A 56459-nucleotide genomic window follows, 5' to 3' on the forward strand; every position below is an offset into this window, starting at 1 on the left:
CAGCCCGCCCCGCCGCTGCTGCCCGCACCCCAGGGCGCACCGCCGCCAGCCGCGGCGGCGCCCGGCACCGTCACCTATCGGGTCACCGGCAACCGCCAGCTCATCGACTTGGTGACGGTGATCTACACCGATCAGCGGGGCGCTCTGGTGACCGACGTGAACGTCGCGCTGCCCTGGTCGAAGACGGTGGTGCTGGATCCGGGCGTCACGCTGAGCTCGGTGACCGCGACCAGCGTGGCGGGTCAGCTCAACTGCAGCATCACCGACGCCAACGGCGGGCTGATCGCGGCGCAGAACAACAACTCGATGATCACCAACTGCACGCGGTAGCGCTCAGGCCAGTCCCAGCTCCCGCATCCGGGTGCCGTGGGTGTGCTGCAACTTGTCGAAGAAGTCCGTCATCTGCGACAGGCCCCCGCCCGACATCACCAGGTCGACCAGTTCGTCGTGGTCGGCGAGGACGTACTGAGCCTGGGTGATCGCCTCACCCAGCAGCCGCCGCGACCACAGCGCCAGGCGGTGACGCTGGCGGTCGCTGGCCGTCACGGCCGCCCGGACCTCGGCCACCACGAACTGCGAGTGTCCGGTCTCGGAGAGGACCGAGCGCACCACGTCGGCGACCGCGTCCGGCATCGAACCGGCGATCTCGAGATAGAAGTCGGCGGCGAGCGCGTCACCGACGTAGGTCTTCACCAGCGCCTCGAGCCAGGTGCTCGGAGTGGTCAGCCGGTGGTAGTTCTCCAGTGCCGACGCGTATTTCGTCATGGCGGGCACGACGTCGACCCCGCGCCGCTCGAGCGCGTCGCGCAGCACCTCGTAGTGGTTCATCTCGGCAGCGGCCATGCTGGCCATGTTGATCCGGCCGCGCAGATTCGGCGCCATCCGCGCCTCCTCGGTGAGGCGGTAGAACGCCGCGACCTCGCCGTAGGCCAGCAGTGCGAACAGCTCGACGATGCCGGGATGCTGGTCCGACACGCCCGACGCCACCGGGCCGTTTCGCTCCTCCACAGGGGCAGGACCAGCAGCCGCAGACGGCGTCGAATTCATGGCCCCAACTCTAGACGCCGACCGTGCGGTGACCGATGAGCGAACCGACCGGCTACCATGTAGGTGGTGTCGGCGCGAAAGTCGACAGATCGATCCAGGTCACGTCGGGCTATCAATCGCCGCAGGCACCTCGACAATGTGCGTGCACGCCGGCGGCCCGCCTCCTCATCGCAGGGCCCGACGAAGTTCTCTTCACGACTCGTGCGCGCGTGAACGCCACGAGGAATGACTGTGAAAGGCTTCGTTTCCCCAGCATGACACCTGTAATCCCCCATACCAGTCCGTCGTTTGCCGAGCTCGGAGTGCGCGAAGAGATCGTGCGCGCCCTGTCCGAATCCGGCATCGAACATCCCTTCGCCATCCAGGAACTCACCCTGCCGCTGGCCCTTGCCGGCGACGATCTGATCGGCCAGGCGCGCACCGGCATGGGCAAGACCTATGCCTTCGGCGTGCCGCTCCTGGACCAGATCACCACCGACACCGAGCGCCCGCTCACCGGCATCCCGCGCGCACTGATCGTCGTCCCCACCCGTGAGCTGTGTATTCAGGTCCACGGCGACCTGACCGCCGCGTCGAAGTACCTGACGGCCGACTACGAAGGCAAGAGCCGGCCGCTGTCGGTCGTGGCGATCTACGGCGGTCGCCCGTACGAACCGCAGATCGAGTCGCTGCAGAAGGGCGCCGACGTCGTCGTCGGCACCCCCGGCCGCCTGCTCGACCTGGCACAGCAGGGGCATCTGCAGCTCGGCGGCCTGTCGACGCTGGTGCTCGACGAAGCCGACGAGATGCTCGACCTGGGCTTCCTGCCCGACATCGAGCGGATCCTCAAGCAGATTCCCGCCAAGCGGCAGGCGATGCTGTTCTCGGCGACCATGCCGGATCCGATCATCACGCTGGCCCGCACCTTCATGAACCAGCCCACCCACATCCGGGCCGAGGGTGTTCAAGGGTCGGCCACCCACGACACCACCGAGCAGTTCGCCTACCGGGCGCACGCGCTCGACAAGGTCGAGATGGTCGCCCGCATCCTGCAGGCCAACGGCCGCGGCGCCACCATGATCTTCACCCGCACCAAGCGCACCGCGCAGAAGGTCGCCGACGAACTCGCCGCGCGCGGTTTCCAGGTCGGCGCCGTTCACGGCGACCTGGGCCAGAGCGCGCGGGAGAAGGCGCTCAAGTCGTTCCGCACCGGCGAGGTCGACGTGCTGGTCGCCACCGACGTGGCCGCCCGCGGCATCGACATCGACGACATCACGCACGTGATCAACTACCAGATCCCCGAGGACGAGCAGGCCTACGTGCACCGCATCGGCCGCACCGGGCGCGCGGGCAAGACCGGTATCGCGGTCACCCTCGTCGACTGGGACGAGCTGCCCCGCTGGACGATGATCGACAAGGCCCTCGGTCTGGAAACACCCGACCCCGCCGAGACCTACTCGAGCTCGCCGCACCTGTTCGAGGAGCTCGACATCCCGGCCGACGCCACCGGCAAGGTCGGCGCCGCCCGGACCGCCGGCACCGCGAAGAGGGAGCCGAGGCGCACCGAGGACCGTGAGGACAAGCCCGCACGGCGCAGCACCAGGACCCGCCAGCGCACCCGCGGCGGCAAGACCGGCGGTGCCCACCACGACGGTCATCCCGTCGCGGCCGAGCAGGACACGCCCGCAGACGGCGACGGCACGTCGGGCGACGTGACGTCCGAGGGCGCGCGGCCGGGACGCAGGCGCCGCCGGCGTCGCCCCAGTAAGGCTGCTGCCGCAGGCCCCAGCTAGCCGGCACCCGCGCACGCGATGGTCAAACCCGAACGCCGGACGCGGGCGGACATGGTGGCTGCTGCGGCGATCGCCGGCGTGGTCGCGCTCGTCGCGGCCGTCGTCTGGTGGACGAGCGACGCGAGAGCCACCATCAGCGTGCCCGCCGCCACCCCTGTCCCCAGCCTGAAACCCGCCGCCGCGGTGCCGGGCTCGCTGAAGCAGTTGTGGAGCGCGCCGAGTCCCGAGACCAGCCAACCCCTGGTGGTCGCGGGTGCCGTGGTGACCGGATCGGGTCGCGAAATCCAAGGCCATGATCCCGCCACCGGCGACACGCTCTGGAGCTACGCCCGCGACCTCGATCTCTGCGGAGTCACCTGGGTGTACAGCTACGCGGTGGCGGTCTACCCGGACGTGCGCGGCTGCGGCCAGGTCAGCACGGTGGACGCCAAGACCGGGGTGCGCGGTCCATCCCGCACCAGTTACTCCGACCGTGAGGTCACCCTCTCGGGCGACGGCACCACGGTCTTGTCGGCCGGGGACACCCGGCTGGAGATGTGGCGCTCCGACATGGTGCGGATGCTCAGTTACGGTGCGCTGGATGCGCCCATCAAGCCGGGCACGCCGAAGACGCCGTTGTGCCGGCTGACCTCGGCGGCGGCGAGCTCCAGCGCGGTGTCGGTGCTCGAGGCCTGTGAGAACCAGGCCGATCTGCGCCTGACGCTGCTGCGTCCCTCCGACGAGGAGGACACCCCGGAGCTGAAGTACGTGCAGCAGACCGGTGTCAGCGGCGGCAGCGATGCCCGCGTGGTGGCGGTGACGGACACGACGACCGCGGTGTACATCCCCACGCCGAAACCGCGGGTCGACATCGTCGACGAGACCGGCTCGGTCATCGCCAGCACCGTGGTCCCGAGGGCGCCCGCTCCCGAGGCCACCGCGTCACGGGTGGGCGACCTCGTCACGTGGTGGACCGGCGACAGCCTGATGGTGTTCTCCGCCAACAACCTTCAGTACAAGTACACCGTCGCGGCGGCGGGCGACAACGCCCCCGTCGGTCCGGCGGCGATCATGGCGGGGCGGTTGATGGTGCCCGTCAGCAGCGGCTACGACGTCTTCGATCCGGCGACGGGGGTGGGCGACCGCCATATCCCGGTGCAGCGTCCGGCCGTCAACGGGCCCGTGGTGCCCGGTGTGGCGGGTTCCGTGTTGCTGGAGCAGCGGGGCGACGAGCTGGTCGCGCTCGGGGCCTGAGGAGCCCGACGATCACACCTCGGGCGTGAAGGTAGCCAGGGCCTTGCCGTTCTTCCAGTGCTTGAGCAGCGCACCCGCGAGTTCCCGGTAGGCGACCGCGCCCTTGTTCTTGCGGCCCGTCAGCACCGACGAGCCGGATGCGGTGGCCTCGGCGAACCGCACGGTGCGTGGGATCGGCGGCGACAGCACCGGCAGGTTGTAGCGGTCGGCGACGTCGAGCAGCACGTCACGGCTGTGGGTGGTGCGCGAGTCGTACAGCGTCGGCAGCGCGCCGAGCAGGGACAGGTCGGCGTTGGTGATCTGCTGGACGTCGGTGATGGTGCGCAGGAACTGACCCACGCCGCGGTGGGCGAGCGTCTCGCACTGCAGCGGAACGATCACGTCGTCCGCGGCGGTCAGGCCGTTGAGCGTCAGCACCCCCAGCGACGGTGGACAGTCGATGATCACGACGTCGAAGTCTCCGGAGACCTTGGCCAGCGCCCGCTTGAGGGCGTACTCTCGGCCCGCGCGCATCAGCAGCATGGCCTCGGCACCCGCCAGGTCGATATTGGCGGGCAGCAACGTCATTCCCTCCGACGTCTCGACCAGCGCCGTATCGGGCTCGACATCGCCGAGCAGCACCTCGTGGATCGAGACCGCGAGCTTGTCGGGATCCTGGCCCAGCGAGAACGTCAGACAACCCTGGGGATCGAGGTCGACGAGCAGCACCCGCTTCCCCAGTTCCACCATCGCCGCACCCAGCGACGCCACCGTCGTCGTTTTGGCGACCCCACCCTTTTGATTGGCGACCGCAAGTACCCGCGTCACACCGACCATCCTGTCATGCGCGCGTGTGTGGTGAAGCAGCGTGCGGCACAATCGGACACTGTGGCCCTTCTGCAGCATCGGCTGATCCTGCTCCGACATGGTGAAACGGAGTGGTCGAAGTCGGGCAGGCACACCAGCCGCACCGAGTTGGAGCTCACCGACCGGGGTCGCGGTCAGGCCGAGGCGGCGGCCGAGACGTTGCGGCAGTTGCGGTTGGACGACCCCTACGTCGTCTGCAGTCCGCGCAAGCGCGCGAAAATCACCGCCGAACTGGCCGGGTTGACCGTCGACGACGTCAATCCGCTGATCAGCGAATGGGATTACGGGGACTACGAGGGAACCACCACCGTCGAGATCCGCAGGGCGGTGCCGAACTGGCTGGTGTGGACGCACGGATGTCCGGGCGGCGAGACGTCGGCGCAGGTCTGCGACCGTGCCGACCGGGCGATCGCGTTGGCGCTCGAGCACATGCAGTCGCGCGACGTGGTGTTCGTCGGGCACGGCCACTTCTCCCGCGCGGTGATCACCCGCTGGATCGAGCAGCCCGTCTACGAAGGCATCCGGTTCGCGATGCCCGCGGTGTCCATCGCCGTGTGCGGTTTCGAACACGGGGTGCGTCAACTGACCGCGCTGGGGCTGACGGGCCACCCTGAGCCGACCGCACCGGCGTGACCCGCGAACCGACGTTCGTCCTCACCGGCCCGGACGGTGTCGTCACCGCCGAGGGCATCCACACCGCGTTCCCCCGGATCGCCGATGCGCGGGCCGCGCTGGCTTCGCACAGCACGCCGATCATCCTGGGCGCGTTGCCTTTCGACCTCTCCAAGCCGGCCGCACTGATCCGCCCGCAGTCGGTGGCATTCACCGACTCGCTGCCCGCATGGCCCGTCCGTGAACTGGCCACCGCGCGGATCGTCGAGACCATACCGGCCGCCGACGAGCACCGCGGACGTGTCGCCGCGGCGCTGACCCGACTGCGCGACCCGGCCGCTGAGCTGCAGAAGGTCGTGCTGGCGCGTGCGCTGCGGGTGGCCGCCGACGGCCCACTCGACGCCAGGACGGTGCTGTACCGGCTCGTCGCCAACGACGCGCAGGCCAGTGCGTACCTCGTCGACCTGTCGGCGGCCGGCGACGGATACTCGGGCACCGCACTGGTCGGCGCCAGCCCCGAACTGCTGGTCGACCGCCGCGGCCAGCAGGTGACGTGCCGCCCGTTCGCCGGATCCGCCCCGCGGCTGCCCGACCCCGACGCCGACGCCGCCAGCGGCGCCGCACTCGCCGAGTCGGCCAAGGACCGCCACGAGCATCAACTCGTCGTCGACGCCCTCCGCGAAACCCTCGAGCCGCTGTGCACCGAACTGCGCATCGCCGAGCACCCGCAGCTGACCAGGACCGCGGCGGTCTGGCACCTGTACACCCCCATCTCCGGGTCGCTGCGCGAAAGATCAACCACCGCACTGGATCTGGCCATCGCACTGCACCCCACCCCCGCGGTCGGCGGCTCCCCCACCGGCCCCGCCACCGCGCTGATCGACGAGCTCGAAGGTGACCGTGGTTTCTACGCAGGCGCGGTGGGCTGGTGCGATCAGCGCGGCGACGGCCGCTGGGTGGTGTCGATCCGCTGTGCGCAACTGTCCGCCGACCGCCGCACCGCCGACGCGCACTCCGGTGGCGGCATCGTCGCCGAATCCGATCCCGACGACGAAGTCGACGAAACCACAGCGAAATTCAGAACGATCCTGTCGGCGTTGGGAGTCGAGCCGTGAGTGAGATCATCCGCGCCGTCCGTCCGGGCGACGAGCCCGAGTTGACCGCGATGATCCATGAACTCGCCGGGTTCGAACGCGCGGCCGCCGATTGCACCGTGACCGAAAACCAGCTGCGGGACGCGCTTTTCGGTCCCCATCCCGTGGTGTACGGCCACCTGGCAGAGGTGGACGGCCGAGCGGCCGCCGTGGCGCTGTGGTTCTTGAACTTTTCGACCTGGGACGGCGTGGCCGGCATCTATCTCGAGGATCTGTTCGTGCGCCCGCAGTTCCGCAGGCGCGGCCTGGCCCGCAAGCTGCTCGCGACGCTGGCCCGCGAATGCGTGGATCAGGGCTACTCGCGGCTCAGCTGGGCGGTGCTGGACTGGAACGTCAACGCGATCGCGCTCTACGACAGCGTCGGAGGCCGGCCGCAGAGCGAGTGGATCACCTACCGGGTGTCCGGTTCGGAGCTGTCGGATCTCGCGCGCGAGTCCTGACTCAGCCAGTGCACCGATGACGGGCTGAACAGCAGCGCGAGCACGGCCACCGAGACCAGCGCGACGAGCACCGCGTAGCGCAACTGGCCCGAGCTGAACACGTACCAGGCGACGCCGAGCAGCAGCAGGTTGGCGAACACCGCGACACCGCGCCCCCACCGCCGACCGGTCCACAGCGCCCAGCCCGCCGCCAGCACTCCCGATCCCATGATCGCGAACCACGCCGCCGTGCCGTATCCGCTGATCGCCGCCTCTCTGTGACCGGCGAGTTCGCGCACCGTGAGCGCGATTGCCGTCACGAGCGCGAGGGTCCCCTGCAGCGCGGTGATGACGCCGGCCGCGCGCACCGCACGGGGCGTCACTGCGACAGCCTGCCCGCCAGGTACCGCACCGCCATCTCGTAGCCCAGCGGACCCGCACCGGCCACGACCATGTCGGCGACGGCGGACACGTACGAGTGGTGCCGGAACTCTTCCCGGGCGTGGATGTTGCTCAGGTGCACCTCGGCGACCGGCAGTCCGACCGAGCGCAGCGCGTCGGCGATCGCCACGGACGTGTGGCTGAAGGCGGCGGGGTTGATCACGATGCCCGCGCAGTCGGCACGCGCTGCGTGGATCGCGTCGATCAGTTCGCCCTCGTGATTGCTCTGCACGGCCCGGGTGACGAGCCCCGACTCGGCGGCCACATCCGCGACGCGCGCTTCGATCTGCGCCAGCGTGGTGGAGCCGTACACGTCGGGCTGCCGGGTGCCGAGCAGGTTCAGGTTCGGCCCGTTGACGAGTAGCAGTCGGCGTTCGGTCACCGTCATACGGTACCGGCGAATCTCCTCCAGACCGGAGAGGCACTGTCGGGGACTCGCCTGGTCACGCACCCGGCCACCCGTCGCGTCCACCGGGGCGCCCAGCACCCCGTTAGGCTCACCCCTCGTGCGCGCCGTGCTGATCGTGAACCCGAATGCGACCTCGACGACGCCTGCGGGCCGCGATCTGCTGGCGCACGCCCTGGAGAGCCGGGTGAAGCTGAGCGTGGTGCACACCGATCACCGGGGCCACGCCGTCGAGATCGCGCAGCAGGCCGCCCGCGGCGGGGTCGACGTGCTCATCGTGCACGGCGGCGACGGCACGGTGAACGAGGTGGTCAACGGGATCCTCGGCGAGCTGGGCCCCGGCAGCGCCGGCCCCGCGGTGGGTGTCGTGCCCGGCGGAGCGGCCAACGTATTCGCCCGCGCGCTGGGGATCAGCCCCGACCCCACCGAGGCGACCAACCAGCTCGTCGACCTGCTCGGCGAGTACCGGCGGACCAAGACCTGGCGGCGCATCGGCCTGATGGATTGCCAGGAGCGGTGGGGGGTGTTCACCGCCGGCATGGGTGTCGACGGCGACGTCGTCGCCGCGGTGGAAGCGCAGCGGGCGAAGGGCCGCAAGGTCACGGCCTCGCGTTATATCCGCGTCGCGGTCCGCGAGATGCTGGCCAACGCGCGCAGGGAGCCGTCGCTGACGCTGCACCTGCCCGGACGCGACCCGGTCCCCGGTGTGCACTTCGCCTTCGTCTCGAACTCCAGCCCCTGGACCTACGCCAACAGGCGCCCTGTGTGGACGAACCCCGGCACCACGTTCGAGACGGGTCTTGGTGTGTTCGCGATCACGAGCATGAACGTGTGGGCCAACCTGCGGGTGGTCCGGCAGATGCTGGCGCGCACCCCGCGCCTCGAAGCCAAGCACCTGATCCGCGACGACGACCTCGACTGGCTGAGGGTGACCAGTGACACGCCGGTCGCCTGCCAGATCGACGGTGACTATGTCGGGCTGCGCGAACAGATGAAGTTCACCGCCGTTGCCGATGCGCTCGCGGTGGTCGCGCCGCCCCCGGTCGGCGACTGATTGATCGCTCTGACCAGCACGAATCCGCTGTGAAACTCAGTTCACATGCGGGATTTAGGGCGCAGGTGGATTGAGTGTAGTACAACGGAGTTAGGCATTCGGTAACGGACCTCGCTAGTGACATTGCCCACGAGTTAACGAAGTTCTATTGACATCTGTTCAGCCTGTGAAAGCATCGGATGCAACAGCGCAGAAACATTTGGGGCGCTTGCGTTAACAGCCGAAGTAAATCTCGTGCGCTCTGTCGCGCACATGAAAAGGAGTTGGACCCATGGATTGGCGCCACAAGGCGGTCTGTCGCGACGAGGATCCGGAACTGTTCTTCCCCGTGGGAAACAGCGGTCCGGCCCTTGCCCAGATCGCTGACGCGAAGCTCGTCTGCAACCGCTGCCCGGTCACCGCGGAGTGCCTGAGCTGGGCGTTGGAGTCGGGTCAGGACGCCGGCGTGTGGGGTGCCATGAGCGAGGACGAGCGTCGCGCGCTCAAGCGCCGCAACGCCCGCACGAAGGCGCGCAGCGGCGTCTAACCCCTTCCCCAAGCAGACATAGTTACGGCCCCGACGAAAGTCGGGGCCGTAACTATGTGAATTCAATTGGGGCGAATTCGGCATTTTCCGCCATTTCGAGCAACCGTCAGTATTGGCTTGTACGGCCGCGCCTGCCGATCGGCACCCGCAGGATCACATCGGTGCCGCCCGCCGCGAGGTCGTGCATGCCCAGCGATCCGTCGAGTTCCGCCGACACCAGCGTGCGCACGATCTGCAGTCCGAGACGGTCGGATTTCTCCAGGCTGAATCCGTCGGGAAGCCCGCGCCCGTCGTCGTGGACGACGACGTCGAGCCAGCGGGCGGAACGTTCCGCACGGATCGTGACGCAGCCCCGTGAGGTGGTGGCGTCGAAGGCATGCTCGATCGCGTTCTGGACCAGCTCGGTGATCACCATGATCAGGGCGGTGGCTCGGTCGGCGTCCAGCACACCCAGCTCCCCCTCCCGGTTGATCCGGATCGGGGCGTCGACGGTCGCGACGTCGTTCATGATCGGCAGAATCCGGTCGACGACCTCGTCGAGGTTGACCTCTTCGTCCACCGACATCGACAGGGCGTCGTGCACCAGCGCGATCGAGGAGACCCGGCGCACCGATTCGATCAGCGCCTCACGGCCCTCGGCGTTGGTGGTGCGGCGCGCCTGCAGGCGCAACAGCGCCGCGACCGTCTGCAGGTTGTTCTTGACGCGGTGGTGGATCTCGCGGATCGTGGCGTCCTTCGACAGCAGCGCCCGGTCGCGGCGCTTGACCTCGGTGACGTCACGGATCAACACCGCGGCTCCGACCGTGGCGCCGTGCACTTCCAGCGGCAGGGTGCGCAGCAGGACCGCGGCACCACCTGCGTCGACCTCCATCCGCATGCTGGACCCGCCGGCCAGCGAATCCCGGACGTGGTTGGCCAGCTCCTGAGCCTCGAAGGGATCGGAGATCAGCGGGCGGGTCACGGCGACGAGGTTGTGGCCCTCGAGTTCGGCCGCCAGGCCCATCCGGTGATACGCCGAGATGGCGTTGGGGCTGGCGTAGGTCACCACGCCGGTCTCGTCGAGCCGGATGAAGCCGTCTCCCACGCGGGGGCTCGATCGCGACATGGCCAGGTCACCGACGTTGGGGAACGTGCCTTCGGACAGCATGAGCAGCAGGTCGCCGGCGCAGTCGACGTACGCGGCCTCCAGCGGGCTTGCCTGGCGCGGCGCCAGCGACGTCTGATGGGTGAGCACCGCGACGACGTGGTTGCCGTGACGCACCGGCACGGCCTCGACGTTCAGGCCGGGCGATCCGCTCTGTCCCTCGACCGTGGCACGGCCGATGACGCCGGACTCGAAGGCGGCGGCGACGATGGGGACGTCCTCGCTGACGGCGAGAGTTCCGACGGCGTCGGCCAGAAGCACCGTCGACGCCGTGTTGGGTCGCACCTGGGCGACGCAGACCACCCGCCCGTCGTCGCGACGCACCCACATCAGGTAGTCGGCGAACGAGAGGTCGGCCAGCAGCTGCCACTCGCCCACGACGGCGTGCAGGTGATCGACGGCGCTGCCGGGGAGGACGGTGTGTTCGGCGAGCAGCTCACCGAGGGTGGACACGGCGGCCTACAGTCTCCGCGGCAACGGGGTCGTTCGCGACGTCTGGGTCGATCCGGGCCAACGGACGGGTCAGCTGATGACCGCGATGAGATCGCCGGCCTGGATGACGTCGCCCACGGACACGCTCACCTTGCTGACGGTCCCTGCGACCTCGGCGAGCACGGGGATTTCCATCTTCATCGACTCGAGCAGCACCAGGGTGTCGCCTTCACCGATCTGATCGCCCTCGTGAACCACGACCTCGAGCACACTGGCCACGATCTCCGCGCGAACGTCCTCGGCCATCTTCACCCCACTCAACTCAACCGCTGGTGCTTGTCGGGTCCTATCGAACCACACCGGCGGCCAAAGCTCGGAGCGGCGGCGGATCGCGCGTGGCTTCGCTACCACCGCCCCCCGGCCCACGGTGAAAACGGTGTCGGTGCGGCATGCGACAATGGGTTCAACGTTCTCGCCCGTGCGGGCTGACAACCCACCGACTACTTGGAGGTACACCATGGCCAAGCGTGGCCGGAAGAAGCGCGACCGCAAGCACACGAAGGCCAACCACGGCAAGCGGCCCAACTGCGGTTCGAAAGCAGTGCGCTAACCGCGGATGATCGTGGTGCGGCTGATCTGGATGCGCAGCCGCTCGCGCAGTCCCTCGGGGGCGCGCTCGCCGCTGCACTTGGTGGCGATCAGGTTCTTGACGCGCTCCTCGATGCCGTAGTGGCGCAGGCACGTCGGGCACTCCTCGAGGTGCTGGCGCAGTTTGTCACGAGTTTCGACGGTGCATTCGCCGTCGAGCAGCGTCCATACCTCGGCGATGACGGCCGCGCACTCGGGATGTTCCGGGTCCACCGGGCCCACCGGCGGAGTCCAGCGCTCGTCGTTCCCCGACGTGTCCTGGCCTGCACTCGAATCGGCGCCACTCATGACGAAACCTCCTCCGGCGCGTCGAACTTCGCACCCCGGATGTATCCGCGGTCACGGGCCACACCGGCCAACAACTCACGAAGCTGGCGCCTGCCGCGGTGCAACCGCGACATCACCGTCCCAATCGGTGTGTCCATGATTTCGGCGATCTCCTTGTACGGGAAGCCTTCGACGTCGGCGTAGTACACCGCCATCCGAAAGTCTTCGGGCAGCGCTTGCAACGCTTCCTTGATCTCACTGTCGGGCATCGACTCCAACGCCTCGACCTCGGCCGAGCGCAGCCCTGTCGAGGAGTGTTCCGCATTGGCGGCCAACTGCCAGTCGGTGATCTCCTCGGTCGGATACTCCGCAGGCTGGCGCTGCTTCTTGCGGTAGCTGTTGATGTAGGTGTTGGTCAGGATGCGGTACAGCCACGCCTTGAGGTTCGTCCCCTCACGGAACGAACGGAAACCCGAATAGGCCTTGACCATCGTCTCCTGCAGCAGGTCCTCGGCATCGGCGGGATTGCGCGTCATCCGCAGCGCACCGCCGTAGAGCTGATCGAGCAGGGGAATCGCGTCCCGCTCGAACCGGGCCGTCAATTCCGCATCCGTCTCCACCGGCTTGGCCAGCTCGGGGTCGAGCTCTGTCGCGAGGGTCGCCTCGGAAGCCAACCCATCGGTGTCGGTCATCGTGGGGAACACCGTCCCTTCTGTAGCGGCGCCGCCAAACAGGTCCGGCAGATCCACCGGACGCGTCGGGGCCTCCAGGGCCAACGCTGGCACCATCAATCCCCTTCCGCCGATCCTAGAGGTTGCGGCCGACTAGTTTCTCTGCTCGGCTACGCGCCTGCTACAGCTGTCGTCAACAACAGCACCGACGGGGCCTCTTGTTCCCCGACCGCCCTGCTCAGTGGCGCTAGTCTGTGCCGGTGGCGCGGGCAGCAACACCGGCGATCGCGGCTCTGCTGGCCGCGGGTGTGCCGCACACCGTCGTGCAGTACCACCACGACCCCCGCAGCGATTCGTTCGGCGAGGAGGCGGTGAACCAGCTCGCGCAGGCCGGCGGGCTGTCCCCCGACCAGATCTTCAAGACGCTGGTCGTCGCACTGCCCACCGGGTTGGGTGTGGCGGTGCTGCCGGTGCCGGCGAAGCTGTCGCTGAAAGCCGCCGCGGCCGCGCTCGACGTGCCCAAGGCCACGATGGCCGATCCGGCGGCAGCCCAGCGTTCGACCGGATACGTGGTCGGCGGTATCTCCCCGCTGGGCCAGCGCAGGCCGCTGCCGACCGTCGTCGACGCCTCGGCGTTGCAGTGGGACCGGGTGCTGTGCAGCGCAGGCAAGCGCGGCTGGGACGTCTCGCTGGCGCCCGCGGATCTGATCACCCTCACCAACGCGGTGACCGCGGACATCCGGGCTGTCTAGGGTGAAGCCATGTCACTCGCGGGAAAGACCATGTTCATCTCCGGCGCCAGTCGCGGTATCGGGCTGGCGATCGCCAAGCGGGTCGCGGCCGACGGCGCCAACATCGCGCTGGTCGCCAAGACCGCCGAACCCCATCCGAAGCTGCCCGGCACCGTCTACACCGCGGCCAAGGAGATCGAGGAGGTCGGCGGCCAGGCGCTGCCGATCGTCGGCGATGTCCGCGACGGCGACTCGGTGGCCGCCGCGGTCGCCAAGACCGTCGAGCAGTTCGGCGGCATCGACATCTGCGTGAACAACGCCTCGGCGATCAACCTCGGCTCCATCGAGGAGGTGCCGCTCAAGCGCTTCGACCTGATGAACGGCATCCAGGTGCGGGGCACCTACGCGGTGTCGCAGGCCTGCATCCCGCACATGAAGGGCCGGGACAACCCCCACATCCTGACGCTGTCGCCGCCGATCCTGCTGGAGTCAAAGTGGCTGCGGCCCACGCCGTACATGATGGCGAAGTTCGGTATGACGTTGTGCGCGTTGGGTATTGCCGAAGAGATGCGAGAAGCGGGGATCGCCTCCAACACGCTGTGGCCGCGCACCATGATAGCCACCGCCGCGGTGCAGAACCTGCTCGGCGGCGACGAGTCGATGGCCCGCTCGCGCAAGCCCGAGGTGTACTCCGACGCCGCTTACGCGGTGCTGACCAAACCCGCGGGCTTCACCGGCAACACGCTGCTGTGTGAGGACGTGCTGCTGGAAGCGGGCGTCACCGACCTTTCGGTGTACGACTGCGTCCCCGGTTCGGATCTGGGCGTGGACTTCTGGGTGGAGGGCGCCAACCCGCCGGGCTACACCCAGCCCTGAGACGGTTCGTCCGCGAACGTGCATTCCTTGTAGCGCCAACGCGATGACAGCAGCAGGGAATGCACGTTCGCGGAACCAGGGCCACCGTTCACTCCGTCATCGTGGCACGCTGAGGTGGTGTCATCGCCGACGATCTGGGCTGCCGGGCGCTACGAGTCCGTTGCCCGCCGTATCGCCCCCATCGCCGAGGAAGTGGTCGACGCTCTGCAACAGCGGCGGCCGCTGCGCGACGCGACGCTGGTCGACCTCGCCTGCGGCACCGGCAACGCCGCGCTGGCGGCTGTCGCCCGCGGCGCGCGGGTGACCGGAGTCGACATCACCCCGGCGTTGATGGCGCTCGGCGCGCAGAAAGACGGCGGCGGGTCGGTGACCTGGGTGGCCGCCGATGCGTCCGCCACCGGACTGCCCGACGCCGCCTTCGATGCCGCGGTCTCCAACATGGGCATCGTGTTCGTGGAACCGACCGCCCAGGTCGCCGAGATCGCCCGACTGCTGGCCCCGGGCGGCACACTGGCGTTCTCCACCTGGGTGCGCACCGACGACAACCCGTTCCTCGACCCCATCGTCGCGGTGCTCGGGGTGCCGCCGGGCTCCGGCTACCGACCCGACGAGTGGGGTGACCCGGACATCGCCGCGGCACGCCTCGCCGCCGAGTTCGTGGACGTCACATTCCAATCAGGCACGCACACATGGGAATTCGACTCACACGCCGCGGCGATGCGGTTCGTGACCGACGAGTCACCGGCGCACGTGGACGTCCTCGCACGGGTGCCCGATCCACAGCGTGGCCAGCTGATCGCCGCGTTCGACGAGGCGATGCGCCGCCACGTCGACGACCGCGGGCGGGTCGGCTTCGACACCCCCTACGCGGTGGTGACGGCCACCCGGCGCTGACCGCTCACAGCAGCGACCCCTGCTCGGCTTGCGGCTCTGCCGGCTCGATCAACTCCGGCCCGTTGTTGCGGACGCTGTTCACCAGGCGCGACACCTCGCGGATCTCGATGCGGTCGAGGTCGCCGTGCCCGCGCAACAGACCTTCGTCGACCGGGGCGTCGGGGTCCAGCCAGCGGTCCCAGTCGCGCTCGCTGATCGTCAGCGGCATCCGGTCGTGGATGTCGGACAGCGGGCCGGCCGCGTCGGTGGTGATGATGGTGCAGCTCAGCAGCGGTGCCGCGTCCTTGGGAGCGTCCTTGGGCCGCCACGTCGACCACAGGCCGGCCATGAACAGCGGTTCGCCGTCGCCTGCGTACATGTAGAACGGCGTCTTCGCGCCCTTCTGCCCGCGCCACTCGTACCAGCCGTCCATCGGCACCAGGCAGCGCTTGCCCTTGATCGACGTGCGGAACGCCGGCGAGGTGGTCACCTTGTCGGATCGGGCGTTGATCAGCAGCGGCCCCTTCGTGTCCGGGGCCCCTCCCTCGACGGTCTTGGCCCACACCGGCACCAGCCCCCACCGCATCAGCCGCACCCGGCGCGTCGGCTCGTCCTCGGGTTCGGTGTGGCGGGTGACCACCGTGCTCACGGTGGTCGTCGGCGCCACGTTGTAGTTCGGCGCAGGCGAGCCACCCGCCGCTGTTTCATCGAGCGCCTTGATCTTCTCGGCCAGCAGCGCCGGATCGGTGGTCACCGCGAATCGCCCGCACATGGTTTCCATGGTGGCAGACACCGGCGACACCCCGGTTTCCTCGACAGGCAAGAATGGGAACCCGTGAGCACCTGGCCGGCCCCGTCGACCGCAACCCCCGTCCATGCGACGGTCACCGTGCCCGGGTCGAAGTCACAGACCAACCGGGTGCTGATCCTCGCGGCGCTGGCCGTCCCCCAGGGCCCTTCGACGGTCAGCGGGGCCCTGCGCAGCCGCGACACCGACCTGATGATCGGCGCGCTGCAGGCCCTCGGCCTGAGCGTGCAGGCTGCCGACAGTGACGACACCGAGTTGACCATCAGCGGCGCCCTCGCCCCGGAACCGGGCGTGCGGATCGATTGCGGGCTGGCCGGAACCGTGCTGCGGTTCGTGCCGCCGGTGGCCGCGCTGAGCAGCGAGACGGTCACCTTCGACGGCGACGAGCAGGCGCGCACCCGCCCGATCGCACCGCTGCTCGACGGGCTGCGCGGCCTCGGCGTCACCGTCGAGGGTGACGGCCTGCCCTTCAACGTCCGGGGCGGCGGGTCGGTGCGCGGCGGCACCGTCGAGATCGACGCGTCGGGATCCTCACAGTTCGTCTCCGGGCTGCTGCTCTCGGGCGCGGCGTTCACGGAGGGGTTGACGATCGTGCACACCGGCGGGCCGGTGCCCTCGGCACCGCACGTCGCCATGACGGTGTCGATGCTGCGCGACGCAGGCGTCGAGGTCGACGACACCGCGCCCGACCGGTGGCACGTCGCTCCCGGGCCGGTCGCGGCCCGACACTGGTCCGTCGAACCCGACCTGTCGAACTCGGTGCCGTTCCTGGCCGCCGCCGTGGTCAGCGGCGGAGCGGTCCGCGTCACCGGATGGCCGCCGGTGAGCACCCAGCCGGCCGACACCATCCTCTCCATCCTGAAGAAGCTGGGTGTGGTTGTGCGCCAGGGTGATTCCTACCTGGAGGTGCAGGGCGCGACAAGCTACGACGGTATCGACGTCGACCTGCGCGAGGTCGGCGAACTCGCGCCGTCGGTGGCTGCGATGGCGGCCCTGGCCACCCCTGGTTCGGTGTCGCAGCTGCGGGGAATCGCCCATCTGCGCGGCCATGAAACCGACCGGTTGGCCGCGCTGTCCGCCGAACTCAACCGCCTCGGCGGGCAGTGCGAGGAGACCCCGGACGGGCTGACCATCACCGCGCAACCGCTGCACGCCGGTGTGTGGCGGTCCTACGCCGATCACCGGATGGCCACCGCGGGCGCGATCGTCGGGCTCCGGGTCGCCGGTGTCGAGGTCGAAGACATCGCCACCACGGCCAAGACGATGCCCGAGTTCCCGCAGTTGTGGGCGGACATGCTGGCGGGCCAGGCGGACGAGCTGTAGAGGGTCCAGGCTTGAGTCCACGCGAATACGACGAGACCGATGTCCGGGTGCGGCCCGGCAGGGGCTCGCGGCCGCGGACCAAGACACGACCCGAGCACGCCGACGCGCAGGAAGCCATGGTGGTCACCGTCGACCGCGGCCGCTGGGGCTGCGTCCTCGGCCGCGACCCGGCCCGCCGGGTGACCGCGATGCGGGCCAGGGAGCTGGGCCGCACCCCGATCGTCGTCGGTGACGACGTCGACATCGTCGGCGACCTCTCCGGCCGCACCGACACGCTGGCGCGCATCGTGCGTCGCGGGCCACGCCGAACGGTGTTGCGCCGCACCGCCGATGACACCGACCCGACCGAGCGCGTCTTCGTCGCCAACGCCGACCAGCTGCTGATCGTGGTGGCGCTGGCGGATCCGCCGCCGCGGGCCGGCCTGGTCGAGCGGGCGTTGATCGCCGCGTATGCCGGCGGGCTGGTGCCGATCCTGTGCCTGACGAAGTCCGATCTCGCACCGGCGGAGCCGTTCACCGCGCAGTTCGCCGACCTCGACCTGACGATCGTCACCGCCGGCCGCGGCGACGGCATAGACGAGGTCGGCGCCCTGCTGGCGGGCAAGGTCACCGCCCTGCTCGGCCATTCCGGGGTGGGCAAGTCCACTCTGGTGAACCGCCTTGTGCCCGAAGCGGAACGGGCGATCGGCACGGTGACCGACGTCGGCAAGGGCAGGCACACCTCCACGCAGTCGGTGGCGCTGCCCCTGAAGTTCGGCGGCTGGGTGATCGACACGCCGGGCATCCGGTCGTTCGGGCTTGCGCACATCGCAGCCGACGACGTGATGATGGCCTTCTCCGACCTGGCCGAGGCGATCGCCGACTGCCCGCGGGGCTGTGGCCACATGGGGCCGCCCGCGGACCCGGAATGCGCGCTCGACGCGTTGACCGGACCGGCGGCCGGACGGGTCAGCGCGGCGCGACGACTGCTCACGGCGATGCGGGAAGGCTGAGCGGATGCGTGTGTGTTGTGCCGAGGGCATGCTGATGACGAGCGGGTTTGCCGCGGGTGCCCATCGGGCACGCTGACCCCGAAGGAGGATCACACTGTGAGTACGGTACCCACGATCGAACTGAACGACGGCACGCGAATTCCCCAGTTGGGCTTCGGTGTCTTCCAGATCCCGCCCGAGGAGACCGCCGCGGCGGTGAAGACGGCGCTGGACATCGGCTACCGCCACATCGACACCGCCGAGATGTACGAGAACGAAAAAGGTGTCGGGGACGGTGTCCGCGACTCCGGCATCGACCGCGCCGAGGTGTACGTCACCAGCAAGCTCAACAACTCGTTCCACAAGCCCGACGACGCGCGCCGGGCGTTCGACCGCACGCTGGCCGCCCTCGGCTTCGAGTACGTCGACCTGTTCCTGATCCACTGGCCGCTTCCCACGCTCTATGGCGGCGACTTCGTGTCGACGTGGAAAACGTTGGAGGAGTTCAAGAAAGACGGCAGGGCCCGCAGCATCGGGGTGTCGAACTTCCAGGTTGCCCATCTGCAGCGCCTCGCCGACGAGACCGAGACGGTGCCCGCGGTGAACCAGATCGAAGTGCACCCGTACTTCGGCAACAACGAGGTGCGCGCCTACGGCCGCGAGCACGGCATCGCGACCGAGGCGTGGTCACCGATCGCCCAGGGCAGGGTGCTCGACGACGCGGTCGTCACCCGTGTCGCCGAGGCGACAGACAAGTCACCGGCCCAGGTGGTGTTGCGCTGGCACATTCAGCGCGGCGACATCGTGTTCCCGAAATCGGTGACGCTGCAACGCATCAAGGACAATTTCGCGCTGTTCGACTTCGAGCTCGGTGCCGAGCATTTCGACGCGATCTCGGCGCTGGACAGGGGCGAGGAAGGTCGTTTCGGACCGAATCCGGACACCTTCGACTACGTGCCGGGCTGACCCGCTGGGCCCCCGGAAACTGGGACTGCGTCGAGGACGGGAAAGCGGAACCCGTCCTCGACGCAGCCTCAAAGCGTCATGCTGCGAGGTCGTCGCGCTGCTCGCGAACCGCGGCGTCGATCGCCTTCTGCTCCCGCTTGGCGCGGCGCCGGGCTCGCACCGCGGCGATGGCCGACTTGAGGCCGCGCCGCTCGTGGGGCTCCAGTTCGTCGAACATCCGCTCGCTGCGCGTCTCGGGTGCGTCGTCGCGGGTGTCCTTCAGGAACCGGTCCGGCAGGGACAGTTTGGCGATGGTGCGCCACGACTTGCCGTACTGCAGCAGGAACGATCCCGTGGTGTAGGGCAGGTCGTACTTGTCGCAGATCTCGCGCACCCGGAACGAGATCTCGTGCAGCCGGTTGCTGCAGATGTCCGGGTACAGGTGGTGCTCGATCTGGTAGCACAGGTTGCCGCTCATGAAGCGCAGCACGGGGCCGTTCTCGAAGTTCGCGCTGCCCAGCATCTGCCGCAGGTACCACTGCCCCCGCGACTCGCCGACCATGTCGGTCTTGGTGAATTTCTCTGCGCCGTCGGGGAAGTGACCGCAGAAGATGACGGCGTTGGCCCAGACGTTGCGGATGACGTTGGCCACCGCGTTGGCCTTCAGGGTGGACATGAAGCTCGCGCCCGGCGACAGCGAGGTGAGCGCGGGGTAGGCGACGTAGTCCTTGGCCACCTGGTGGCCGGCCTTGACGCCGAACTCCTTCACCCGTCCCAGCGTGGCCTGCCGGTCGTCGCGGCCCTTGAAGATCTTGCCGAGCTCGAGGTGCTGCAGTCCGACGCCCCACTCGAAGCCGATCGCCAGCAGCGTGTTGAACAGCAGGTTGCCGTAGAGGTTGGCCGGCTTCCACTTCTGGTCGCGCGTCACCCGGATCACTCCGTAGCCGACGTCGTCGTCCATGCCGAGGATGTTGGTGTACTTGTGGTGCATGAAGTTGTGAGTGAACCGCCAGTGCTTGGACGCGCCGCTCATGTCCCATTCCCAGGTCGAGGAATGGATCTCGGGATCGTTCATCCAGTCCCACTGGCCGTGCATGACGTTGTGGCCGATCTCCATGTTCTCGACGATCTTGGCCACGCCCAGCGTCGCAGTGCCCGCCCACCAGTACGCGCGCTTCGAACTGCCGGCCAGCAACAGGCGGCCTGCCACCTCCAGAGCGCGCTGGAAGGCGATGGTTCTGCGGATGTAGCGCGCGTCGCGCGCGCCGCGGGAGTCCTCGATGTCTTGGCGTATCGCATCCAGTTCGAGGCCCAGATTCTCGATGTCAGCCTCGGTCAGGTGCGTGAACTCGGGTACGTCGGTGATCGCCATAATCAGCCTCCTCTCTATTACCTACGCTACCGTAACCTACGTCGCCGTAGGTTACTACCCAGTAAAGGCTAGACGTCGATCACACAATCCCCGGATGCCGCGGAGACGCAGGTCTGCACCCGGCTGCCGGGTTCGTGCTCGACGCCGGTGCGCAGATCCCGCACGTGGCCCTTCAGCAGGCCCACCACACACGACTGGCAGATACCCATGCGGCACCCGAACGGCATCTGCACGCCTGCGTCCTCGCCGGCGTCCATCAACGACGTCGCGGCGTCGACGGTGACCGTCTTACCCGCGCGGGCGAACTCGACGGTTCCGCCACTGCCGTGTACCCGGCCACGCGACACCGCGAACCTCTCCAGGTGCAGTTGATCGGCGATCCCCGCGTCCGCCCAGGTGCGCTGCGCGGCGTCGAGCATCGCCTCGGGCCCGCAGACCCAGGTCTGGCGCTGCCGCCAATCGGGCACGATCTCGTCGAGGCGGGCCAGGTTCAGCCGGCCCTCGGTGCGGGTGGTGCGCAGGTGCAGCCGGTAGCCGTCGTGCCGCCCGGCCAGTTCGGACAGTTCGTCGGCGAACAGCACGTCGGACTCCGTCGGGGCGGAATGCACATGCACGATGTGGCCGGAGCCGCCGATGCCCTCTCTGCGGGCCAACGTCCGCAGCATCGACATCACCGGGGTGATGCCGGAGCCCGCCGTCAGGAACAGCACCGACGCGGGCGCCGGGTCGGGCATGACGAAGTTGCCTTGGGGCGCAGCCAGTCTCACGATCGTGCCGGGTTCGACCCCGCCGACCAGGTGCGTGGACAGGAAGCCCTCGGGCATGGCCTTGACGGTGATGGTGATGGTGCGCGACCCCCTGCCGAGGGACCGGTGCTCTTCGGGGGTGCTGGTCAGTGAGTACGAGCGCCAGCGCCACCGGCCGTCGACGAGTAGGCCGATGCCGACGTACTGGCCGGCCTGGTAGTCGAACGAGAAACCCCAGCCGGGCTTGATGACGAGCGTGGCCGAGTCGACGGTCTCGCGACGCACCTCGAGCACCTTGCCCCGCAACTCGCGCGCGGACCACAGCGGGTTGGCCAGCTTGAGGTAGTCGTCGGGCAGCAACGGCGTGGTGATCCGCCCCACGATCGTGCGCACGGCGTGCCATCCTGGACGTTCTCTGGCTCCGGCGATCGTGGGTCGCACGGTGTCGGCGACCTTGGCCGTGGTCTTGATCGTGTTCTTGGCCATGACGGCTCCTGCCCGGTTGTGTCTACGAGTCGCGACCCCACAGGCGCATACCTACGGTACCGTAACTTACGGTGTCGTAGCCACCCTCAGAGCAGTTCGAGCAGGAACGGCAGTTCCTGCGCCGCGTACCACGCCAGGTCGTGGTCCTGCGCGTCCCCGACGGTCAGTTCGGCGTCCTCGTCCCCCAGGTCCGCGTCGTCGATCACCTCGACGGCGGCCCGCACGGCGGACTCTGCGGCCGCGTTGTCGATGTACGCGGCGATCACCCGCTCGAGCGGGATCTCCCCCGCCAGCCGCACCACGGCGTCGTCGAGATCGGGCCTCAGGGTGATCCCGGCGTCGGCGTCGGCCACGTCGGCCTCCAGCACCGCGCGCCGCGCGGGCAGACCCTCGGTCGCCTCGTCACCGAGAAGACGCAGCGAGGCCAGCGCCGCGTCCCGGAGCGCGACGTCGGCGAGTTCGTCCTCGTCGCCGTTGGCGTAGGCCTCCCGCAGCGTCGGCGTCACCGCGAACGCGGTCCCGTTGACGGGGCGCAGTGATCCGTCGGCGACCAGCCGCGAAAGCATGGCCAGGGTTGCGGGAACGTAGATGCGCACCCGATGAGAGTAGCGAGGTCGCCGCTACTCGGGGTCGCCCAGCAGCGTCGCGACGTGGTCGTCGACGTAGGTCGACAGCTCGCGCGGGGGGCGCCGGTAGTCGCCGCTGACCACCGGCTTCTTCGGCAACTCGACCTTCGGGGGGTCGACGTCGTAGTAGTCGATGGTGGACAGCAGGTGGGCGATCATGTTCAGCCGGGCGTGCTTCTTCACATCGGATTCGACGATGTACCAGGGGCTCACCGGTGTGTCGGTATGCACCATCATCTGATCCTTGGCCCGCGAGTAGTCCTCCCAGCGGTACACCGATTCCAGGTCCATCGGGCTGAGCTTCCACTGCCGCACCGGGTCGTCGAGCCGGGACCGGAACCGCCGCAGCTGTTCGTCGTCGGACACCGAGAACCAGTACTTGCGCAGGATCACCCCGTCTTCGATGAGCATCTGCTCGAGAATCGGTGTCTGGCGCAGGAACAACGTGTGCTCGGCGGGGGTGCAGAACCCCATCACCTGCTCCACACCGGCCCGGTTGTACCAGGACCGGTCGAACAACACGATCTCACCCTTGGCGGGCAGGTGGGCGACGTAGCGCTGGTAGTACCACTGCCCCTGCTCGCGGTCCGACGGTGCGGGAAGCGCGGCGATCCGGGCGATACGCGGGCTGAGGTATTCGGTGATCCGTTTGATCGTGCCGCCCTTACCCGCGGCGTCGCGACCCTCGAAGACGATGACGACGCGGGCGCCGGTCTCGCGGACCCACTCCTGCAGTTGCACCAATTCCGTTTGCAGACGGAACAGTTCGGCCTTGTAGACGTCTTTCGGGAGCTTGTTCTTGCGGTCCTTCGCGCCCTTGGTGGACTTTTCCACCGGCGACTTCTTGTCCACCGGCCGATTCTAGTGCGGCTTCGGCGTGCCGGATGGCCCGTCGCGATTCGGGTCCTTCTCGATCGAGATGACGAAGTCGTCGCCGTGCTGGGTGACGCCGCTGATGACCGCGCTGTTGACGGCCTCGGCGGCGTAAACGCGGCGCACCACCTTCGGGTCGCGGCGCAGGTCTTTCAACAATGCGACCGCCATGCCGACCATCACCAGCAGGAACGGCAGGGCGGCGATGATCGTGATCGTCTGCAGTCCGGTCAACGCATCCGCGCCGCCCACCAGCAGCATCACCGCGGCAACCGCGCCCGTGGCGACGCCCCAGAAGATGACCGTGCCCCTGGTGGGGCGGATCGTGCCGCGCTGCGACAGCGACCCCATGACGATCGAGGCGGCGTCGGCGCCGGAGACGAAGAAGATCGCGACCAGGATCATCACGATCACGCTGGCGACGGTGGCGATGGGGAACTGCTCGAGCAGCGTGAACAGCTGCTCCTCGACCCCGCCCTCACCGGCGAGATCGGTGCCGCCCTGTTGGACGTTGATGGCTGCGCCGCCGAACACCGCGAACCAGACCAGCGACACCACGCTAGGAACCAGCAGCACCCCGGCGACGAACTGGCGGATGGTGCGCCCGCGCGAGATCCGCGCGATGAACATGCCGACGAACGGCGTCCACGACACCCACCAGGCCCAGTAGAAGATCGTCCAGGACTGCAGCCAGGTGTCCACTGCGGCACCCTCGGCGCCGGTGCGCGCCGACATGGCCGACAGGTCGGCGAAGTAGCTGCCCAACGCGGTCGGCAACAGGTTGAGAATGAAAACCGTTGGGCCGACGACGAATACGAACATGGCCAGCGTCAGCGCCAGCACCATGTTGATGTTGGACAGCCATTGGATGCCGCGAGCGATGCCCGAGACGGCGGACAGCACGAACGCCGCCGTCAGCACCGCGATGATGATGACGAGGATCGTGTTGCCCGTCTCGCCGATACCGCCGACGATCTGCAGCCCGCTGCGGATCTGCAACGCGCCCAGCCCGAGGGAGGCCGCCGATCCGAACAGGGTGGCGAAGATCGCCAGCATGTCGATGACCTTGCCCCACGCCCCGTTCGCCCGCGCCCCCAGCAGTGGTTCGAAGGCGGAGCTGATCAGCTGCAGACGGCCCTTGCGGTAGACGCCGTAGGCGATCGACAGACCGACGACGGCGTAGATGGCCCACGGGTGCAGCGTCCAGTGGAACAGCGTGGTGGCCATCGCGGTCTGCACGGCCTCGGGGCTGCCTTCGGGGCCGGTGCCCGGCGGCGGCGACGCGAAGTGCGACAGCGGCTCGGCGACGCCGAAGAACATCAGACCGATGCCCATGCCGGCGCTGAACATCATCGCGACCCAGGAGACGCCGTTGAACTCGGGCGCCTCGTCGTCACGGCCCAGCGGGATCGTGCCGTAGGGGCCCAGTGCCAGATAGAGCACGAAGACGACGAATCCGGTGCTGGTCAGGACGAACAGCCAGCCGGTCTTGTCCATGACCCAGGCCAGCGCGCTGCTCGAGGCGGTGGCCAGCGTGTCGGTGCTGACGAATCCCCACACCAGGAAGCCCACGGCGATCACCGCGGTGACCCCGAACACCGCCCAGTCGATGCCGTGGGATCGGGTGAAATTGTCTTCCTCGACGGGGATGTCGAGCACCGGATGCGGCCGCGCGCCGACTCCGGTCTCGACCTGTCCGTCGGAGGGGACGGCGGTGATCTCGTGCTCAGAAGTGTCAGACATCGACAGCCATTCGACCCCGGCGGCGTTCACCCGTCAATCCCGCCGGCGCTAAGAACCCGTCACTTCGCGGCATCCAGCAGTTCGTCGAGCGACTCGCGCAGCAGGCTGGGCAGCATCTCCACGTCGCTCATCGCGTCCCGGTCGGCGTTGATGCCGAAATACAGCATGCCGTTGTAGGACGTGACACCGATGGCCAGCACCTGGTTGTGCAGCAGCGGCGGCACGGCGTAGGTCTCGAGCAGCTTGGTGCCGGCGATGTACATCTGCTTCTGGGCGCCCGGCACGTTGGTGATCAGCAGGTTGAACTGGCGGGCCGAGAAGCTGGTCGCGACCCGGATGCCCATGGCGTGCAGCGTCGGTGGGCCGAAGCCGGTGAGCGTGACTATGGTCCTGGCGTCGACCAGGCTGGCCGCGGTGGGATGCGACTCGGTGGCGTGGCAGATCTGCGAGAGCCTCACCACCGGATTCGCTTCGCCGACGGGCAGATCCACCAGGAACGGGGCCACCTTGCTGATCGCCTGGCCGGGTCCGGTGGAGTCGATGTCGGCATCCGGATACACCGACATCGGCGCCATCGCACGCACGGTCGTCGTCGCGGTCACCGGCTCCCCCCGCGACAACAGCCAGTTGCGCAACGCCCCGGCCACCACCGCGAGCACCACGTCGTTGACATCGCAGTCGTCGTAGCGTGCCCGCACCAGCCGGAAGTCCTCGAGGCTGCCCGAGGCCACCGAGAAGCGCCGGTTGCGCGACACGGTTTTGTTCAGCGGGCTGCTGGGGGCGGTGCCGCGCGCGACGGTGCGGGCCACGTCGGCGGCGCGGCGTCCCAGGTCTGCCAGCTCGCCGGTGTTGGTCACCGCCTCGGTCACCGCAGAGCGCACGGCCGCGGCCTGCACGGTGGGCCGGGCGATCCACTCGCCGAGCGCACCGACGAGCAGTTGGCGGTCACTGGGCTCGCGCGCCGGGATCCAGATGTCCTCGCCGAACTCGGGCTGCTTGTTGGTCCGGTCGACGATCACATGGCCGATCTCCAGCGCGGTCATGCCGTTGACCAGCGCCTGGTGGCTTTTGGTGTAGATCGCGACCCGGTTCTTGGCCAGGCCCTCGATCAGATACATCTCCCACAGCGGCCGGGACTTGTCCAGGGGGCGGGAGCCGAGGCGCGCGATGAGCTCGTGCAGCTGGGAGTCGCTGCCCGGCGACGGCAGTGCCGAGCGGCGGACGTGGTAGGTGATGTCGAAGTCGCGGTCGTCGACCCAGACCGGTCTGGCCAGCCCGAACTTCACCTCGCGGACCTTCTGCCGGTACCGCGGGATCTGCGGCAGGCGCCGCTCGACGGCGCCCAGCAGGGTTTCGTAGCTCAGCCCGCCGCGGGGCTTGCGCAGAATCGACAGGGAACCCACATACATCGGTGTCGCGGAGTTCTCCAACCGGAAAAAGGATGCGTCCGACGCCGACAACCTCGTGACCATCGCGGCGCCGTCTCCCCTCGGTTTTGTGACAGACACGGTCACGTTATCGACAGCAGCTGAGTCCCCGCTCAACGGGTGCGATGGGGAAGCTGCCGCGCATGGGATCATAAAGCGGTCTGCGACTCTCCGGCAGATGACCTTTCGTCGCCGTGCCCGAATGCTGGAGAGCCCTCATGACCTCATCGACCCCGCTGCATCAGACGACGTCGCCGATCATCGACTACGAGCCGGCACCGGAGCCGCTCCGGCGGCGACATGAGACACCGGAGCCGCTCCGGCGGCTCGAGCCGGTGTGTCCGACGCCGTCGGCGGTGGCTCTGCGCCGCCCGTCGCCGCGCCCGCCGCGGGCGCGTTTGCCCCCGCCGCGTCTGCGTGAGGTCCCGCCCCCGAAATCCGCGGTGGTGTTCGCCGAGACGGCGCTGCGTCAGGTGATCGAGGTCCTCGACCGGCGCAGGCCCGTCGCCCAGTTGCGCCCGCTGATGACGCCGGTGCTCGTCGACCGCGTCATCGCCCTCACCGGCGTAACCCGCCGCGGAAGCGCCACCATGCGCCGGGTGCGGGTGCGCGCGGTGGATCCGGGGCTCGACGGTGACGGCAAGCCCGGCGACGTCGGCGCGGCGGAGGTGTTCGCGTCGTTCACCCGGTCCGGGCGGGTACACGCCGTCGCCGCACGCATCGAGAGGTACCGGGACCGGTGGCGGATCGTGGCGCTGCAGATCGGCTGAGCGCCTTATGCATTACCCCTTCTTGGCGTGGCGGCCACGCTGGCGGGCGGCTTCGCGACGCTCGCGACGTGTGCCGCCTTCGTTGCCCCCGCTTGACGGCTTCCCGCCGGACGGCTTCCCGCCGCCGGAGCGGGTGACCTCGACGCCGCCGCCCTCCGACGGACCCGAGTAGGTCAGCGGCTCTTCGCTGTCGTCGATTCCCTTGGCGCGCAACGCTGGTGCCGGGGGACGCTGCTTGGTGGCGACCCCACCCTGCTGCTCCTGCGCGGCGGCGGCCGCCGCGGCAAACTCGGCGAGCCCCGGGGGTGCCGCCACCGGGGCAACCGTCGGGCTCGGTGCGGCTTCGACGCTGACGTTGAACAAGAAGCCGACCGACTCCTCCTTCATCCCCTCGAGCATGCCGACGAACATGTCGTAGCCCTCGCGCGCGTACTCGACCTCGGGACGCTGCTGGGCCAACCCGCGCAGGCCGATGCCCTCCCGCAGGTAGTCCATCTCGTAGAGATGTTCACGCCACTTGCGGTCCAGGACGTTGAGCAGGACGTTGCGTTCCAGTTGGCGCATCGCGCCCTCGCCGGCGATCCCCTCGATCTCCGCCTCCCGCACCGCGTAGGCGCGTTCGGCGTCGGCGACCAGCGCGTCGAGCAGTTCCTGGCGGGTCAGCTCGCCGGGCTCGCCGACGGCGTCGGAGTCGATCAGATCGTTGTGGTCGATCCCGACCGGGTAGAGCTGCTTGAGCCCTTCCCACAGCTTCTCGAGGTCCCAGTCCTCGGAGTAACCCTCCGCGGTGGCGCCGTCGACGTAGGCGGTGACCACGTCGATGAGCATCTTGTGGGCCTGCTCGGCGAGGTTCTCGCCTTCCAGGATTCGGCGGCGCTCGGCGTAGATGACCTTGCGCTGCTGGTTCATCACCTCGTCGTACTTGAGGACTTCCTTGCGGATGTCGAAGTTCTGCTGCTCGACCTGGGTCTGCGCGCTCTTGATCGCGCGCGAGACCATCTTGGCCTCGATGGGCACGTCGTCGGGCAGGTTCAACCGGGTCAGCAGCGTCTCCAGCGTCGCCCCGTTGAAGCGGCGCATCAGCTCGTCGGCCAGCGACAGGTAGAAGCGTGACTCACCGGGGTCGCCCTGGCGCCCGGAGCGACCACGCAGCTGGTTGTCGATACGCCGGGATTCGTGACGCTCGGTGCCGAGTACGTAGAGCCCGCCGGCGGCGACCACGTCCTTGGCCTCCGCGGCGGCCTCCGCCTTGACGTGCGGCAGGTCCTCGTGCCAGGCCTTCTCGTAGTCGTCGGGCGTCTCGATCGGGTCGAGGTTGCGCTGACGCAGCCGCCGGTCCAGCAGGTAGTCGACGTTGCCGCCCAGCACCACGTCGGTGCCGCGGCCTGCCATGTTGGTGGCGACGGTGATGGCACCGAGCCGGCCGGCCTCGGCGATGATGCCGGCCTCCTGCTCGTGGTACTTCGCGTTCAGCACGTTGTGCGGGATGCGGCGCTTCTGAAACTGGCGGGACAGGAACTCCGAACGTTCCACGCTGGTGGTGCCGATAAGCACCGGCTGGCCCTTCTCATAGCGCTCGACGACGTCGTCGACGACCGCGATGAACTTGGCCTCCTCGGTCTTGTAGATCAGGTCGGACTGGTCGGTCCGGATCATCGGCTTGTTCGTGGGGATCGTCACCACGCCGAGCTTGTAGATCTCGTGCAGCTCGGCGGCCTCGGTCTCGGCGGTGCCCGTCATTCCGGCGAGCTTGTCGTAGAGCCGGAAGTAGTTCTGCAGCGTGATCGTCGCGACCGTCTGGTTCTCGGCCTTGATCTCGACCTGCTCTTTGGCCTCGATGGCCTGGTGCAGGCCCTCGTTGTAGCGGCGGCCGATCAGCACGCGGCCGGTGAAGTCGTCGACGATGAGCACCTCGCCGTTGCGGACGATGTAGTGCTTGTCGCGTTCGAACAGCTCCTTGGCCTTGATGGCATTGTTCAGGTAGCTGATCAGCGGGGAGTTCGCGGCCTCGTAGAGGTTCTCGATGCCCAGTTGGTCCTCGACGAACTCGACACCGAGTTCGTGCACGCCGACGGCGCGCTTCTTGATGTCGACCTCGTAGTGGACGTCGCGTTCCATCAGGGGCGCCAGCCGGGCGAACTCGGTGTACCAGTTCGACCCGCCGTCGGCAGGACCGGAGATGATCAGCGGCGTACGCGCCTCGTCGATGAGGATCGAGTCGACCTCGTCGACGATCGCGAAGGTGTGGCCCCGCTGCACGCAGTCCTCGAGGCGATGCGCCATGTTGTCGCGCAGGTAGTCGAAGCCGAACTCGTTGTTGGTGCCGTAGGTGATGTCGGCGTTGTAGGCGGCGCGCCGCTCGTCGGGGGTCATCTGCGACAGGATCACCCCGACGTCCATGCCGAGGAAGCGGTGCACGCGGCCCATCTGCTCGGCGTCGCGTTTGGCCAGGTAGTCGTTGACGGTGACGATGTGCATGCCCTTGCCCTGGAGCGCGTTGAGGTAGGCGGGGAGCACGGCGGTCAGGGTCTTGCCCTCACCGGTCTTCATCTCGGCGACGTTGCCGAAGTGCAGCGCCGCGCCGCCCATCACCTGAACGTCGAAGTGGCGCTGGTTGAGCACTCGCCAGGCCGCCTCGCGGGCGACGGCGAACGCCTCGGGCATCAGGTCGTCGAGATCCTCGCCGCCGGCGAGGCGGTCCTTGAACTCGTCGGTCTTGCCGCGAAGTTCGGCGTCGGACAGCTTCTCGATGTCGTCGGACAGGGTGTTGACGTAGTCAGCCACCCCCTTGAGGCGCTTGACCATGCGGCCTTCGCCGAGACGGAGCAACTTCGACAGCACGCTGTTCTACCTTTTTCCTCGTTGCGATGATGACCATTCGTCACGCGTTAGACGGACACCATCGTAGGCGACGCACCGAAATCGCTGGTCGAGCGTGTCAGGCGCGCCGCGCTTGGCGTGAATCCGGCGCGAAAAGCGACACTGACGGTCGGTTTGCGCGCCGGATCCAGCGGGGTCAGGCCAGCTTGATGAGGCCGTAGTCGTAGGCGTGGCGCCGGTAGACGACGCAGGGCCTGTCGCTCTCCTTGTCGTGGAACAGGAAGAAGTCGTGGCCGACGAGCTCCATCTCGTAGAGGGCGTCGTCGACGGTCATCGGGGTGGCGGGGTGTTCCTTGGTGCGGACGATCCGCCCGGGTTCGTGGTCGTCGACCGCGACACCGTCGTTCTGGGGGGCGTCCTGGCTCGACGGGGTGAATGCACCCGCGAGGTGGTCGAGCGAGGTGGCTTCGTGCAGGGATACCGGCGTCTTGTCGCCGTAGTGGATCTTGCGACGGTCCTTGCTCTTGCGCAGCCGTCGTTCGAGTTTGCCGACCGCCGATTCCAGGGCGGCGTAGAAGCTGTCGGCGCAGGCCTCGCCGCGCACGATGGGCCCGCGGCCCTTCGCCGTGATCTCCACGTGCTGGCAGTTCTTGCGCTGGCGGCGATTGCGCTCGTGGTACAGCTCGACGTCGAAGAGGTAGATGGTGCGGTCGAATCGTTCCAGGCGTGACAGCTTCTCGGCGACGTAGCTACGGAAGTGGTCGGGTACCTCGACGTTGCGGCCAGTGACCGCCACCTCGGCGTTCGGGGTGGGTTCGGACGACTCGCCCTCAATCACCATCGTGCTGTCGGTTTCCACGGAATTACTTGACATACTTGGCAACTCGATTCTGTTGCGTTCGCACACGTACGCGTGCCCGGCCATCAAAGAAATCGCGCCGACGGTGCATACCTGGTCGCGCCACTCGCCGGTGCAAGGTGTCGACTACTCACCTCCTGCCGCTGACGCGGGAATCGGCGTCTCAGTTCGGAGCGCCGCCGTGAGTTGTTCACGGATGGTTAGGCCCGACGGTAGTCCGTGTTCACCGAGTCGGCCACCAATTCGGCAGACCTGTTTTCAGTTCTTCATGTCCGATTGATCTGGGGGTAATCGGCGGGCCGCGGTCACGCGTGCGCCAGCGCGACCACGGCGACGACCTCGGCGCACGTTTGCAGGACCCGCACGGATTCGGTGGCGGTGGCCCCGGTCGTGACGACGTCGTCGACCAGGACGACGGGTCCGCTCACCGATGTGGACAGCCGGATGCGGCCGCCGATGTTGCGCTGCCGGTCGGCGCTGGAGAGCCCGACGGAGTCGCGGGTGAAGGCTTTGAGGCGCAGCGACGGCACGACGGTGAGGCCCGGATGGCGTGCCGCCGCGAGCCGGGCGATCCGGGTGACGGGATCGCCGCCGCGGCGTCTGGCGGCCGACCGGCGGGTGGGTGCCGGCACGACCATCAAAGGTGTGTCGAGGACGCCCCAGCAGAGGAGGTTTCCGATCGCCGCGGCGAGGGCGGCCGCGAGCGGGTGAACGAGGTCGCGGCGGCCGTGCTCCTTGAGCGCGACGATGGCTTTCCGGCGGGCACCGGCGTAGCGGCCCAGAGACAGCACGGGCACGCCGGGATCGAGGCGGGGCGTCACCAGGTGCGGCTCGTCGGGGTTGACGGTCAGGTCTTTGCCGCACGCCGGGCACCAGGCCGTCGCGGGGGCACCGCAGCCGCCGCACTGCTGCGGCAGCACGAGATCGAGCACGCCGTCAGTCTGAGGCCACGGTCCGACACCGTGGGCTGCGCACCCGCGAGCGTGCAGCCACGGCTGCGGATTTCGCCGGTTTACGACCGTGGATGCACGCTCGCGAATCAAGCCGGCGCTAAGGACCTAGCCCGAGAGGATTGAATCCCCCTGCACCGTGATCGGTTTCGCGGGCAGCGGCTTGGTGGCCGGGCCGTTGACGACCGCTCCGTCGAGGCTGAACCTGCTGCCGTGGCAGGGGCAGTTGATGGTTCCGCCGGCCACTTCGTTGATCAGGCAGCCGTTGTGGGTGCACACCGCGGAGAACGCCTTGAAGTCACCCGCGGCGGGCTGCGTGACGATGGTCTCGCCGACGATGACGCCCGACCCGACGGGGACATCGGTCGTCTTGGTCAGCGCCTCGGGCGCCTCCGCAGGCTCGGACGTTCCCGGCTCTGCCGCTTCACCACCACTGGAACACGCGGCCAGCGTCGCGGCCGCCAATCCGACTCCCGCGCCGACGATCACCGTCTTCCGGGGAACACGCACCTCATCGATATCCATCGCTGACCTCTCCCTAGGGCTGGCCGCCGGAGGGCTGTCCGGCAGCACGTCCGGTTTCAGCCCGGCAGCACCGGCAGCGCACCTGCTGCCATCAGCGGCCGGACCTCGACCCACGCGGGGTCGCCTTCGGCCGCCGAACCGGACAGTTGAAGCACGCCTCGCCCGTCGGCGACGTAGACCGCCGACGGGTTCGCTGCCACGGTCGTCACCGGCATCAGCAGGTTGCGGGCCGGACCGTCGGAGTTGACCCCGTCGAGGTTGACGTAGGACACCGGGTTCTGCGGGTCGGTGCGGGTGACGACGATGTCGTCGCCGGTGCGCCACGACAGCGACACCACCGACTTGCCCAGCCCGTAGCCCAGCCGGCGCGGATAGGTCAGCGCATAGCCGCCGCCTGCGGTCTGCTCGACACCGGTGAGGACCACCTGCCCGTCGATCACCATCGCCGCACGGGTGCCGTCGCGGGAGAGCTGGAGCTCGGAGATGACCCCAGGGAACCGCGTCGACACCGCCAGGGAGTCGACGGGAATGCGTGCGGGCTGCCCGGACGCGTCCTGGATGACGCGCACCACGACGTTGCCGTCGACGACGACCCAGATCGCGTCGTCCAGCGACCAGCTCGGCCGGCTCAGGCTGCGGCCGTCCATCGCCTGGGATGCGTTGCCGCCCAGCGGTCCCACCCACAGCGACGACGCCATGTCGGGCGCACCGCGGCGCAGCGTGACGATCGAGGCGATCTGCTGACCCGACCGCGACAGGGACGCCGCCGTCTGTCCGGGCATCTGCCCGAACGACCCGCTCAACCGCGGTGCCCGCTGGCCGTCCAGCCTCACCAGTGATCCGCCGACCAGTGCGTGCAGGCCCGCCGCCGCGCCATCGGCAGCGCCCGGGTCGGTGGCGGCGACGTCGGCGGTGTCCCACCCGTCGGCGAACCGGTCGTCGAGCGCGGCACCGTCGGCGTTGATCACGTAGGGCCCGTTGACACCGGCCCGGGACAGCGTCCAGATGAGCTGTGCGGCAAGCAATTGCCTGCTGTGAGGATCCGTCGTGGACAGGTTCTCCAGGTCGATGCGCGCCCCGCCGTAGCCGCGCCCCACCCCGGCCTTCCCGCCGTCGGCGCGCGTCACCGGGCCACGCAGTTTCAGCGGCGGCCCGAGAAGGTTGCGCACCGTCTTCTCCATCTCGGGCCGCGGACCCGCGATGAGCTTGCTGACCAGTTCGGTGGGCAACTGGTCGGGCTCGGAGACCGCGACGTAGCGCGGGTCGGGCACCACGGTCTTCCCGGTGGGGTCGGCGAAGTACAGGGTGCTGCGCTTGTAGGTGTCCTGGAACTGCTGCCAGTCGAGGAAGACGCCGTTGGGCAGCCGGTCGATGCGCCAGCCGTCGGTGGTCTTCACCAGTTCGATGGGGCCGGGGTCGGGCAGCGCGCCGTCGCCTGTCTCGAAGACGCCCATGTCCGACAGCGAGCCGAGGATGTCGGCGCGCATGGTCACCGAAACCCGTTCGGTCGTGCGGGTCTCGACGAACACCACGTTGTCGATCAGCAGCGCGCTGCCCGCGTCGTCCCAGGCGTTGGATGCCGATTCGGTGAGGAACTGCCGCGCGGCCAGGTGCCGGTTCGCGGGATCGGCTGTCGCCTTGAGGAATTCCCGCAGCAGGATGTCAGGGTCCATTCCCGGGGTGGGTTTGGGCAGGCTCGGGGGCGCCGGCCGGTCGACGGTGCCGATCGCCTGCGGTGACGACGAACTGGGCACTCCGGCGCATCCGGCCAGGGCGAGCACGAACACCGACAGCACCGTGACCCAGATGCGTGTCACACGCTCTCCCCCGCCGGTTCGCGTTCGCGCACCGGTCGCCGGCCGGCAGCGGCCGCCGGTTTCTCGATCGGCTTGACGGGCAGGGGGCTGCTGGTCACCTTGTGTCCACGAACCAGGGGCAGGGTCAGCCGGAAGCAGGCGCCCTTGCCCGGCTCGCCCCAGGCCTCGAGCCGGCCCTGGTGCAGCCGGGCGTCTTCGATGCTGATGGCCAGCCCCAGACCCGTGCCGCCCGAGCGGCGCACCCGCGACGGGTCCGCCCGCCAGAAGCGGCTGAACACCAGCTTCTCCTCGCCGGGGCGCAGGCCGACGCCGTAGTCGCGGACGGTCACCGCGACGGTGTCCTCGTCGGCGGCCATCCGGATGCGCACCGGTTTGTGCTCGGCGTGGTCGATGGCGTTGGCGATCAGGTTGCGCAGGATCCGCTCCACCCGGCGGGCGTCGACCTCAGCGATGATGTCGTCGGCGGGCAGGTCGACGATCATCTCCACGCCGGCTTCTTCGGCGAGGTGGCCGACGTTGTCGAGGGCGCTCTTCACGATGGACCGCAGGTCGACGGCGTCGACGGCCAGTTCGGCGACACCGGCGTCGTGGCGGGAGATCTCCAGCAGATCGTTGAGCAGCGACTCGAACCGATCCAGCTCGTTGACCATCAGCTCGGTGGAGCGTCGCAGCGCGGGGTCGAGTTCCTCAGGCGAATCGTGGATGTGGTCATGGATGAGGTCGGCGGCCATCCGCACGGTGGTCAGCGGTGTGCGCAGTTCGTGGCTGACGTCGGAGGTGAAGCGGCGCTGCAGGTTGCCGAACTCCTCGAGCTGGGTGATCTGGCGGTGCAGGCTCTCGGCCATGTCGTTGAACGACACCGCCAGCCGCGCCATGTCGTCCTCGCCGCGCACCGGCATCCGCTCGGTCAGGTGGCCTTCGGCGAACCGTTCGGCGATGCGGGACGCCGACCGCACCGGCAGCACGATCTGGCGTGCCACCAGCAGTGCGATCGCGGCCAGCAGGCCCAGCAGCACCACGCCGCCGGTGGCCATGGTGCCGCGAACCAGCGCGATGGTCGACTGCTCGTTGTTCAGCGGGAAGATCAGGTACAGCTCGAGGTTGGTCACGGGCGATGACGTCGGGCTGCCGATGATCAGGGCCGGTCCCGAGAAGCCGTCGGTGTGCACGGTCGCGTACTGGTAGCTGACCTGCCCGGCGTTGACGAAGTCGCGCAGCGTGCCTGGGACCTGGTCGATCGGCCCGGCGGCGGTGGCCGCCCGCGGGCCGTCACCGGGGACGACGAGCACGGCGTCGAAGGTGCCCGCCAGATCTGCACCGGCGTCCGCCTTGCGGTCGATCAGGGTGTTGCGCGCCAGCTGCAGGCTGCTGTCCAGCGACCGGGTTTCCTCACCGCCGACGATTCCGCTGACGGTGGCGCGGGCGCGCTCGATCTCCTCGGTCCCGGCGTGCACCTTGACTTCGAGGATGCGGTCGGTGATCTGGCTCGTCAACACGAAGCCGAGCACCAGGATGACGGCGAGCGACAACCCCAGCGTCAGGGTGACCACGCGCAGCTGCAGCGAGCGCCGCCACGCCAGTCCCATCGCCCGACCCAGCGCACCGAGTCCGCGGATCAGTGGTGCAGACCGCCGGTGGATACGCCGCCTCGAGCTGAAGATCACGGCCACCGCCGCGCGGTGAAGGTCACGCCCACGGCTGAGCCGTGCAGAATCATGGAGGTCCGGCCTTGTATCCCACTCCTCGAACGGTGAGCACCACCTGCGGGTTCTCCGGGTCTTTCTCCACCTTGGCCCGGAGACGCTGGACGTGCACGTTCACCAGACGGGTGTCGGCGGGGTGCCGGTAGCCCCACACCTGTTCGAGCAGCACATCACGAGTAAACACCTGGCGGGGTTTACGTGCCAGCGCCACCAGCAGGTCGAACTCCAGCGGGGTCAGCGAGATCTGCTCTCCCTGACGGGTGACCTTGTGGGCGGGGACGTCGATGTCGACGTCGGCGATCGACAGCATCTCGGCTGGCTCATCCTCGTTGCGGCGTAACCGGGCGCGCACCCGCGCGACGAGCTCCTTCGGCTTGAACGGCTTCATCACGTAGTCGTCGGCGCCCGACTCGAGCCCGAGCACCACGTCCACGGTGTCGGTCTTGGCGGTCAGCATCACGATGGGCACGCCGGAGTCTGCGCGCAGCACGCGGCACACGTCGATGCCGTTCATGCCGGGCAGCATGAGATCCAGCAGCACCAGATCGGGCCGTAGCTCGCGCACGGCCGTCAGCGCCTGGGTGCCGTCACCGATCACCGCGGTGTCGAAACCCTCCCCGCGCAGCACGATGGTGAGCATCTCGGCGAGCGAAGGGTCGTCATCGACGACCAGGATCCTTTGCCTCATGGTGTCCATGGTGTCACCAGAAAGCGATAAACCTCGGATACCACACGGCGCGTTTTGCGTCTTTACCGCCTCCCGGGTCGCAATCTGCCCGGTCGAGGGGCTATCGCGTCGGCTCCGAGCCGAACTTCTGCACGCTCAACGCGCTGTACTCGGCGCCGATCTGCGCGATGTTCGCGCCGATGGCGTTCAACTCACCGTTGGATTTGAGCATGACCTCGCTGAGGCGCGCCACGCCTCTGGAGACGATCGGCATCTTCATCAGCTCGCCGGCCTGGTTGTGGGGCACCGAAGAGGCGGCGTTGACGACCCAGTCGCGCACGGTGTCGAGTTCCGCGCGGCCCGCGGTGACGACCCGGGCAGCGACGCGCTCCGGTCGAACGGAGCCCCCGCGGTCGGGGTGGCCTGCCCGTAGGTCTGGCGGGCCCGCGACCACGTCGCCATGAACGCCTCCACCACACCCACCGGGGTGAGTTTAGGGGGCCGTCAGGGTGTCGGGGCCGATCAGGCAGCGATCACCGCGTCGATGACGTCGCGCTGCTCCTTGATGGACTGCAGTACCTCGTAGGAGATCTGCCGGACACTGGCCATGACGGGGTTGGACTCCAGAGACGTTGACTCCCAGTCGTTCTCGCTGGAGACGACCCAGCCGAGCGACTGGCTCGCGATCAGGGAGTCATACGCGGCGACCGTCTGGACGTCGTCGTCCTCGCTGCCGTGGCGCGCCATCGCGAGCACGAGTTGCCGCCGGGAGAACATCAGTCCGTCGCAGTCCTTCACCACGGGGTTGGTCCACCAGTGGTCGAACGGGATCCGCGATCCGCGGTCGATCCGTCCGCCATCCCTGGTCCGGATCGGCGCCGGCGGGTACAGCTCCAGCTTCGGCACGTACGCGGCATGGCTGCCCCGTCCGCTGCGAATCTTCATCAGGGTCAGGCAGGCGGCGGCAGACGTGCTCCTGGGGTCGACGACGCCGGCGGTGTCCACCCAGGTGAGATCGCGCTGCAGGCCGAGCTCGTTGATCAGCGCATGCGACTTCTCGGTGTCGTGGAGCAGCGCCCGAATCTGTACGGCGAGGGCCTTGGCCTCGAGGAGCTTGCCCTGGTCGAACCGCTCGCCGGCTGACTTCATGCGGTAGACGACGTTGTCCAGTGTCGACACCAGCTCGGCGCGAGTACGAATTCGAACAGCCATTGATCCCCCCGGTGCTGCGTTGCGCGTTTTCGCCGCCCCTCGAGCGGCTCCCCTGGGTGGAGCGTACGTCGCGCCGCGCCGGCGCGCAGCGATCTCGCGGTTACAGCAGCCTGCGCGCGAGCTCTCCGGCGTCGACGTCGGGCGGCACCACCGCCCACGGCCCGCCCCAGTTCGCGGCTGCCAACTCGGAGTACACGGCGGAGGTGCGACGCTGCAGGCCGTCGTCGCGTTCGTAGGCGTCGCGGGCGCGGTCGGCCTCCTCGCTGGCCCGGTTGACCGCGCGTTGGGCGGCCAACTCGGTCGGCACGTCGAGCAGCACCTGCCAGTCCGGGGCGGGCAGCTTCAGCCGTCCGTATTCGAGGTCGCGCACCCAGGCGACCACGTCGCCGTCGACGCCCTGGTGCAGGCGCGCCGCGCTGTAGGCGGCGTTGGAGGCGACGTAGCGGTCGAGGATGACGACGGAGTACGCCGCCGTGAGGTGTGTGATCTCGTCCCGGGCGCCGGCGCGGTCCATCGCGAACAGCACCGCCATCGCATAGACCGATTCGGCGAGGTCTCCGTGGCCGCCGTGGAGGGCCTCGGCCGCGAGGTCGGCCGGCACCGACACCCCGTACCGCGGGAAGGCGAGGTTCGCGACGGAGTGGCCGCCGGCCTCGAACGCGGCCCGTAGCCCGTTGGTCAGCGTCCGCTTGCCTGCGCCGTCGACTCCCTCGATGACGATGAGCACCCGGCGAGCCTAGACGAGTGCGCGGGTGCGGAGTCTCAGATAGAGGCGGTTCGGTCAACTCGCAGGCGTCCGAGGTGCGCCCGGACATCTACCGGCAGTTGGGCCTTCTGGATTCCGAGGCGACCAGCATCCGTACCGCGCGGGCGACCACGATCTGATTCATCAGCCAGCCAGGCTGGACTGCAGCACCACGGTGTCGCGCGGCGGGTCGAGGAACACCCGGGTGCTCCTGCGGTCCCCGCCGAACGCGATGTTCAACTCGATGCCGGTGAGGAACGGGCCGGGCGGCACGTCGGGCTCGAGCACCTTCTGCACCGCGGGCCGATGTTCGCTTTCCTCTGATTCGTGTTCTGTGACAAGCACTTCCATCGTCGCAGGGGTGACCTGCACGACGGCGTCGATCCAGTTCAGCCGGAGCCTGGACGTCTCCGAGCCGCTCCCGGTGTTGTCCCACGTGATCCACGACGCCGCCACCGGGGTGCCGAGCGCGGGAAACGTCTGGGCGAGTTGCTCGGTGTCGTGGCGGACCTCCGGCGCGGGCGGCGCGGTGCCGGCCGGCTCCTGTTGCTGATCCTGACACGCGGTCAGGACCGGCAGGATCGCGAGCACCACCGCTGTAGCGAATCGGGCGCGCAAACCGACCGCCGAGGTCGTTTCGCGCGCCCGATTCACTCTCATCACGTCAGTAGCGGTAGTGCTCCGGCTTGTACGGGCCGTCGACGTCGACGCCGATGTACTCGGCCTGCTCCTTGGTCAGCCGCGTCAGCGAGCCGCCGAGTGCCTCGACGTGGATCTTGGCGACCTTCTCGTCGAGGTGCTTGGCCAGGCGGTAGACCTCGTTGTCGTACTCGTCGTTCTTGGTCCACAGCTCGATCTGCGCGATGACCTGGTTGGAGAAGCTGTTGCTCATCACGAACGACGGGTGGCCCGTCGCGTTGCCGAGGTTCAGCAGCCGGCCTTCGGACAGCACGATGATCGAATGGCCGTCGGGGAAGACGAACTCGTCGACCTGCGGCTTGATGTTGATCCGCCGGATGTCGGGGTCACGCTCCAGGCGGGCCATCTCGATCTCGTCGTCGAAGTGACCGATGTTGCCCAGGATCGCCTGGTGCTTCATCGACTTCATGTGCTCGAGGGTGATGATGCCCTGGTTGCCGGTCGCGGTGATGACGATGTCGGCCCAGCCGATGGCCTCCTCGACGGTCTTGACCTCGAAGCCGTCCATCAGCGCCTGCAGTGCGTTGATCGGGTCGATCTCGGTGACCGCGACGCGGGCGCCCTGCGCCTTGAGCGCCTCGGCGCAGCCCTTGCCGACGTCGCCGTAGCCGCAGACCAGCGCGGCCTTGCCGCCGATCAGCACGTCGGTGCCGCGGTTGATGCCGTCGATCAGCGAGTGCCGGGTGCCGTACTTGTTGTCGAACTTGCTCTTGGTGACCGAGTCGTTGACGTTGATCGCAGGGAACGACAGCTGGCCGGCTGCGGCGAACTGGTAGAGCCGCAGCACGCCGGTGGTGGTCTCCTCGGTGACGCCCTTGACCGCTTCGGCGATCTTGGTCCACTTGGTCTTGTCGGTCTCGTAGCGCTCGCGGATCAGCGACAGGAAGACCTTGTACTCGGCGGAGTCGTCGTCCTCACCGGGGGGAACCATGCCGGCGCTCTCGAACTGCGCGCCGCGCAGCACCAGCATGGTGGCGTCACCGCCGTCGTCGAGGATCATGTTCGCCGGCTCGTTCGGCCAGGTGAGCATCTGCTCGGCGGCCCACCAGTACTCCTCGAGCGTCTCGCCCTTCCACGCGAACACCGGGGTGCCCTTGGGCTCCTCCGGGGTTCCGTTGGGGCCGACGACGACCGCCGCGGCGGCGTGGTCCTGGGTGGAGAAGATGTTGCAGCTCGCCCATCGAACTTCAGCACCGAGCGCGACCAGGGTCTCGATGAGCACCGCGGTCTGGATGGTCATGTGCAGCGAACCCGAGATCCGGGCCCCCTTGAGCGGCGCGACCTCGGAGTACTCGCGGCGCAGCGCCATCAAGCCCGGCATCTCGTGCTCGGCCAGCCGAATCTCCTTGCGGCCGAATTCGGCCAGCTCGAGGTCGGCGACCTTGTAGTCGATGCCGTTGCGGACATCGGCGGTCAGTGCAGTCATGTAGAGCCCCTTATTCGTTCGAACCATTGCTGTGGGCGCACAGTGGCGCACGCGGCGGCAGCGCGCCGGATGCGGTCAACTGTGCAGACACCCATAGCCTGCGGGCTCGCGGGACAGGCGCTCATCCGTTTTTCAACAGCGGCTGCGCTCTGCCGGCTAAGGGGTATCTATGACACCGTAGCGTTCGGCGAACGGTGTCATCAATCTGGCCAGGTCTCGGGCCACATCGTGGTCGGCCTCGGGGGGCATGGACACGTAGCTCATGGCCAGCCGGACGATGGCCCTGGCCAGCACTCCCGCGTCCTCGCCGCTGGCACGCAACCACCCGCCCATGAAGGTCTCGGTCAGCCTGTCCGAGCAGCGGGAGATGATCGGCGCGCTGTCGGTGGTGATGATCTGCAGCAGGTCGGGCTTGGAGGTGCCGGTGAGCAGTGAGATGACCAGCGGGTCGGCCGCCGACTCGGCGAAGAAGTCACGGAAGCCCTGCAGGAAGGCGGCGTAGACGTCCCCGACGTTGTCGTTGATGGCGGCGTCGATCTGGTCGACGAGCCGGTCGGCCAGCCGCAGCGCATAGCCCTGGGCCAGGCCCTGCCGCGAGCCGAACTCGTTGTAGATGGTCTGCCGGCTGATGCCCGCGGCCTTGGCGACGTCCGACAGCGTGATCGCCGACCAGTCGCGGGTCAGCAGCAACTCCCGCATCCCGTCGAGGATCGAGTCGTGCAGCAGCACCCTCGACGCCTCGGCGTAGGGGATGCGCTTGTCGTTGGGGCGGCCCACACGCGCGACACTATCGCTTCGCGTCGGCGCACCCGCCCAGGTCGTTCTCCCCGCGCCCGCCAAGGTGGTCACGGCCGGGCGACCTCGACCATCTCGAAGTCGGACTTCGCCGCGCCGCAGTCGGGGCAGCTCCAGTCGTCGGGGATGTCGTCCCACCGGGTGCCCGGTGCGATGCCGTCCTCCGGCCATTCCTTGGCTTCGTCGTACTCGAAGCCGCACTGCACGCAGACGAACAGTTTGTAGTCGGCGCCACTCATTTCAATGCTCCAATCTCTTCGAAGTCGACCTTCTCGCGCACCGCACAGTCGGGGCAGCACCAGTCGTCGGGGATGTCGTTCCACGCCGTGCCCGCTGGAAAGCCTTCCCGCGGTGCACCTTTGGCCTCGTCGTAGACGTAGTCACAGCCGGGGCAGCGGTAGGCGCTCATCGGGATCCCCCGGCAACCTCGGTTCCGTACTTCGCGATCACCTTGTCGCGCACCCGCGGATGGATGTTGACCCGGGTGATGTCGCCGCCGTAGTGCTCCATGACGCGGTGGTCCATCACCCGGCGCCACACCGGCGGGAGGTAGGTCAGCGCGATCATCGACGCGTACCCGCTGGGCAGGTTCGGGGCGCCCTCCATGCTGCGCAGGGTCTGGTAGCGGCGCGTCGGGTTGGCGTGGTGATCGCTGTGCCGCTGCAGGTGGTACAGGAACAGGTTGGTGACCAAATGGTCGGAGTTCCAACTGTGTTCGGGTGCGCAGCGCTCGTAGCGGCCGCTGGGGGTCTTCTGGCGCAGCAGGCCGTAGTGCTCGAGGTAGTTCACGGTCTCCAGCAGCGTGAAGCCGAAGACGGCCTGGATGACGATGAAGGGGATCAGCGCGGGGCCGAAGACCGCGATCAGCGCTCCGAAGAACACCACCGACATCGCCCACGCGTTGAGCACGTCATTGGACCAGTGCCACTTGCTCTTTCCGGCCCGCTCCAGACGCTTGGCCTCCAGTTCCCACGACGATTTGAGGCTGCCCCACACGCTGCGCGGCAGGAACTCCCAGAACGTCTCGCCCATCCGCGCCGACGCCGGATCCTCGGGGGTGGCGACCCGCACGTGATGGCCGCGGTTGTGCTCGATGTAGAAGTGGCCGTACCAGGTCTGCGCCAGCGTGATCTTGGCCAGCCAGCGTTCCAGCTCGTCCTTCTTGTGGCCCATCTCGTGTGCGGTGTTGATGCCGACGCCGCCGAGCGTGCCCACCGACAGCGCCAGGCCGATCTTCGCCGCCCAGCTCAGGCCGCCGTCGAAGCCGAGCCAGCTCAGGTCGGAGGCGGTGAACAGGTAGGCGCCGAAGATGACGCTGGCGTACTGGAACGGGATGAAGATGTAGGTGCAGTAGCGGTAGTACTTGTCGTTCTCCAACCGCTCCATCACCGCATCGGGCGCGTTCTGGCCGTCGGGGCCGTACCGCAGGTCCAGGGCCGGCAGCACCAGGTAGAGCAGGATCGGCCCGATCCAGAACGGCACCTGTGCGGCGGCGTGCCAGCCGATGTGGTTGAAGGCCCACACCAGCGGCATCACGACGAACAGCGCCGTCGGCACGATCAGGCCCATCAGCCACAGGTAGCGCTTCTTGTCACGCCACTGCTCGACCTGGACCTCTGAAATCTCGGTGGTCACTCGACGACTCCTTGCTGTGAATGCGATCACTTGCTGGAGTTGACTATATCGACAGTTTTGTCGCCTGTCTAGACATAACTAGCCTGTTTGTAAAACCACGCCGCCCCGCGAGCTCGCGTGTCTGCACGCCCTTGCGCGGCGTTTCGCGTGCGGGAGCGCGCGCTCGTCCGCCGCGAGCAAGCGCAAAATGCCAGCCAGCACGGCGTGTCGACGTACAGACGCGCGAGCTCGCGGAACTAGCGGAACTAAAGGGAGGAGGAGCGGCGGCCGACCAGGGAGTGCCGGCGCCCGTAGGCGAAGTAGACGACGACGCCGATGGCCATCCAGATGCCGAACCGGATCCAGGTCAGGCCGGTCAGGTTCAGCATCAGCCACACGCACGCGATGATCGCGAGGATCGGCAGCAGCGGCACCCACGGTGTGCGGAAGCCACGCTCGAGGTCGGGCCTGGTGCGCCGCAGCACCAGCACGCCGGCCGACACCAGCACGAACGCGAACAGCGTGCCGATGTTGACCATCTCCTCGAGCTTGTCCATCGGGAAGATGGTCGCGGTCACCGCGACGACGACGCCGACCAGCAGCGTGATCCGCACCGGTGTCCCGTGCCTGCCGGTCTTGGCGAGGTTGCGCGGCAGCAGCCCGTCTCGCGACATCGCGAACAACACCCGGGTCTGGCCGAGCACCAGCACGATCACGACGGTCGTCAACCCCGCCAGCGCGCCGATCGAGATGACCTTGGCCGCCCAGTCGATCCCGTTGAGCGCGAACGCCGTCGCGAGGTTGGCCTCTTCGGCGTCGCGCAGCTCGGTGTAGCGCACCATGCCCGACAGGACGACGGACACCGCGACGTAGAGGACGGTGACGATCGCCAGCGAGGCCAGGATGCCGCGGGGGATGTCGCGCTGCGGGTTCTTGGTCTCCTCGGCGGTGGTGGCGACGATGTCGAACCCGATGAACGCGAAGAACACGATCGATGCGCCCGCCAGCAGGCCGTACCAGCCGTAGTGGCTGCCCTCGGCGCCGGTCAGCAGTGAGAACAACGACTGCTCTGTCCCTGAGCCCGAGTCGCCCGCGGCCTCGGCGGGCGGGATGAACGGCGAGTAGTTCTCGGTCTTGATGTAGAACGCGCCGACGGCGACCACCAGCAGCACGACCGAGACCTTGACGGCGGTGACGGCCAGGCTGACCCCGGCCGAGAGCTTGGTGCCCAACGCGAGGATCGCGGTGACGAACGCGATGATCAGCAGTGCGCCCCAATCCAATTGCAGGCTGCCGACCTCCGTGGTGCCGCCGCCGAACCCGAACACCGTGCCCAGATAGCTCGACCAGCCCTTGGCGACGACAGCCGCCGCGACCGCGAACTCCAGGATCAGATCCCAGCCGATGATCCATGCGACGAACTCGCCGAAGGTGGCGTAGGAGAACGTGTAGGCGCTGCCCGCGACGGGCAGGGTGGAGGCGAACTCCGCGTAGCAGAGGGCGGCCAGCCCGCAGGCGATCGCCGCGAAGATGAACGACAGCGAGATCGCGGGGCCGGTGATGTTGCCCGCGGTGGAGGCGGTGACGGTGAAGATGCCTGCGCCGATCACCACCGAGACCCCGAAGACGGTCAGGTCCCACCACGAGAGGTCCTTGCGCAGCCGGGTGCTGGGCTCGTCGGTGTCGGCGATCGACTGTTCCACGGACTTCGTCCGCCTCCGGTCGGTCACCTGCACCCTCGGCTCCTGGACCATCGCATGTCCCCTTTTCGTCATGTTTTCAGCGGAATGTACCCACTACCGTGGTTCCCGATGGCCGATAAGCCGCAGACGGATGAACACGCGATCGTGATCGGGGCCAGCCTCGGCGGTCTGTGCGCCGCGCGGGTGCTGTCGGACTTCTTCGACCGGGTGACGGTGTACGAGCGCGACGAACTGCCCGCCGAACCCGCCAATCGCGCCGCGGTTCCGCAGGGCCGCCACGTGCACCTGCTGATGGCGCGGGGCGCGCAAGAATTCGAAGGGCTCTTCCCCGGATTGCTCGCCGACATGGTGGCCGCCGGTGTGCCGATCCTGGAGAACCGCCCCGACTGCATTCATTTCGGTGCCGCCGGCCATGTGCTGGGGACCCACCATCGGCTTCAGGACGAGTTCACCGCCTACGTGCCGAGCCGGCCGCATCTCGAGTGGCAGATCCGGCGCAGGGTGCTCGGACTCGAGAACGTGACGGTGGTGCACGAGGCCGTCGACGAGCCGGTGTTCGACGGCCACCGGGTCACCGGGGTCAGGACCGGTGACGGTGCGACGGTCGTCGCCGACCTCGTCGTCGACGCCACCGGACGTGGCACCCGGCTGCCGGTGTGGTTGGCGCAGTGGGGATTCCAGCGGCCCCGCGAGGACACCGTGGACGTCGGCATCAGCTACGCCACCCATCAGGTGTGCATCCCCGAAGGCCTCGTCCACGAGAAGGTGGTGGTCGCCGGCGCATCCCGGAAGCAGCCGCTCGGCATCGGGATGCTCTGTTACGAGGACGGCAACTGGGGTGTGACGACGTTCGGCACGGGAAAGGTCGCCCCGCCAGGCGACTTCGACGAGATGTGCGCGCTCGCCGACGAGATCCTGCCCGAACACGTCAGCAGCGGACTGCGCCGCGGTGAGCCTCTCGGCGAGATCGCGCTGCACAAGTACCCGGCGAGCAGGTGGCGCCGCTACGACGAGATGGACCGGTTCCCAGAGGGAATCGTGCCGTTCGGCGACGCGGTCGTGAGCTTCAACCCGACCTACGGGCAGGGGATGACGATGACGTCGCTGCAGGCCGGCCACCTGCGCCGGGCACTGCAGTCGCCTGAGCAGGATCTGGCCCGCAGCTTCAGTCGTGCCACCGCGAAGACGACCTACCCGGTGTGGACGATGAACGCGATCGGCGACCTGACGCTGCACGGCGCCAAAGCCAAGGGCCCGATGCCGCGGTGGTATGGGCCCGTCGGCGCGTTGTTCGACCAGTTCCTCGGCGCGGCCGAATCCGATCCCGTTCTGGCGGAATGGTTTCTGCGAAGGTTCAGCCTGCTGGACAGTCTCTGGATGGTGCCGTCGGCCAGGCTCGTCGGGCGGACCGTGCGGCACAACATGCGGCTGTGGCTGGCCGACAGACGCGCTAGATCCCCACGGTCACGCGGAACAGCCGCGTAGGTTCCTGCGCGTCCAGCCTGATCGGCCCGTCGTCGGCGGCCACCCATGCCGCGGCACCGCGATCCAGCACCACCGCACTCGCCTTGGCGTGCACGGTCGCTGCGCCCTCGGTGCACAGCAGGATCTGCGGTCCGTCGTGCCGGGTGGGTGCGTCGATCTGGTGGCCGAGGTGTTCCCCGTCGACGGTGAGCACCGACGCCGAGAACTCCGGCGCGGGGGTGTTGTAGACGAGTTCGGCTCCGTCGCGCACGGAATGGGGCCGCACGACGATGTCGTGCGCCGCGCTGAAATCGAGCACCCGCAGCAGTTCGGGGACGTCGACGTGCTTCGGCGTCAGGCCTCCCCGTAACACGTTGTCGGAGTTGGCCATCACCTCGACGCCGATGCCGTGCAGGTAGGCGTGCAGGTTGCCTGCGGGCAGGTAGATCCCCTCCCCCGGCGCCAGTGTCACCCGGTTGAGCAGCAGCGACGCGAGGACGCCCGCGTCACCGGGATAGCGCTCACCGAGTTCGAGCACGGTCCTGGCCTCGGCGGCGAACTCCTGCTCACCGGAGCGCACGTAGCCGATGGCGCCGTCGATCACCGCGGGCACCAGCTTGTCGAGATCGGGCTGGGGACAGGTGATCCACGTCGTGAACAGCACCCGCAGCCCGTCGGCGTCGGATTGCCCGCACAGCAGGGCGATGAACGGCTCGAGCACCTCGGGGGCCAGCGCGCGCATCAGCTCGACGGTGCGCGCGGCGGGTCGGAACCCGGCGAGTGCCTCGAACTGGCTGAGCGCCACCATGAGTTCGGGTTTGTGGCTGCGGTCGCGGTAGTTGCGGGTGGGGTCGGAGACCGGGATGCCCATGCGCTCCTCGCGGGCGAATCCCTCGACCGCCTGCTCGGTGCTCGGGTGTGCCTGCAGCGAGAGCGGCTCGTCGGCGGCGAGCACCTTCAACAGGAACGGCAGCGTGTCACCGAACCGTCCCCGCACCGCCGGGCCGAGTTCGCCCTCCGGGTCGGCGCGCAGCACGTCGAGCAGGGACTGCTCACCGCCGTCGGTCTGCAACCACGCCGGATCCTGAGGATGGGCGCCGAACCACAGCTCGGCCTCGGGATGCGGTGTCGGGCTCGGCGCCCCGGTGAATTCGGCAATCGCCGTCCGCGAACCCCACGCGTAGGTCCGCACCGCTCCCCTCAGCAGATGCACTCGCTCATCCCCGGATCAGCCGCTGGTAGACCGCAGCCATCTCGATGCGGACCGCCAGTAGCGCCAATTGTTGTTCAGGACCCCCGATTCGGGGCGCCGGCGCCGAACCCGGCACGTCCTGACTCCCCCCTTCGACCGCCGCTTCTGGCACGTCGCTGGAATTGACCACGTTGACGTCGTCGAAACCTGCGAGCCGCGCGGCGACAGCGGGCCGTTCGGCGTCGGTCGTCAGCACCAGGGTGCGGGTGCGGTGCGGCAGCGGCCCGTCGATCTCCTCGTCGTGGAAGATCGACCGCTCCTCGGTCGGCCCGGAACCGCGGCCCCAGCCGGTCCCGATCGCCACCAGCGCATCGGCCAGCCCGACGGCCGCGACGGTCTTGTGCGCGACCCGCAGCATGACCGTGCATGCGTGCCGGGCGAGCGCCAGGGTGGCGGCGGAGTCACCCGCGAACGCCACGTCGCGGCCGGCCATCCGGTCGGCGAGCCCCTTGGCCGGGTTGGTGAAGATCTCGTGGCCCGCGCTGTTGCGGAACGTCTCGGTGTCGAGGTCGTCGGCCAGCGCGGCCAGGTCCACGCGGTAGCCGGGGGTGATCACCTGCAGGACGGCCAGCCCGGCCGCCAGGTAGCGGACCAACGTGAAGTCGTCGGGCACGGGCAGCCGCGGCGGCAGTGCCACCGAGCGACCCGCGGTGGCATCGCGCAACGGGCCTTCGTACGGGGCGATGACGACGACGCGCGCCCCGCGGCGGACGCCCATCGCGGCGGCGGCGACCAGCGGCGGGTCACCGGCGTCGTCGCCGGCGACGATCAGGACGTCGAGGGCGCCGATCCACGGCGGCGGCTCGGAGGCGACGACGATGGGCGCACCGACCGATCCGCCGAGTGCGGCGGCCAGCATCGCCCCGGCGTTCTCGGCGTTGCCGCGGCCGGCCACCCACACCACGGTGCGCGGTGGCGAGTCCGATGCGATGGCTTCCAGGTCGCCCTCGTCGAGTGCCGCAGCGACGGTACGCACCTGCGAGCCCGCCATCGAGGCCGCCCGAAGCAAACCCATTCGATCGGCTGCCAGGAGGCCGTCGGCGTCGTCGAGGTCCACCACGCCGGCCGATGTCGGGCTGGCGTTCACGTCAATTCCTTTGCGCCGGAGGCAACATGGCCGGCGATCTCATCGACGATCTCCTTGACCGCCTCGGCGGTGCGCGCTTCGACGTTGAGCCGCAGCAACGGCTCGGTGTTCGACATGCGCATGTTGAACCAGCTGCCGTCACCGAGGTCGACGGTCACCCCGTCGAGGTGGTCGATGGCGTGCACGCGGCTGCCGTAGGCCTGCAGCACGGCGTCGACGATCGCCGGGGCGTCGGTGACGGTGAAGTTGAGCTCGCCGGACGCTTCGTAGCGCTGGTAGTCGGCCATCAGATCCGACAGCGGACGGTGCTGTTCGCCGAGTGCGGCCAGGACGTGCAGCGCCGCCAGCATCCCGGAGTCCGCGCCCCAGAAGTCGCGGAAGTAGTAGTGCGCGGAGTGTTCCCCGCCGAAGATCGCGCTGGTCTCGGCCATCAGCCCCTTGATGTAGGAGTGGCCGACGCGGGACCGCAACGCCGTGCCGCCGCGCTCGGCGACCAGTTCGGGCACCGCGCGTGAGGTGATGAGGTTGTGGATGATCGTCGCCCCGATCTCGCGCGTCAGTTCGCGGGCGGCGACCAGCGCGGTGACCGCCGACGGTGACACCGCCTGGCCTTTCTCGTCGACGACGAAGCACCGGTCGGCGTCGCCGTCGAACGCCAGCCCGATATCGGCACCGGTTTCCAGGACGTAGGCCTGCAGGTCGACGAGGTTGGCCGGTTCCAGCGGGTTGGCTTCGTGGTTGGGGAACGTGCCGTCGAGTTCGAAGTACAGCGGCGACAGCTCGATCGACGGGATCGGACCCAGCACAGCGGGGGTGGTGTGGCCGGCCATCCCGTTCCCGGCGTCGACGGCGACCTTGAGCGTGCGCTGCCCGCCGACGTCGACCAGTGAGCGAAGGAAGTCGCCGTAGTCGGCGAGGACATCGCGCTCGGAGATGGTGCCGCGCGGGCCGTCGTATCCGGGGACACCGGCGATGACCTCGTCGCTGATGGTCGTCAGACCGGTGTCCTTGCCGACCGGCTTGGCGCCGGCGCGGCACAGCTTGATGCCGTTGTAGGCGGCCGGGTTGTGGCTGGCGGTGAACATCGCGCCCGGGCAGTCGAGCAGCCCGGAGGCGAAGTACAGCTGATCGGTCGACGCCAGCCCGATGTGCACGACGTCGAGGCCCTGGGCCACCACGCCCTCGGCGAACGCCGCGGCCAGCGACGGCGAACTGGCTCTCATGTCGTGGCCGATGGCCACCTGGGTGGCGCTGTCGCGGGTGAGCCTGGCGAACGCGGCGCCGACCTCGGAGACGAACTGCTCGTCGATCTCTTCACCCACGAGGCCACGCACGTCGTAGGCCTTGATGACGCGCTGTACCGCCGCGGCGGGCCGAGACATAGAGCTCCCTTGGACAGATGGACCGTTGGAGTCAGCCTAGCCGTCACGGGCCCTCCACACTGCGGCCACTAGCGCCGGAATTGCATTCCAGCAGCGAAAAGTCGAGTGCCGGCCTGCTGGAATGCAGTTCCGGCCAGGACGGCGGTCAGTCGGCGGGGTCGGGCAGGACGCGCAGGTGTCCGCGGCGGCGGCCGTTGGTGTCAGGTCGCCGGACCGGCGGAGCCATCAGTGCGCCGCCGTGCGCGCCGGACACCGGGTCGGTGAAACCCGCGGTGAAGCTCCCGACCGGGGCGGCGAGGTTGGGTGCCTCGCGGCCTTCGCGTACCGCGTCGGCGAGGGCCACCAGGTCGTCGTCGTCGGGGTGTGTCGGCAGCGGGCCGGCGTGGCGAACCAGCTCCCAGCCCTTGGGGGCGGTGATGCGGCCGGCGTGCAGGACGCACAGATCCCAGGAGTGCGGCTCGGACACGGTGGCCAGCGGGCCCACTACAGCTGTCGAGTCGGAATAGACGAACGTGAGCGTCGCGACCGCATAGTGAGGGCACCCAGGCCGGCAGCAGCGACGGGGAACATTCACAGCGAGAGGTTATCGTGCAGCGTCGTCCACGACACGATGGACACGCGCAGCGGCGGGACGGCCGATCCCCAACCGTTACGATCTTTTCCGTGACCGGGCCGAACCGACGGAGCTCGCGACGGGGCCGGGAGATGCGCGGACCGCTGCTCCCGCCGACCGTTCCCGGCTGGCGCAGCCGCGCCGAGCGGTTCGACATGGCAGTCCTGGAGGCCTACGAGCCGATCGAGCGGCGATGGCAGGAGCGGGTGGCGACGTTGGACGTCGCGGTCGACGAAATCCCCCGGATCTCCCCGAAGGATCCCGACAGTGTGCAGTGGCCACCGGAGGTGGTCGCCGACGGGCCCATCGCGCTGGCGCGGCTCATTCCCGCGGGCGTGGACGTCCGCGGTAACTCCACGCGGGCACGAATTGTGTTGTTCCGCAAGCCGATCGAGCGGCGGGCAAAGGACACCGACGAGCTGACCGAGCTGCTGCACGAATTGCTGGTGGCGCAGGTGGCCACCTATCTGGGCGTCGAGCCGTCCGTGATCGACCCGACGCTGGATGAGGATTAGGGTCTAGCGTTCGCGCGCAGAGCCGTGTTCAGACCCTGGCGCGAAGGAGCGGTCAGATGATGCCGCGCTTGATGCGTCGACGCTCCCGCTCGGACAGGCCGCCCCAGATGCCGAAGCGCTCGTCATGGGCCAGCGCGTAATCGAGGCACTCGTCACGCACCTCGCAGCCCATGCAGATTCGCTTCGCCTCGCGGGTCGAGCCGCCCTTCTCGGGGAAGAACGCCTCGGGGTCGGTCTGAGCGCACAGGGCGCGCTCCTGCCACTGGTCTTCCTCCGACATTGCGGAGTCGTCGCCGAGAAATTCACTGTTGTCGGGCACCAAACTCAATTGGGGGCGCCCACCCCCTGCCATCGGCACCGGTCCGGACTGGATGTGCGGCGCACTTCCAACCGATCCGAGGAGCCTGTTGTCGAACCGGACCGAATCGCCGAAATCGGCGTGCTCATAAGCCATGTTCCCCTCCTCACTGGTCTCGTAGATCCGTGTATTCCGGTCCCACTATTTCTCAATGGGCCCACCCAATTCGAACAAGTGATCGAATCTCGGTCTGCGACACCGGAACCGGCCGGCCAACCGCGAAATGACACTGGTGTGATTACACACGCGTTAGCTGCATCGGTCAAGCGCTAGAACAGGAATTCATACCATTCCGTGACCGGATTTCGGCGCGTCGCGTTGTGGCGTGTCTATCACCCTCCCACCCGCCGGCCCGTCACTCACGTCTCCGGCCGCCCCACCGGCGTCACTCCGCGCGACCCAACGGCCTAGTCTCGGTCGGTGTGAAGGTCACGGTTCTGGTCGGCGGCGTGGGTGGTGCGCGCTTCCTGTTGGGGGTTCAGCATCTGTTGGGGTTGGGCCAATTCGGCACCGAGGGTCAACCTCAAGATGAGCATGAGCTGACCGCGGTCGTCAACGTCGGCGACGACGCGTGGATGTTCGGGGTGCGCATCTGCCCGGACCTCGACACGTGCATGTACACCCTCGGCGGCGGCATCGACCCCGAGCGCGGCTGGGGGCATCGCAACGAAACCTGGCATGCGAAGGAGGAACTCGCCGCCTACGGGGTTCAGCCGGATTGGTTCGGCCTGGGCGACCGCGATCTGGCCACTCACTTGGTGCGCAGCCAGATGCTGCGTGCCGGCTACCCACTGTCGGCGGTGACCGAGGCGTTGTGCAAACGCTGGTCTCCCGGAGCGCGTCTGCTGCCCGTCAGCGACGACCGCAGCGAGACCCACGTCGTGATCACCGATCCCGGTCCGGGTGAGTCCGCGGGCGAGAAGCGTGCGATCCACTTCCAGGAGTGGTGGGTACGGCATCGGGCCAAAGTGCCCACGGACAGTTTTGCGTTCGTCGGCGCCGAGACCGCGACCGCCGGGCCCGGCGTCACCGAGGCGATCGAGGGCGCCGACGTCGTACTGATCGCCCCGTCGAACCCGGTGGTGAGCATCGGCGCCATCCTCGCGATCGGCGGCATCCGCGCCGCGTTGCGCGCCACGGCGGCGCCGGTGATCGGCTACTCCCCGATCATCGCGGGAAAGCCGTTGCGCGGTATGGCCGACGAATGCCTGTCGGTCATCGGAGTGCCGAGCACATCCGAGGCGGTGGCAGCGCACTACGGGGCGCGGTCGGCCACCGGCATCCTCGACGGCTGGCTGGTGCACGAGGGCGACGACGCCGCACTGGACGGCATTGAGGTGCGTGCGGTGCCACTGATGATGACCGATCCCGCCGCGACCGCTGAAATGGTACGGGCCGGAATGAAACTGGGCGGGCTCACACCGTGAGCGATCACGGCACCTCCGCGCCGGTCGAGATACTGCCCGTTCCGGGGCTGCCCGAGTTCCGGCCGGGCGACGACCTGGCCGCGGCGATCGCGGCGGCCGCTCCGTGGTTGCGCGACGACGACGTCGTCGTGGTCACGTCGAAGGTGCTGTCCAAGTGCGAGGGCCGGATGGTCGACGCACCGGCGGATCCCGAGCTGCGGGACACACTGCGGCGCAAGCTGATCGACGCCGAGGCGGTGCGTGTGCTGGCCCGCAAGGGTCGCACGCTGATCACCGAGAACGCTTTGGGCCTGGTACAGGCGGCGGCGGGCGTGGACGGATCGAACGTGGACTCCCACGAGCTCGCGTTGCTCCCGGTCGATCCGGACGGCAGCGCGGCGGCGTTGGTGTCGGCGCTGCGGTCGCGGTTGGGCGTGACGGTGGGTGTGGTCGTCACCGACACGATGGGCCGCGCCTGGCGCACCGGGCAGACCGACGTCGCGATCGGCGCGGCCGGGCTGACGGTGCTGCACGGCTACGCGGGTGAACGCGACGAGCACGGCAACGAGTTGATCGTCACCGAGATCGCGGTGGCCGACGAGATCGCAGCGGCCGCCGATCTGGTGAAGGGCAAGCTGACCGCCGTTCCGGTCGCGGTGGTGCGGGGTCTGGTGCTGCGCGACGACGGCTCCACCGCCCGCACCCTGGTGCGCCCCGGCGAGGAGGACCTGTTCTGGCTGGGCACCGAGGAGGCGATCGCGCTCGGCCGCTCGCAGGCCCAACTACTGCGCCGGTCGGTGCGCTCGTTCAGTGACGAGCCGGTGGCGTCCGCGCTCATCGAGGCCGCTGTGGCCGAGGCGCTCACCGCGCCGGCGCCGCACCACACCCGGCCGGTGCGGTTCGTGTGGGTGCAGGACCCGGCCGTCCGGATGGGACTGCTCGACGCGATGAAGGACCGGTGGCGCGCCGACCTGTCCAGCGACGGCCGCGACCCCGACGCCGTCGAACATCGCGTAGGGCGCGGGCAGATCCTCTACGACGCACCCGAGCTGATCATCCCGTTCATGGTTCCCGACGGCGCGCACAGCTACCCCGATGCGCACCGGACCGCGGCCGAGCACACCATGTTCACCGTCGCGGTGGGGGCGGCGGTGCAGGCGCTGCTGGTCGCGCTCGCGGTGCGCGGCGTGGGCAGCTGCTGGATCGGGTCGACGATCTTCGCGCCCGATCTGGTGCGGGCGCAGCTGTCGCTGCCCGACGATTGGGAACCGTTGGGGGCCATCGCGATCGGCTATGCGTCGGGGGGCCCGTCCGGTCCGCGCGACCCGGTGCCCACCGACGACCTGCTGGTGCGGCAGTGAGCGCTCGCGCGAAGAGCAGAAGGTGGCGATGAGCGCTCGCGCGAGGTGTCGATGACCCTGCACCGGTCGGCGGTGGACACGCTGAGCGCCTGGCGCCCAACTGATCCCGCCCAGGACACGCTGCGGCACGCGGTGCTGGCGTTTCTGCACGCCCGCGAGGACGCGTGCCTGCGCGAGTGCGTGCCGGGCCACCTCACCGGGTCGGCGCTGGTGCTCGATCACAGCGGCCGCCACGCATTGCTCACCCTGCACCCGCGGATCGGGCGCTGGGTGCAGCTTGGCGGTCACTGCGAGCCCGACGACGACAGCCTGGTCGCCGCGGCGTTGCGGGAGGCGACCGAGGAGTCGGGCATCTCCGGCCTGACCATCGAGCCGCAGCCCGCCGCGCTGCACGTGCATCCGGTGACCTGCTCGCTGGGTGTGCCGACGCGCCACCTCGACGTGCAGTTCGTGGTGCACGCGCCGAAGGGCGCCGAGATCGCGATCAGCGACGAGTCGCTGGATCTGCGGTGGTGGCCGCTCGACGAGCTGCCCGACGACAGCGACTACGGCCTGACCCAGCTGGCCGCCGCCGCCACCGCGAGCGTGCGCCTACGGTAGTCAAACGGCCGCGCGAGCTACAGGGAATGCACGTTCGCGTTCGCGCTGCCGCCAGGCGGTCGCCACCCGCTCGAGGATCTCGGGGGGCTCGTCTTCCTTGATCACCTTGATGTGCAGCCAGCCGCGCCCCCGGATCAATCGCAGTCTCTGCTCGTCCCAGACGTACTGCGATCTGTTCTTCCGATGCTGATCGCCGTCATATTCCACTGCGATCTTCACGTCCTCCCACCCCATGTCCAGGTAGGCGAACGGCACACCACGGCCGTCGAGCACCGGTATCTGGGTCCTCGGCCGCCGATAGCCCTTGTCGATGAGCAACAGCCGCAGCCAGGTCTCCTTTGGAGACTGCGCGCCACCGTCCATCAGATCCAGGGCCGTTCGGAGCTTCTTCACACCGCGGGCGCCCTTGTAGCGCTCGGCCAATGGAAGCACCCGCTCGGCAGTCAAACCGGTGGCGTTGGCAAGCGCATCCAGATGCGCCACAGTTTGGCCACGCGGCAGGAACCGCCCAAGGTCGAATGCGGTGCGGTGCAATGACGTAACCGCCATGTCACCGATCTGGATGACCTCGTCGCAGGTGATGCGTTCGTCACGGGTGATGATGCCTTCCGGTGGACGTCGGCAGTTGTAGTTCAACTCGATGGGCACATCGTCCTTCACCCACCGCGCTCCGTGAAGCGCCGCGGCTGCCCTGCCGGTGATCACCCCGCGGCGCCACGACCACAGCCACGCGCCGGCGGTCCTGTCCGCCAGCGAGGACGGTTCATCGCGCGAGGTGTAGACGTTCGGAAACAACCGGCGGTAGCCGTATCGAAGCGCCCCTTGCGTCAGGATGCCGCCGGCGACCGCCTCGCTGCCGAGAAAAACCGTGCCCATGTGCCCAGCCTCTGGAAAGCATCAGACATTCCAGCGGCGACGATGTCGGGTTATCCACAGCCTCGACGCGGCGAGCGTGCGCCCACGGTAGTCAAACGGCCGTGCGAGCTACAAGGAATGCACGTTCGCGGCCGGCACGCCGCCCTACACGTCGGTGGAGAAGCGGATGCCGCCGTCGGGGATCGAGATGCCCGGCCACACCCGCGCACCGCGCAGCAGTTCGCAGCGCGCACCGATGTCGGCGCCGTCACCGATCACGCCGTCGCGGATCAGCGCTCGCGGCCCGATCCGCGCGCCGAAGCCGATGATCGACCGCTCGATGACCGCCCCGGCCTCCACCCGCACGCCGTCGAAGATCACCGCGCCGTCCAGCCTGGCGCCGCCGGCGATCTCGGCGCCGCGGCCGACCACGGTGCCGCCGATCAGCAGCGCACCCGGCGCCACCGAGGCCCCGTCGTGCACCAGAGACTCGCCGCGCTGACCCTTCAGGGCGGGCGACGGCGCGATGCCGCGCACCAGATCCGCTGAGCCACGGACGAAATCCTCCGGCGTGCCCATGTCGCGCCAGTAGGTCGAGTCGACGTAGCCGCACACCCGCAGCCCGTCGGTCAGCAGGCCGGGGAACACCTCGCGCTCCACCGACAGCGCCCGCCCGCGCGGGATCGCTTCGATCACCGAGCGTTTGAAGACGTAGCAGCCCGCGTTGATCTGGTCGGTCGGCGGGTCTTGCGTCTTCTCCAGGAACGCCGACACGACACCGTCGGAATC

General features: G+C 68.6%; 59 protein-coding genes and 1 pseudogene (1 of these 60 running past the window's edge). 21 read left to right on the forward strand and 39 right to left on the reverse strand.

All coding sequences use genetic code 11. The features are described from left to right. A pseudogene (locus H7I57_RS04460) lies at positions 1-330 on the forward strand (hypothetical protein); the annotation flags it as partial. A 3-nt stretch (positions 331-333) separates the two neighbouring features. Here H7I57_RS04460 and H7I57_RS04465 read toward each other — a convergent pair. Beyond that, complete coding sequence (locus H7I57_RS04465; RefSeq protein ID WP_264022116.1) at positions 334-1047, reverse strand: ferritin-like fold-containing protein; 714 nt, start codon at positions 1045-1047, stop codon at positions 334-336. A gap of 254 nt (positions 1048-1301) precedes the next feature. Here H7I57_RS04465 and H7I57_RS04470 point away from each other — a divergent pair, with 254 nt between their 5' ends. Continuing rightward, on the forward strand, positions 1302-2819 hold the full coding sequence (locus tag H7I57_RS04470) for a DEAD/DEAH box helicase (RefSeq protein WP_264022117.1): 1518 nt from the start codon (positions 1302-1304) through the stop codon (positions 2817-2819). Between the two features lie 18 nt (positions 2820-2837). Next, a complete protein-coding gene (locus H7I57_RS04475; RefSeq protein WP_264022118.1) occupies positions 2838-4052 on the forward strand; it encodes an Rv3212 family protein in 1215 nt (404 codons plus the stop codon). A 12-nt stretch (positions 4053-4064) separates the two neighbouring features. On the opposite strand, the gene H7I57_RS04480 is transcribed toward H7I57_RS04475, so the two are convergent. Beyond that, entirely contained in the window at positions 4065-4868 is an 804-nt protein-coding gene (locus tag H7I57_RS04480) for a ParA family protein (protein WP_264022119.1), read from the reverse strand. Between the two features lie 51 nt (positions 4869-4919). Here H7I57_RS04480 and H7I57_RS04485 point away from each other — a divergent pair, with 51 nt between their 5' ends. From H7I57_RS04485 to H7I57_RS04495, 3 genes are read left to right on the forward strand one after another with little or no spacing between them, the layout of a single operon-like run. Beyond that, on the forward strand, positions 4920-5531 hold the full coding sequence (locus H7I57_RS04485; RefSeq protein ID WP_264022120.1) for an acid phosphatase: 612 nt from the start codon (positions 4920-4922) through the stop codon (positions 5529-5531). Beyond that, positions 5528-6625 carry an isochorismate synthase gene (locus H7I57_RS04490; protein ID WP_264022121.1) on the forward strand — a complete coding sequence of 366 codons (1098 nt, stop codon included), beginning with the start codon at positions 5528-5530 and terminating at the stop codon, positions 6623-6625. The genes H7I57_RS04485 and H7I57_RS04490 overlap by 4 nt, the downstream gene beginning before the upstream one ends. Next, the gene (locus tag H7I57_RS04495; protein WP_264022122.1) at positions 6622-7104 is read left to right on the forward strand and encodes a GNAT family N-acetyltransferase; all 483 of its coding nucleotides are present in this window, start codon (positions 6622-6624) and stop codon (positions 7102-7104) included. Before H7I57_RS04490 ends, H7I57_RS04495 begins: the two co-directional genes overlap by 4 nt. Here the strand turns inward: H7I57_RS04495 and H7I57_RS04500 are convergent. After that, on the reverse strand, positions 7056-7466 hold the full coding sequence (locus tag H7I57_RS04500; RefSeq protein WP_264022123.1) for a hypothetical protein: 411 nt from the start codon (positions 7464-7466) through the stop codon (positions 7056-7058). The two genes, H7I57_RS04495 and H7I57_RS04500, sit on opposite strands and share 49 nt — an antisense overlap. After that, positions 7463-7906, reverse strand: coding sequence for a type II 3-dehydroquinate dehydratase (aroQ, locus tag H7I57_RS04505; RefSeq protein ID WP_264022124.1), 444 nt, complete (start codon positions 7904-7906; stop codon positions 7463-7465). Before aroQ ends, H7I57_RS04500 begins: the two co-directional genes overlap by 4 nt. Positions 7907-8030: 124 nt before the next feature. Between aroQ and H7I57_RS04510 the strand changes: the two genes are divergently transcribed. Further along, the gene (locus H7I57_RS04510) at positions 8031-8984 is read left to right on the forward strand and encodes a diacylglycerol/lipid kinase family protein (RefSeq protein ID WP_264022126.1); all 954 of its coding nucleotides are present in this window, start codon (positions 8031-8033) and stop codon (positions 8982-8984) included. A 271-nt stretch (positions 8985-9255) separates the two neighbouring features. Beyond that, positions 9256-9510 carry a WhiB family transcriptional regulator gene (locus H7I57_RS04515; protein ID WP_264022127.1) on the forward strand — a complete coding sequence of 85 codons (255 nt, stop codon included), beginning with the start codon at positions 9256-9258 and terminating at the stop codon, positions 9508-9510. Between the two features lie 106 nt (positions 9511-9616). On the opposite strand, the gene H7I57_RS04520 is transcribed toward H7I57_RS04515, so the two are convergent. Both H7I57_RS04520 and H7I57_RS04525 read right to left on the reverse strand, forming a co-directional pair. Next, complete coding sequence (locus H7I57_RS04520; protein WP_264022128.1) at positions 9617-11107, reverse strand: two-component system sensor histidine kinase PdtaS; 1491 nt, start codon at positions 11105-11107, stop codon at positions 9617-9619. A gap of 69 nt (positions 11108-11176) precedes the next feature. Beyond that, on the reverse strand, positions 11177-11392 hold the full coding sequence (locus H7I57_RS04525; protein ID WP_006245864.1) for a biotin/lipoyl-binding carrier protein: 216 nt from the start codon (positions 11390-11392) through the stop codon (positions 11177-11179). Positions 11393-11603: 211 nt separating this feature from the next. Here H7I57_RS04525 and H7I57_RS33695 point away from each other — a divergent pair, with 211 nt between their 5' ends. After that, positions 11604-11696: a 50S ribosomal protein bL37 gene (locus H7I57_RS33695; RefSeq protein WP_372510120.1), complete on the forward strand. Its 93-nt coding sequence runs from the start codon at positions 11604-11606 to the stop codon at positions 11694-11696. Here the strand turns inward: H7I57_RS33695 and rsrA are convergent. Further along, positions 11693-12022: a mycothiol system anti-sigma-R factor gene (gene rsrA / locus H7I57_RS04530; RefSeq protein ID WP_264022130.1), complete on the reverse strand. Its 330-nt coding sequence runs from the start codon at positions 12020-12022 to the stop codon at positions 11693-11695. The two genes, H7I57_RS33695 and rsrA, sit on opposite strands and share 4 nt — an antisense overlap. Beyond that, positions 12019-12693 (reverse strand): sigma-70 family RNA polymerase sigma factor, encoded by a 675-nt coding sequence (locus tag H7I57_RS04535; RefSeq protein ID WP_372510121.1) that lies wholly within the window; start codon positions 12691-12693, stop codon positions 12019-12021. Before H7I57_RS04535 ends, rsrA begins: the two co-directional genes overlap by 4 nt. A gap of 239 nt (positions 12694-12932) precedes the next feature. Here H7I57_RS04535 and H7I57_RS04540 point away from each other — a divergent pair, with 239 nt between their 5' ends. From H7I57_RS04540 to H7I57_RS04550, 3 genes are all read left to right on the forward strand, one after another. Next, a complete protein-coding gene (locus tag H7I57_RS04540; RefSeq protein ID WP_264022133.1) occupies positions 12933-13424 on the forward strand; it encodes an aminoacyl-tRNA deacylase in 492 nt (163 codons plus the stop codon). A gap of 9 nt (positions 13425-13433) precedes the next feature. Continuing rightward, positions 13434-14279, forward strand: a complete 846-nt coding sequence (locus H7I57_RS04545) for an SDR family oxidoreductase (RefSeq protein ID WP_264022134.1) — start codon at positions 13434-13436, stop codon at positions 14277-14279. 117 nt (positions 14280-14396) lie between these two features. After that, complete coding sequence (locus H7I57_RS04550) at positions 14397-15173, forward strand: class I SAM-dependent methyltransferase (protein WP_264022135.1); 777 nt, start codon at positions 14397-14399, stop codon at positions 15171-15173. A gap of 4 nt (positions 15174-15177) precedes the next feature. On the opposite strand, the gene H7I57_RS04555 is transcribed toward H7I57_RS04550, so the two are convergent. After that, complete coding sequence (locus H7I57_RS04555) at positions 15178-15924, reverse strand: SOS response-associated peptidase (RefSeq protein WP_264022209.1); 747 nt, start codon at positions 15922-15924, stop codon at positions 15178-15180. 63 nt (positions 15925-15987) lie between these two features. Here H7I57_RS04555 and aroA point away from each other — a divergent pair, with 63 nt between their 5' ends. The 3 genes from aroA (at position 15988) to H7I57_RS04570 (ending at position 19220) form a co-directional block, all read left to right on the forward strand. After that, positions 15988-17283 (forward strand): 3-phosphoshikimate 1-carboxyvinyltransferase, encoded by a 1296-nt coding sequence (gene aroA / locus H7I57_RS04560; protein ID WP_264022137.1) that lies wholly within the window; start codon positions 15988-15990, stop codon positions 17281-17283. A gap of 11 nt (positions 17284-17294) precedes the next feature. Further along, positions 17295-18275, forward strand: a complete 981-nt coding sequence (gene rsgA / locus H7I57_RS04565) for a ribosome small subunit-dependent GTPase A (protein ID WP_264022138.1) — start codon at positions 17295-17297, stop codon at positions 18273-18275. Between the two features lie 96 nt (positions 18276-18371). Continuing rightward, positions 18372-19220: an aldo/keto reductase gene (locus H7I57_RS04570; protein WP_264022140.1), complete on the forward strand. Its 849-nt coding sequence runs from the start codon at positions 18372-18374 to the stop codon at positions 19218-19220. Positions 19221-19296: 76 nt separating this feature from the next. Here the strand turns inward: H7I57_RS04570 and H7I57_RS04575 are convergent, their stop codons facing one another. The 6 genes from H7I57_RS04575 to H7I57_RS04600 form a co-directional block, all read right to left on the reverse strand. Beyond that, positions 19297-20571 carry a fatty acid desaturase family protein gene (locus tag H7I57_RS04575; RefSeq protein ID WP_264022142.1) on the reverse strand — a complete coding sequence of 425 codons (1275 nt, stop codon included), beginning with the start codon at positions 20569-20571 and terminating at the stop codon, positions 19297-19299. Positions 20572-20639: 68 nt separating this feature from the next. After that, positions 20640-21803, reverse strand: coding sequence for a ferredoxin reductase (locus tag H7I57_RS04580; protein WP_264022143.1), 1164 nt, complete (start codon positions 21801-21803; stop codon positions 20640-20642). An 86-nt stretch (positions 21804-21889) separates the two neighbouring features. Then, complete coding sequence (locus H7I57_RS04585) at positions 21890-22399, reverse strand: DUF6912 family protein (RefSeq protein ID WP_372510122.1); 510 nt, start codon at positions 22397-22399, stop codon at positions 21890-21892. Between the two features lie 24 nt (positions 22400-22423). Further along, positions 22424-23263 carry a polyphosphate kinase 2 gene (ppk2, locus tag H7I57_RS04590; RefSeq protein ID WP_264022211.1) on the reverse strand — a complete coding sequence of 280 codons (840 nt, stop codon included), beginning with the start codon at positions 23261-23263 and terminating at the stop codon, positions 22424-22426. A gap of 27 nt (positions 23264-23290) precedes the next feature. Then, complete coding sequence (locus H7I57_RS04595; protein ID WP_264022145.1) at positions 23291-25045, reverse strand: BCCT family transporter; 1755 nt, start codon at positions 25043-25045, stop codon at positions 23291-23293. A 59-nt stretch (positions 25046-25104) separates the two neighbouring features. Beyond that, positions 25105-26517 carry a WS/DGAT/MGAT family O-acyltransferase gene (locus H7I57_RS04600; RefSeq protein WP_264022212.1) on the reverse strand — a complete coding sequence of 471 codons (1413 nt, stop codon included), beginning with the start codon at positions 26515-26517 and terminating at the stop codon, positions 25105-25107. Positions 26518-26690: 173 nt separating this feature from the next. On the opposite strand from H7I57_RS04600, the gene H7I57_RS04605 reads away from it, so the two are divergent. Then, positions 26691-27242: an Rv3235 family protein gene (locus H7I57_RS04605; RefSeq protein WP_264022147.1), complete on the forward strand. Its 552-nt coding sequence runs from the start codon at positions 26691-26693 to the stop codon at positions 27240-27242. A 12-nt stretch (positions 27243-27254) separates the two neighbouring features. On the opposite strand, the gene secA is transcribed toward H7I57_RS04605, so the two are convergent. The 17 genes from secA to H7I57_RS04690 form a co-directional block, all read right to left on the reverse strand. Then, positions 27255-30083, reverse strand: coding sequence for a preprotein translocase subunit SecA (gene secA / locus H7I57_RS04610; protein ID WP_264022149.1), 2829 nt, complete (start codon positions 30081-30083; stop codon positions 27255-27257). 175 nt (positions 30084-30258) lie between these two features. Next, positions 30259-30936 carry a ribosome hibernation-promoting factor, HPF/YfiA family gene (gene hpf, locus H7I57_RS04615; RefSeq protein ID WP_264022150.1) on the reverse strand — a complete coding sequence of 226 codons (678 nt, stop codon included), beginning with the start codon at positions 30934-30936 and terminating at the stop codon, positions 30259-30261. Positions 30937-31226: 290 nt separating this feature from the next. Further along, positions 31227-31853 (reverse strand): ComF family protein, encoded by a 627-nt coding sequence (locus H7I57_RS04620; RefSeq protein WP_264022152.1) that lies wholly within the window; start codon positions 31851-31853, stop codon positions 31227-31229. Positions 31854-31979: 126 nt separating this feature from the next. Beyond that, entirely contained in the window at positions 31980-32396 is a 417-nt protein-coding gene (locus tag H7I57_RS04625; protein ID WP_264022155.1) for a QcrA and Rieske domain-containing protein, read from the reverse strand. A gap of 56 nt (positions 32397-32452) precedes the next feature. Further along, a complete protein-coding gene (gene lpqB, locus H7I57_RS04630) occupies positions 32453-34204 on the reverse strand; it encodes an MtrAB system accessory lipoprotein LpqB (protein ID WP_264022213.1) in 1752 nt (583 codons plus the stop codon). Positions 34205-34209: 5 nt separating this feature from the next. Beyond that, positions 34210-35877, reverse strand: a complete 1668-nt coding sequence (mtrB, locus tag H7I57_RS04635) for an MtrAB system histidine kinase MtrB (protein ID WP_264022215.1) — start codon at positions 35875-35877, stop codon at positions 34210-34212. A 49-nt stretch (positions 35878-35926) separates the two neighbouring features. Beyond that, positions 35927-36613: a two-component system response regulator MtrA gene (mtrA, locus tag H7I57_RS04640; RefSeq protein ID WP_040540373.1), complete on the reverse strand. Its 687-nt coding sequence runs from the start codon at positions 36611-36613 to the stop codon at positions 35927-35929. Positions 36614-36704: 91 nt separating this feature from the next. Next, on the reverse strand, positions 36705-37037 hold the full coding sequence (locus H7I57_RS04645; protein WP_264022162.1) for a hypothetical protein: 333 nt from the start codon (positions 37035-37037) through the stop codon (positions 36705-36707). Positions 37038-37105: 68 nt separating this feature from the next. Then, the gene (locus tag H7I57_RS04650; RefSeq protein ID WP_264022163.1) at positions 37106-37795 is read right to left on the reverse strand and encodes a hypothetical protein; all 690 of its coding nucleotides are present in this window, start codon (positions 37793-37795) and stop codon (positions 37106-37108) included. A gap of 100 nt (positions 37796-37895) precedes the next feature. Beyond that, the gene (locus H7I57_RS04655; RefSeq protein WP_264022164.1) at positions 37896-38522 is read right to left on the reverse strand and encodes a dTMP kinase; all 627 of its coding nucleotides are present in this window, start codon (positions 38520-38522) and stop codon (positions 37896-37898) included. A 162-nt stretch (positions 38523-38684) separates the two neighbouring features. Next, complete coding sequence (locus tag H7I57_RS04660; RefSeq protein ID WP_264022166.1) at positions 38685-39134, reverse strand: hypothetical protein; 450 nt, start codon at positions 39132-39134, stop codon at positions 38685-38687. A gap of 70 nt (positions 39135-39204) precedes the next feature. After that, entirely contained in the window at positions 39205-40665 is a 1461-nt protein-coding gene (ahcY, locus tag H7I57_RS04665; RefSeq protein WP_264022167.1) for an adenosylhomocysteinase, read from the reverse strand. Positions 40666-40821: 156 nt separating this feature from the next. Beyond that, positions 40822-41505, reverse strand: coding sequence for a TetR/AcrR family transcriptional regulator (locus H7I57_RS04670; RefSeq protein ID WP_275080896.1), 684 nt, complete (start codon positions 41503-41505; stop codon positions 40822-40824). A gap of 5 nt (positions 41506-41510) precedes the next feature. Continuing rightward, complete coding sequence (locus H7I57_RS04675) at positions 41511-41699, reverse strand: rubredoxin (RefSeq protein ID WP_264022170.1); 189 nt, start codon at positions 41697-41699, stop codon at positions 41511-41513. Next, a complete protein-coding gene (locus tag H7I57_RS04680) occupies positions 41696-41869 on the reverse strand; it encodes a rubredoxin (protein ID WP_264022172.1) in 174 nt (57 codons plus the stop codon). The genes H7I57_RS04675 and H7I57_RS04680 overlap by 4 nt, the downstream gene beginning before the upstream one ends. Continuing rightward, a complete protein-coding gene (locus H7I57_RS04685) occupies positions 41866-43029 on the reverse strand; it encodes an alkane 1-monooxygenase (protein ID WP_264022216.1) in 1164 nt (387 codons plus the stop codon). The genes H7I57_RS04680 and H7I57_RS04685 overlap by 4 nt, the downstream gene beginning before the upstream one ends. 311 nt (positions 43030-43340) lie before the next feature. Further along, the gene (locus H7I57_RS04690) at positions 43341-44828 is read right to left on the reverse strand and encodes an amino acid permease (RefSeq protein ID WP_275080897.1); all 1488 of its coding nucleotides are present in this window, start codon (positions 44826-44828) and stop codon (positions 43341-43343) included. Positions 44829-44885: 57 nt separating this feature from the next. Between H7I57_RS04690 and H7I57_RS04695 the strand changes: the two genes are divergently transcribed. Beyond that, a complete protein-coding gene (locus tag H7I57_RS04695) occupies positions 44886-46262 on the forward strand; it encodes an FAD-dependent oxidoreductase (protein WP_264022173.1) in 1377 nt (458 codons plus the stop codon). Here the strand turns inward: H7I57_RS04695 and manA are convergent. From manA to H7I57_RS04715, 4 genes are all read right to left on the reverse strand, one after another. Then, positions 46228-47454 (reverse strand): mannose-6-phosphate isomerase, class I, encoded by a 1227-nt coding sequence (gene manA, locus H7I57_RS04700; RefSeq protein ID WP_264022174.1) that lies wholly within the window; start codon positions 47452-47454, stop codon positions 46228-46230. The genes H7I57_RS04695 and manA overlap by 35 nt on opposite strands. Positions 47455-47458: 4 nt before the next feature. After that, positions 47459-48580, reverse strand: coding sequence for a TobH protein (locus H7I57_RS04705; RefSeq protein ID WP_264022175.1), 1122 nt, complete (start codon positions 48578-48580; stop codon positions 47459-47461). After that, positions 48577-49962: a phosphomannomutase/phosphoglucomutase gene (locus H7I57_RS04710; protein ID WP_264022176.1), complete on the reverse strand. Its 1386-nt coding sequence runs from the start codon at positions 49960-49962 to the stop codon at positions 48577-48579. The genes H7I57_RS04705 and H7I57_RS04710 overlap by 4 nt, the downstream gene beginning before the upstream one ends. A gap of 145 nt (positions 49963-50107) precedes the next feature. Then, positions 50108-50536, reverse strand: a complete 429-nt coding sequence (locus H7I57_RS04715) for a DUF3499 domain-containing protein (RefSeq protein ID WP_264022177.1) — start codon at positions 50534-50536, stop codon at positions 50108-50110. Positions 50537-50667: 131 nt separating this feature from the next. Between H7I57_RS04715 and H7I57_RS04720 the strand changes: the two genes are divergently transcribed. Beyond that, positions 50668-51090, forward strand: coding sequence for a metallopeptidase family protein (locus tag H7I57_RS04720; RefSeq protein ID WP_264022219.1), 423 nt, complete (start codon positions 50668-50670; stop codon positions 51088-51090). Positions 51091-51142: 52 nt separating this feature from the next. Here the strand turns inward: H7I57_RS04720 and H7I57_RS04725 are convergent, their stop codons facing one another. Beyond that, a complete protein-coding gene (locus H7I57_RS04725; protein WP_264022220.1) occupies positions 51143-51370 on the reverse strand; it encodes a WhiB family transcriptional regulator in 228 nt (75 codons plus the stop codon). A 500-nt stretch (positions 51371-51870) separates the two neighbouring features. Here H7I57_RS04725 and cofD point away from each other — a divergent pair, with 500 nt between their 5' ends. Genes cofD through H7I57_RS04740 form a run of 3 tightly spaced genes read left to right on the forward strand, consistent with a single transcriptional unit; the run spans position 51871 to position 54815 of the window. Further along, a complete protein-coding gene (gene cofD, locus H7I57_RS04730) occupies positions 51871-52875 on the forward strand; it encodes a 2-phospho-L-lactate transferase (RefSeq protein ID WP_264022179.1) in 1005 nt (334 codons plus the stop codon). Next, on the forward strand, positions 52872-54215 hold the full coding sequence (locus H7I57_RS04735; RefSeq protein WP_264022180.1) for a coenzyme F420-0:L-glutamate ligase: 1344 nt from the start codon (positions 52872-52874) through the stop codon (positions 54213-54215). Before cofD ends, H7I57_RS04735 begins: the two co-directional genes overlap by 4 nt. A gap of 51 nt (positions 54216-54266) precedes the next feature. Continuing rightward, entirely contained in the window at positions 54267-54815 is a 549-nt protein-coding gene (locus H7I57_RS04740; RefSeq protein ID WP_264022181.1) for an NUDIX hydrolase, read from the forward strand. Here the strand turns inward: H7I57_RS04740 and H7I57_RS04745 are convergent, their stop codons facing one another. Then, positions 54816-55691: a hypothetical protein gene (locus tag H7I57_RS04745; protein ID WP_264022182.1), complete on the reverse strand. Its 876-nt coding sequence runs from the start codon at positions 55689-55691 to the stop codon at positions 54816-54818. 144 nt (positions 55692-55835) lie between these two features. After that, a protein-coding gene (manB, locus tag H7I57_RS04750; RefSeq protein ID WP_264022185.1) for a mannose-1-phosphate guanylyltransferase ManB crosses the window boundary here: on the reverse strand, positions 55836-56459 show its 3' portion. The gene runs 456 nt beyond the window's last position; only the last 624 of its 1080 coding nucleotides appear in the window; the start codon falls outside the window, past its right edge; the stop codon is at positions 55836-55838.

This window comes from Mycolicibacterium pyrenivorans (assembly GCF_025821625.1).
In the GTDB taxonomy this organism is placed as follows: Bacteria; Actinomycetota; Actinomycetes; order Mycobacteriales; family Mycobacteriaceae; genus Mycobacterium; species Mycobacterium pyrenivorans.

Bases quoted from the DNA above. Each gene is read 5' to 3' on its own strand.
- H7I57_RS04465 (WP_264022116.1), bottom strand. From the start codon at position 1,047: ATGAATTCGACGCCGTCTGCGGCTGCTGGTCCTGCCCCTGTGGAGGAG.
- H7I57_RS04470 (WP_264022117.1), top strand. From the start codon at position 1,302: ATGACACCTGTAATCCCCCATACCAGTCCGTCGTTTGCCGAGCTCGGA.
- H7I57_RS04475 (WP_264022118.1), top strand. From the start codon at position 2,838: ATGGTCAAACCCGAACGCCGGACGCGGGCGGACATGGTGGCTGCTGCG.
- H7I57_RS04480 (WP_264022119.1), bottom strand. From the start codon at position 4,868: ATGGTCGGTGTGACGCGGGTACTTGCGGTCGCCAATCAAAAGGGTGGG.
- H7I57_RS04515 (WP_264022127.1), top strand. From the start codon at position 9,256: ATGGATTGGCGCCACAAGGCGGTCTGTCGCGACGAGGATCCGGAACTG.
- H7I57_RS04525 (WP_006245864.1), bottom strand. From the start codon at position 11,392: ATGGCCGAGGACGTTCGCGCGGAGATCGTGGCCAGTGTGCTCGAGGTC.
- H7I57_RS33695 (WP_372510120.1), top strand. From the start codon at position 11,604: ATGGCCAAGCGTGGCCGGAAGAAGCGCGACCGCAAGCACACGAAGGCC.
- rsrA (WP_264022130.1), bottom strand. From the start codon at position 12,022: ATGAGTGGCGCCGATTCGAGTGCAGGCCAGGACACGTCGGGGAACGAC.
- H7I57_RS04535 (WP_372510121.1), bottom strand. From the start codon at position 12,693: ATGACCGACACCGATGGGTTGGCTTCCGAGGCGACCCTCGCGACAGAG.
- H7I57_RS04545 (WP_264022134.1), top strand. From the start codon at position 13,434: ATGTCACTCGCGGGAAAGACCATGTTCATCTCCGGCGCCAGTCGCGGT.
- H7I57_RS04555 (WP_264022209.1), bottom strand. From the start codon at position 15,924: ATGTGCGGGCGATTCGCGGTGACCACCGATCCGGCGCTGCTGGCCGAG.
- H7I57_RS04575 (WP_264022142.1), bottom strand. From the start codon at position 20,571: ATGGCGATCACCGACGTACCCGAGTTCACGCACCTGACCGAGGCTGAC.
- H7I57_RS04580 (WP_264022143.1), bottom strand. From the start codon at position 21,803: ATGGCCAAGAACACGATCAAGACCACGGCCAAGGTCGCCGACACCGTG.
- H7I57_RS04595 (WP_264022145.1), bottom strand. From the start codon at position 25,045: ATGTCTGACACTTCTGAGCACGAGATCACCGCCGTCCCCTCCGACGGA.
- H7I57_RS04600 (WP_264022212.1), bottom strand. From the start codon at position 26,517: ATGGTCACGAGGTTGTCGGCGTCGGACGCATCCTTTTTCCGGTTGGAG.
- H7I57_RS04605 (WP_264022147.1), top strand. From the start codon at position 26,691: ATGACCTCATCGACCCCGCTGCATCAGACGACGTCGCCGATCATCGAC.
- hpf (WP_264022150.1), bottom strand. From the start codon at position 30,936: ATGTCAAGTAATTCCGTGGAAACCGACAGCACGATGGTGATTGAGGGC.
- H7I57_RS04625 (WP_264022155.1), bottom strand. From the start codon at position 32,396: ATGGATATCGATGAGGTGCGTGTTCCCCGGAAGACGGTGATCGTCGGC.
- mtrA (WP_040540373.1), bottom strand. From the start codon at position 36,613: ATGGACACCATGAGGCAAAGGATCCTGGTCGTCGATGACGACCCTTCG.
- H7I57_RS04650 (WP_264022163.1), bottom strand. From the start codon at position 37,795: ATGGCTGTTCGAATTCGTACTCGCGCCGAGCTGGTGTCGACACTGGAC.
- ahcY (WP_264022167.1), bottom strand. From the start codon at position 40,665: ATGACTGCACTGACCGCCGATGTCCGCAACGGCATCGACTACAAGGTC.
- H7I57_RS04675 (WP_264022170.1), bottom strand. From the start codon at position 41,699: ATGAGTGGCGCCGACTACAAACTGTTCGTCTGCGTGCAGTGCGGCTTC.
- H7I57_RS04680 (WP_264022172.1), bottom strand. From the start codon at position 41,869: ATGAGCGCCTACCGCTGCCCCGGCTGTGACTACGTCTACGACGAGGCC.
- H7I57_RS04685 (WP_264022216.1), bottom strand. From the start codon at position 43,029: ATGGGCCTGATCGTGCCGACGGCGCTGTTCGTCGTGATGCCGCTGGTG.
- H7I57_RS04690 (WP_275080897.1), bottom strand. From the start codon at position 44,828: ATGGTCCAGGAGCCGAGGGTGCAGGTGACCGACCGGAGGCGGACGAAG.
- H7I57_RS04695 (WP_264022173.1), top strand. From the start codon at position 44,886: ATGGCCGATAAGCCGCAGACGGATGAACACGCGATCGTGATCGGGGCC.
- H7I57_RS04710 (WP_264022176.1), bottom strand. From the start codon at position 49,962: ATGTCTCGGCCCGCCGCGGCGGTACAGCGCGTCATCAAGGCCTACGAC.
- H7I57_RS04720 (WP_264022219.1), top strand. From the start codon at position 50,668: ATGCGCGGACCGCTGCTCCCGCCGACCGTTCCCGGCTGGCGCAGCCGC.
- H7I57_RS04725 (WP_264022220.1), bottom strand. From the start codon at position 51,370: ATGTCGGAGGAAGACCAGTGGCAGGAGCGCGCCCTGTGCGCTCAGACC.
- H7I57_RS04740 (WP_264022181.1), top strand. From the start codon at position 54,267: ATGACCCTGCACCGGTCGGCGGTGGACACGCTGAGCGCCTGGCGCCCA.
- H7I57_RS04745 (WP_264022182.1), bottom strand. From the start codon at position 55,691: ATGGGCACGGTTTTTCTCGGCAGCGAGGCGGTCGCCGGCGGCATCCTG.